Raw genomic sequence first — 55,430 nt, 5'->3', positions numbered from 1 at the left:
CCAATCGCTGTGCGAGCGCCTGCAGCAGCGCGGCGCACTGGCCAGCGTGTACCGCGATGAAGGCGCGGCGGGCTTGCCGTCGTCCACCGTGCTGCTCGACCTGGTCCTGGACGACGCGTTGCCCGAGTGGGTGGATGGACCGCGTGTGGTTGCCTGCCGCGAAGGCGGCGTGCGGCCACGGCAGATCGATGGTGCCTGGCAGGTTGGCCTGCACCGGTTCGACGCGATCGTGCTCGCGTTGGCTGCCGCCAGTGGCCAGCCGCTGGCGGCCAGCGCCGAAGGGCGCCTGCCGGCGACGCGCCGTTTCGGCCTGCAGGTGCTGGTGGCCGAGGACAACCCGATCAACCAGGCGATCCTGCGCGACCAGCTGGAACAGCTCGGCTGCCGCGCCGTGGTCGCCAGCGACGGCAATGAAGCGTTGGGCTACTGGCAGCAGGACGAGTTCGCGCTGGTGCTGACCGACCTGAACATGCCCGGGCTGGATGGCTATGGCCTGGCCCGTGCCTTGCGGGTGCGTGGTGCCCGCGTGCCGATCCACGGTGCCACTGCCAACGCCGACCCGGCCGAACGCCAGCGCTGCCAGGAATCGGGCATGCAGGGCGTGCTGGTCAAGCCGATCACGCTGGAAGCGCTGCAACGCCTGCTGATCCAGATCACCCGGGGCGATGCAACGGTTGCCGCGCCACCGCAAGGACCGGAATCCACCGATACGCGCGATGATGATCTCCCGCTGCAGGTTCCCGCGAAGATGCAGGCGTTGTTCGTGCAGACCATGCAGGCTGACCTGCACAGCCTGCGCCAGTCGATTGCCAGCGCCGATCCCGCGCGCGTGGTGCAGGTACTGCATCGCATCCGTGGCGCACTGGTCATCGTGGGCGCACCCACGCTGGTGCACAGCGGCCTGCAGATCGAGCACAGCCTTGCTGGCGGCGATGACCTGGCCACCCAGGCGGCGTCGCTTGCCCGCTTCCAGCGACGCCTCGAACAGCTGTTGCATCCGCTGCTTGATGCGGCCTCCCCTCCCCCACCTGACGACCCGACCCCGCCATGACCACACGGATCCTCATCGCTGACGACCACCCGATCGTGCTTGCCGGCATCCGCGACGTATTGGCCGGGGAACTTGACCTGGACGTGGTGGGCGAAGCGGCCGACCCGGCGACGCTGATCGAATTGATGACCCGGACCCGGCCACAGGTCGTGATCACCGACTACAGCATGCCGGGGGGCGACCGCTTCGGTGACGGCATCAAGCTGATCTCGTTCCTGCGCCGCAGCTTCCCGGAGACGCGCCTGCTGGTGCTGACGATGGTGTCCAATCCGTCGTTGGTTGCAGCGATGTATGCCGCCGGCGCCGGCGGCGTCGTGCTCAAGAGCCATGGATTGGGCAGCCTGGTACAGGCCCTGCGCGTGGTGCTGGCCGACCGCGTCTACCGGCCGCCGGGCCTGCTGCCGGTCGCGGCGAGCGAACCAGCCGACGCCGATGCGGTCCGTGCGCGCCTGTCGCCGCGCGAGCTGGAAGTGATCCGGCTGTTTACCGGCGGCATGAGCGTGGGCGACATCGCACGCCAGCTGCAGCGCAGCGCCAAGACGGTCAGCACGCAGAAGATCAGTGCGATGCGCAAGCTCGGCGTGGACAGTGACCAGGCACTGATCGAGTACTGCCTGCAGGCCTCGTTGTTCGCCTGAGGCCCACTCCAGGCTGAATCCTGCGGGCCCCGTACGAGGGCCTGCGACGGCTTTAGGAAACGCCTGATTCCATAGGACAGTGCCGATTTCTAGGCTGAACGCATCCCGCCATGGTGCGCCTGCCGGCAGCAACCGCGTCGCCGTGGGGGACGGAAGCCCGATGGCGCCTGCAGCTGCTATCGCGTGTGGCTTCCGCAGCGACGCGGCCCTGCCGCGCCAGTCCGCGCAGCCCTGCTGCGCCCTGCCACAGGAAGTCCAACAGCATGTACGCCTCCCCCACTCGGCGCCGCCGAGCGTCCGGGCGCGCGCGCCTCGCGCCTGCTCCCCTCCTTCCCAGCCTGCTGGCAACCGCCCTGTGGGCGGCACTGCCAGTCCACGCCGCCGATCTGACCGGGCCCCTGCAGGTCAGCGACGGCAACAACCTGCAGCTGGGTGCCGATGATGTCCTCACCCACGGCGCGGGCAGCTTCGCACTGACCGTCACCGGCGCTGGCAGCAGCGCACTGATCGATGGCAGCCGCATCAACGTGACCAGTAATGGCAGCGCCGTGTCTGCTGCCAGTGGCGGCCAGGTACAACTGCGCGGAGCGACGCTGTCGATCGCACCGGCCACCGGTGTTGGCTTCTACGCACTGTATGCCAATGGTGCCGGCAGTGTGATCGATGCGCGCGATGTCGACATCGATGCCACGCGCAACGGCAGCGGATTCGGCGTCGTACAGGCCTACAACGGTGGCGTTGTCCACTACACCGGCGGCCGCATCGCGATGACCGGCGGCGTCGGCACCCTGATCGGTGCCTCCGGCAAGGGCAGTGAAGCGCACCTGGACAATCTGCAGATGAGTGCCGACAGTGGTGCCCGCCTGCGCGCCGACAGCGCCGGCCTGCTGACGATCCGCAACAGCCGCATCACTCTCGCCCCCGGCGGCATCCTCGCCGGCGTTGCCGTTGATGGCGCGGGCAGCCGTGCCGAGCTGTACGACACCTACATGGACGGCGGCTGGTTCGATATCGACAGTGGCGGCAGCGTGCTGCTGGAGAACGTGGAAGCGCACTCGGTGGGCGGCAGCATGCGCCTGCTCGGCAGCCGCATCAGCAAGACCTATTCCAGCGCGGTGATCAACGGCGGCAGCTTCTACACCGTCGGCGGCTATGGCGTGAACATCAACAGTTGGGGCCAGCTGACCGCCCGCGACGCCGCGTTCGATGTGCGTGATGGCTACTCCGGATTCTGGCTGGCCAGCGATGAGTCGCGCCTGCAGCTGACCGACAGCACCATCGACACCTGGACCGACACCTACGGTTACGGTGTCGAGATCGCTGGCGGCGTCGCCACCGTGCAGGGCGGCCGGATCACCACGCACGGCGATGCGACCTATGGCGTACGCGTGACCGGTTCCACCGGCAGCACCGCCAGCCGCATCGAAGCCACCGGAAACGTGATCGACGTGCGCGGCAACGGGGGTGGCGGCGTGTTCATCGGTGGCTCCACCGCCACCGCGCTGCTCGACACCGTTGCGATCCGCGGCGACGGCGAGAACGTGTTCGGCATCGTGCACATGAACACCGCGCGGCTGACCCAGGCCGATCGCCTGGACATCCGCATGACCGGGAGCAACAGCGGTGGCTACCGCTCCTACCTGACCGCGTTCGGTCCGTACTGGAACCGCGCCACCTTCAATGACAGCCACATCGAGACCGCCAGCGGCGCCGCGTTCTGGCTGCAAGGCAGCAACCATGCGTTGACCGTCAATGGCAGCGATGTGACCGCAGGCGACGGCAGCGGGCGCCTGCTGCGCGTCAGCGACACGGTGTTCACCGATGGCAGCAGCGTGGCGACCAGCCGCATCGACTTCAGCGCCGACGCCAGCACGCTGCGCGGTGACGTGGTGGTCGACAGCGCAACGGCTGACGTACGCATGGTGCTGGGCAACGGCACCACGTTCAGCGGTGCTCTGCGCAACGACTCCGGCTACCAGGTCGCACAGCTTGCGCTGGATGGCAGCAGCCAGTGGAACGTGCGTGCCAGTTCCAGCGTCGGCGCGCTCGAACACGCCGGCACCATCGCCTTCGATACCCCGGCGGCGGGCGGCTTCAAGACCGTCACTGTCAGCGGCGACTATGTGGGCAACGGGGGCCAGTGGATCTTCAACCGTGCACTGGGTGACGACACTTCGCTGGGCGACCAGCTGGTCATCAATGGCAACAGCAGCGGCACTGCCAGCGTGAGCGTGCGCAATGCCGGCGGTGCCGGTGCACTGACGCAGGAGGGTATCCGCCTGATCACCGTTGGCGGCCAGTCCGATGCACAGTTCAGCCTGCAGGGACGCGCGGTCGCCGGTGCCTACGACTACTTCCTGTTCAAGGGCGGCGTGTCGACCCCGGATGATGGCAACTGGTACCTGCGTTCGGAATACGTGCCACCCGTCGATCCGCCGGAACCGCCGGAACCGCCGATTGATCCGCCGCAGCCACCGGAACCGCCGGTCGACCCGCCGTCACCGCCGGAACCGCCGGTCGACCCGCCGTTGCCGCCGGAACCGCCGATCGACCCGCCGCGCCCGCAGCTGGAACGCCCGGAACCGGCGGCTTACCTGGCCAACCGCAACGCCGCGCTGGGCATGTTCCGGCGCAGCCTGCACGACCGCGCCGGTGACCCCGCCGCCGAGGCCGGCGCCAGCAGCGATGCCGTGGCCTGGATGCATCTTCGCAGCGCGCAGCCCGACAGCCACGACCGCAACCGCCAGGTCCAGGTCGATGGGCAGATCAGCAGCGTGCTGGTCGGCGTCGGCCGTCGCTTCGAGGTGGGCGGCGCGGGCGAACTGCAGGCAGGTGCGATGCTCGGCCACGGCCGCGCGCGCAATGACAGCCGCTCGCAGGTGACCGGCTACACCGCGCGTGGCGTGGTCACCGGCACCAGTGTGGGTGCCTATGCCACCTGGCTGCAGGATGCACGCATGCAAGGCGGCGCCTATGTGGATGGTTGGCTGCAGTACGGCCGCTTCCGCAACAGCGTGCAGGGCGATGGACTGCAGAAGGAACGTTATGACGCCCGCAACTGGAGTGCATCGGCCGAAGCTGGCTATGTGCTGCCCCTGCGGCGCACCGCGCAGCGCGGCATCTACCTGCAACCGCAACTGCAGGTGGTGCACAGCCGCTATGACAGCGACCGCGTGGTCGAGGCCAACGGCACGGTGGTCGAGGACCGCGGTGGCGGCGAGACCAGCACTCGCCTCGGCCTGCGCCTGTACAGCCGTGGGTTGAGCGCGGCGCAGGGCCAGGTGCATCCGTACGTGACAGTGAACTGGTGGTCCGGCGGCAATGGCGCGGGCCTGGCGATGGACGGTGAACGGCTGCAGCGGCAGTTACCGCGCGACATCTACGAGGCCAAGGCCGGTGTACAGGTGGATCTGTCCGGCGGCTGGCGCGGCTGGGGCGAACTGAGCCGGCAGAGCGGCGGCATGGGCTTCCGCGACGTCGGTGCCCAGCTGGGCGTGTCGTACACCTGGTGATGCGGGAAGTGCCCGGCAAGGGAGTGCCGGGCGCTTTTTCCACATGCCGCGTGGAAAGCGATGGGAGTTTGGTGTGGACAAGTGGCGGTGAGCTCCACGCACCAAGCGTTTCAGGGAGTGGCGTTTTTTTGTCCACGCCCATGCGCGGTTTTCCACATCCGCCGTGGAGAGTGATTGGGATTTGGTGTGGACAAGTGGGTGCGAGCATTGCGCCGCAAACGTTTCAGTATGTGGTGAAATTTTATCCATTGCCCGGGGTCGGATTCCATTCCACGGGAATGGGATCCGACCCCACCGGTTTTCCACATCACGCGTGGAAAGCGGTGGGGGTTTGGTGTGGATAAGCGCCTGCGAGCCTTGTGCAACAGCTGTTTCCCCACGTGGCACTTATTTGTCCAGCCGCGAAAACGCGAACGCCCCGCACAGGGCGGGGCGTCCGGGGTCGATCCGTTGCCGCCGGATCAGACGTTGAAGCGGAAGTGCAGGATATCGCCTTCCTGCACGCGGTATTCCTTGCCTTCCAGGCGCAGGCGACCGGCTTCCTTGGCGCCGGCTTCGCCCTTGTACTTGATGAAGTCGTCATACGCGATGGTTTCGGCGCGGATGAAGCCCTTCTCGAAGTCGGTGTGGATGACCGCGGCGGCCTGCGGGGCAGTGGCGCCCTTGCGCACGGTCCACGCACGGACTTCCTTCACACCAGCAGTGAAGTAGGTCTGCAGGCCGAGCAGGCTGTAGGCCGCGTTGATCACGCGGTTCAAGCCCGGCTCGCTCAGGCCCAGGTCGGCCAGGAAGGTATCGCGGTCCTCGTCGTCGAGCTGGGACAGCTCTTCTTCGATCGCGGCCGACACCGGTACCACCTGCGCGCCTTCTGCGGCGGCATGCGCGCGCACGGCTTCCAGGTGCGGGTTGTTCTCGAAACCGTCTTCCAGCACGTTGGCGATGTACATCACCGGCTTCAGGGTGAGCAGGAACAGGTCGCGCACCAGCGCCTTCTCTTCCTCGTCCAGGCCGGCCGAGCGGCCGGCCTTGCCCTCCGACAGCGCCGCCTGCAGCTTGGCCAGTACCGGCTTGCGCGCCGCTGCATCCTTGTCGCCGCCCTTGGCCGCACGCTCGGCACGGTTCAGTGCCTTCTCGACGCTGTCCAGGTCGGCCAGGGCCAGTTCGGTATCGATGGTTTCGATGTCCGAGATCGGATCGACCTTGCCGGCCACGTGCACGATGTCGCCGTGCTCGAAGCAGCGCACCACGTGAGTGATCGCATCGACTTCGCGGATGTGTGCCAGGAACTTGTTGCCCAGGCCTTCACCGCTGGCGGCGCCGGCTACCAGGCCGGCGATGTCGACGAACTCGACCGCGGTCGGGATGACCTTCTGCGGGTTGATGATGCCCGCCAGCTCGTTCAGGCGCGGATCCGGTACCGGCACGATGCCGACGTTCGGCTCGATGGTGCAGAACGGGAAGTTCGCCGCGGCGATACCCGCCTTGGTCAGCGCATTGAACAGGGTCGACTTGCCGACGTTGGGCAGGCCGACGATGCCGCATTTGATACCCATGGGTGACAGCTCTCTGGGGTGAAAGTGATTGGGGAAACAGCGACCTGGGCGCTGCTTTTCCAATCATTCTCCGTACCGACCAACGGTCGGTACCTACCAGCCTGGTTGCTTCCGTACCGACCAACGGTCGGTACCTACCGGCTATTTCGGGGTATGCAGCCGCTTCATCGCTTCGCTGAAATCGCCCTGCACCGCCAGCGGCATCACGTCGATCGCATCATCGATGGCGCGTGCAATCAGCGCGTCGTCGTCCTTCGACGGGCGCCCCAGCACCCAACCCACTACGCGGTCCTTGTGGCCGGGATGGCCGATGCCCACGCGCAGGCGATGGAACTTGCCGTGGCCGAGCAGGCGCATGGTGTCGCGCAGGCCGTTCTGGCCGCCGTGGCCACCGTCGAACTTCAGCCGCGCCACGCCGGGCGCCAGGTCCAGTTCGTCGTGGGCCAGCAGGGTTTCTTCCGGCTCGATCTTCCAGAACCGCTGTGCGGCGGTGACCGACTTGCCGCTGAGATTCATGAAGGTGGCGGGCTTGAGCAGCCACACCGTCTGCCCGGCGATCTCGACCTTGGCGGTCTCACCGAACAGCTTGCTGTCCACATTCCATCGCGCACCGGCTTTTTCCGCCAGGGCCTCAACGAAATGAAACCCGGCATTGTGCCGGGTCCGGGCGTGTTCCGATCCGGGGTTGCCCAGACCGACGATCAGTCGCAGTCCTGCCATGGTTCCTTCCAGTACGGTGCCTGCCCGGAGGCAGGCACCGTAGCGGTATTACTCGGCGGCAGCCGCTTCTTCGTCAGCCGCGTCGGCCTTGCCGGCCTTGGCGGTGACGATGGCGTCGTCGTGGTCCTTGCCCAGCGCCAGGGCCGGGATTTCCACGCCCTTCGGCAGCTTGATGTCGGACAGGTACACCACGTCACCGGCCTTCAGCTCGCCCAGGTCGACTTCGATCGACTCCGGCAGGTCCTTCGGCAGGCAGGTGATGGTCACTTCCTTCAGTTCGTGGGTGACCACGACGTCGGCAGCCTTGCCAGCCGGCGAGGTGTCTTCGTTGATGAAGTGCAGCGGGACCGAAGCGGTCAGGGCTTCGTTCTCGTTCACGCGCTGGAAGTCCAGGTGCATGATCAGCTGCTTGTACGGGTGGCGCTGCATGTCACGCAGCAGGACCTTCTGCACCTGGCCGTCCAGGTTCAGGTCCAGGATCGAGGCATAGAACCACTCGTTCTGCTGGGCCAGCCAGATTTCGTTGTGGTCCAGGCTGATGGCGACCGGCTCGGCGTTGCCGCCGTACACGATGGCCGGGATCACACCAGCGTGACGCAGGCGGCGGCTCGCACCCTTACGCTGCAGTTCACGCTTGGTGACCTTGATTTCATGGGTCTTCGACATTTTCGACTACTCAGGTTGTTGCCTCGCCTTTTGGCGTGGCGGTTGAAGATGCTTCCGCGACCAGAAGCACCCGGGGTATGTCCCCGCCGTTGCCGGCAGGGACGAAAAACTCAGTCGACGTACAGCGAGCTGACCGACTCGCCGAAGGCGATGCGGCGCATCGTTTCGGCCAGCATTTCCGCCACGCTCAGCTGGCGGATCTTGCTGCACACCCGCGCGGCGTCCTTCAGCGGGATGGTGTCGGTCACCACCAGTTCGTCGAGCTGGGAATTGGTGATGTTGTCCACCGCCGGGCCCGACAGCACCGCGTGGGTGCAGTAGGCGGCGACCTTGAGCGCACCGCGCGCCTTCAGGGCAGCGGCAGCGGCGCACAGGGTGCCGGCGGTATCGACGATGTCATCGACCATGACGCAGGTCTTGCCTTCGACGTCGCCGATGATGTTCATCACGGTGGAGACGTTGGCGCGCGGGCGGCGCTTGTCGATGATCGCCAGGTCGGCGTCATCCAGGCGCTTGGCCACCGCACGGGCGCGGACCACGCCGCCCACGTCCGGCGAGACGACGATCAGGTTCTCGGTGCCGTAGGCGCGCCAGATGTCGGCCAGCAGCAGCGGGGACGCATACACGTTGTCCACCGGAATATCGAAGAAGCCCTGGATCTGGTCGGCGTGCAGGTCGACGGTCAGCACGCGATCAGCGCCCGCGGTGCTGAACATCTTGGCCGCCAGCTTGGCGGTGATCGGCACGCGCGAGGAGCGCATGCGGCGATCCTGGCGCGAGTAGCCGAAGTACGGCACCACGGCGGTCACGCTGGCCACCGATGCGCGCTTGAGCGCGTCGATCAGCACCAGCAGTTCCATCAGGTTTTCCGCGCTCGGCGCGCAGGTCGGCTGGATCACGAACACGTCCTGCTTGCGGACGTTCTCTTCGATCTCCACCTGCACTTCGCCATCGGAGAAGTGCGAGACCAGCGCCTTGCCCGGGCGAACCCCCAGTTCCTTGCAGATGTTCTGCGCCAGACGTTTGTTGGCGTTGCCGGAAAAGACCAGCAGGTTCGGGGACTCTTGCATCATGATTGTCTCGGGCGGGGACGAGTGGCGGGGATCCGGGGGCGGCAAGGACCCGGATGGACCCTTGCTGCTGACAACACCGCGGTTGTTTCCACGTCCCGCGCGGGCGATGCGCTGGAAGGCGCGGACACAGCCGCTATTGGCAGGGGCGGTAGGATTCGAACCTACGAATGCCAGGATCAAAACCTGGTGCCTTGGGCCTCTTGGCGACGCCCCTGCATTGATAAATCAGTGTTGCTCGAGTGCATCCAGCAGTGGCGAACGCGCAACGCCCGCTGCCACCCTTGCCCGCAACTCCTTCGGCAATTTCGACCGTCCCTGCTCTGCAGCAGACTGCGACGCGAATTCGACGAAACAACCACTTCCCGAACCGGTCAGCCGCGCCGTGCCGATGTCGCTCAACGCGGCAAGCGCTGCCTCGACGGCAGGCTCACGGCGGCGCAGCACCGGTTCGAACGCGTTCCCGACCAGGGTCCCGGAAGCGAAGTCCTCTATTTTCGCCACTGGGCTGTCGCGCGTCAAATCCGGGTCTGCAAACAGGGCCGGCGTGGGAACATGAACGCCCGGTTCAACCACCACATACCAGGCCGGCGCCAGCGTGATCGGCTGCAGGCGCTCGCCCACCCCTTCGGCCCAGGCGTTGCGGCCGCGCACGAACACCGGCACGTCGGCGCCCAGGCGCAGGCCCAGCGCGGCCAGGGCATCTTCATCCAGGCCGGCATGCCAGAGCCGGTTCAGTACCACCAGTACGGTGGCCGCGTCGGACGAACCGCCGCCAAATCCACCACCGGCAGGAACGTGCTTTTCGACGATGATGTCAGCACCTTGCGCAACCTTCGCCGCTTCCTGGAGCAGACGCGCGGCGCGCACCGCCAGATCATCGGCCTCGGCCACGCCGGCCAGGCCCTCGCCCTGCCGGCGCACCTGGCCGTCTTCACGCAGGCGCAGGCCGATGCGGTCCCCCCAGTCCAGCAGGCGGAACACGGTCTGCAGTTCGTGGTAGCCGTCGGCCCGGCGGCCGGTAATGTGCAGGAACAGGTTCAGCTTGGCCGGGGCCGGCCACCAGGACCAGCCCGCGTCGTCGACTGCCCCGCTCATGGCGTGCCCTGCCCCCACTCGTCCACCAGCAGGCGCACCTTGGCGTCACCGTTGCTGGCCTCGATCCGGCGCGGCAGCGCCGGCCGTCCGGCGTCGGCCGGGTACCAGTCCAGGTACTGTACCTGCCAGCCCATCTGCTGCATGCGGCGGGGCCGGCCTTCGCCGTCGCGTTCGACCGTCTCGGGGCCGGCGGCGTCGCCGGCCACCAGGCCACGGATCCACTCCGGCAACTGGTTGACCGGAATGTCCCAGCCGGTCGCTTCCAGCAACAGCTGCTGGGCGTCCTCGCCGTCGCGCGGACCGCCTGCCAGTCCTTCCAGGCGGCCAGCTTCGGAATGGGTGTCACCGGTCAGCTTCCAGCTCTGCCGGGTCACCGGCGCGCTCAACTCCACCACGTAGCGGCGGCCTTGCTGCTTCCAGTCGATGCGACCGCTGCCGCCGTCCTTGCCCTTGCTGACCGCGACCCGGCCCTGGAAGGCCCAGTCCGGCTGTGCATGCAGGGCGGCCACGCGCGCCGCTTCGGCCTGCGCCGCTTCGGCCGAGACCGTCTCGACCACCGCCGGTGGCGGGGTCTTCTGCGTGCCCACGCTGGTACAGGCGGTCACCGCCAGGGTCGCAGCCGCCAACAGCAGCGGCCGGATCAGGGAAACACTCATGGATTGAATTTCTCGCGGGCGCGCAGCAGCGCGCGGTTTTCAGGGTCGAGCTTGGCCGCTTCGTCGAAGAAGTGGCGGGCCTCGTCATGCTTGCCCAGCACCCACAGCACCTCGCCGACATGGGCGGCGATCTCCGGGTCCTTGGCCAGGGTCCAGGCCCGGCGCAGCTGCACCAGCGCTTCGTCCTTGCGGCCCAGGCGATACAGCACCCAGCCATAGCTGTCGACGATGGCGGCGTTGTCCGGCTCGGCGACACGGGCGCGGTCGATCAGCTCCAGCGCCTCCTGCAGGCGCCCGGTACGGTCAGCCAGGGTGTAGCCCAAGGCATTCAGGGCCGGCACGTTTTCCGGGTCGGTCACCAGGATCTTGCGCAGGTCGGCCTCGGCGCGCGGAATATCGTCACGACGCTCCCAGGTGAGCGCGCGGGCGTACAGCAGGCCATTGTCATCCGGGTAGGCGGCCAGGCCGCGGGCCAGCGCATCCAGCTCGCCAGCACTGTCATCGCCGCGCTGGCGCAGCTCGGCCTCCAGCAGATACGCGTCACGGCGCACATCATCATCGACCACCGCGTCGGACTGGATCGCGTGCACCTCATCCAGTGCCTGCGGCAGCCGTCCGGCCAGGGCCTGGGCGTTGGCCGCACGCAGGCGCGCCTCGCTCAGCTCATCACCGCCGGGCACACTGTGGTACCACTGCACCGCCTCGGGATAGCGCTTCAGGTATTCGGCGATCTTGCCCAGCAACAGGCGCTGCGCGGGGTCCGGCTTGGCCGCCTGCCGCGACAGTTCGTTGTAGAGGTTGGACAGCGCCGCCTTGTCGCCCTGCTTGGCCAACAGTGAAGCGCGCATGCCCCAGGTCTGCACATCCTGCGGGCCGAATGCCAGTACGCGCTCGGCCGCAGCCGGTTGCCCCAGGCTGTCGTAGGCGATGGCCACCGCATTGCGCAGCTCGGGGTCCTGCCGTGTCTTCGGCTCGACGTCGTGCAGCAGCGACAAGGCCTTGTCGGTCTCGCCGGCCTGCTGCAGCTGGCTGGCACGCAGCAACGCTACGCGCGGTTCTTCGGGGAAGCGCCTGACCACTTCATCGATCATGCGCCGCGCCAGGTCGGGCTTGTCCATGCGCAGGGCGAGGCGGCCGAACTCCTGCCAGGCCTCGATCTTCGGCGGAATCGCATTGGCATCGACCAGCTCGCCGAGCACCTGCGCCGGCACCGCCGGGTCGCGGCCACCGCCGATCAGCGCGGCCAGGGCGAACTTCCAGCCGCGCTCGTCGGGGTCGGCCAGCAGCGCCTGCAATTCAGTGCGGGCGGCCTTCACATCGCCCTGGCGCATGGCCAGCGCACCGGCGGCGCTGCGCATGGTCAACGAACGCGGGGCGCGCTGCTGCCACAGGGCCAGGCCCTTGGCGGCGCTGGCGTCATCATTGGCAAGCATGGAGATACGGGTCGCGCGCTCGGCCAGGCCAGCGTCGCCGTCGGTCTGCTGCGCGGCCTGCAGGTACCAGCGCGCGGCCTCCGCCAGCTTGCCGGCCTGCAGGGCGAACTCACCGGCCATCACCGGCTCCAGCGCCAGTTCCCCGGTGGCCGCGGCCCGCACGGGGGCCCTGGCCGGCACCGCCGCCAGGGCCTGGGCGCAGGCCAGGGACAGCAGCAGAACACTGGGGATGCGAATCAATGCGGGCATCGTCGGCATCGGGGCCTTAAAATGTCGTCCAATGGCCAGCAGCTTATCGCAAGCAACTGAACAATGACCCTGTGGGTGCTCGGACTGAATCACCAGACCGCACCGGTAGAGCTGCGCGAGCGCGCGGCCTTCGCCGGTGAGGCGTTGCCGCGTGCGCTGGGCTCGCTGCGCGATACCCCGCAGATCGCCGAGGCGGTCCTGCTGTCGACCTGCAACCGCACCGAGCTGTACGCCGTGGCCGAGTCGGCACAGGCGCTGGACCAGTGGCTGCGCAGCCAGGCCGGCGACCTGCAGGGCTATCTGTACCAGCATGCCGATGCCGAGGCTGTGCGCCACCTGTTCCGGGTCGCCACCGGGCTGGACTCGATGGTGCTGGGCGAACCGCAGATCCTCGGCCAGGTGAAGGACGCCTGGTCGACCGCGCGCGACCATGGCCTGCTCGGCCAGCGCCTGGACCGCCTGTTCCAGCAGACCTTCTCGGTGGCCAAGCGGGCTCGCACCGATACCCAGGTCGGTGCCAACCCGGTATCGGTGGCGTCGGCCGCGGTGCGCCTGGCGCAGAACGCGTTCGCCCGGCTGGACGACTCCACCGTGCTGCTGGTCGGGGCCGGCGAGACCATCGAGCTGGCTGCACGGCACCTGAGCGAAGGCAAGGTGCGGCGGCTGCTGATCGCCAACCGCACCCTGGCCCACGCGCAGGAACTGGCCAGCCGCCATGGCGGCGTGGCCCTGCCGCTGACAGAACTGGACCGCCACCTGGGCGAGGCCGACGTGGTGTTCTCGGCCACCGCCGCGCGCGAGCCGGTGATCCATCGCGAGATGGTGGCCAAGGCCCTGCGTGCACGCCGGCACAAGCCGATGCTGCTGTTCGACCTGGCCGTTCCGCGCGACATCGAAGCCGAGGTCGGCACGCTCAACGATGCCTTCCTCTACACCGTCGATGATCTGGAACGCGCGGTGGAAGACAACCGTCGTGGCCGCCGCGAGGCCGCCGCCGAAGCCGAGGCGATCATCGACCTGCAGGTATCGCGTTACGTCGAGACCCAGCAGGCCAGTGCCCATCAGGCGCCTTTGCGGCAGCTGCGTGCGTTCGGCGAGGCCACCCGCGCCGAGTTGCTGGAGCGCGCACGCCAGCAGCTGGCCAACGGCAAGCCCGCCGACGAAGTGCTGGAACTGCTGGCCCACGGCCTGACCAACCGCCTGCTGCACCCGCCGACCGCCGCACTGCGCGCCGCCGCGCTGAGTGGCGATGCCGACCTGACCCGCGCCGCCGAGCGCCTGTTCCCGGCCACGCCGGGCTACCGCCACCCACCCGTGAGACCCGATGACGCCGACCCTGCGCCGTAAGCTGGAAGCGCTGGCCGAGCGCCGCGAAGAACTGGAACGCCTGCTCGCCGAACCCGATGTGGTCGCCGACAACACCCGTTTCCGCGACCTTTCGCGCGAATTCGCCCAGCTTGAACCGGTCGCCACTGCACTGGCCGATGAAGCCCGTGCCAAGGCCGACCTGGCCGCCGCCGAAGGCATGCGCGCCGACCCCGACCTGCGCGAGCTGGCCGACGAGGAAATCGCCGCCGCCCAGGCGCGCCTGCAGGAGCTGGAACAGGAACTGGCCCTGTTGCTGGTGCCACGCGATCCGCGCGACGAAGGCAACCTGTTCCTTGAAGTACGCGCCGGCACCGGCGGCGACGAAGCCGCGATCTTCGCCGGCGACCTGTTCCGCATGTACGCCCGCTATGCCGAACGCCAGGGCTGGAAGGTCGAGATCGAATCGGACAACCCCGGCGAGCATGGCGGCTACAAGGAAGTGGTGGCACGTGTGGTCGGCCGGGGTGCGTTCTCGCGCCTGAAGTTCGAATCGGGCACGCACCGCGTGCAGCGCGTGCCGGCCACCGAATCGCAGGGCCGCATCCATACCTCGGCCGCCACCGTGGCGATCATTCCCGAGGCCGACGAAGTTGATGACATCGTCATCAATCCGGCCGACCTGAAGGTGGATACGTTCCGCTCGTCCGGCGCCGGTGGCCAGCACGTCAACAAGACCGAGTCCGCGATCCGCATCACCCATGTGCCAACCGGCGTGGTGGTGGAGTGCCAGACCGAGCGCAGCCAGCACGCCAACCGCGACAAGGCGATGAAGCGCCTGAAGGCGCAGCTGCTCGATGCCGAGCGCCAGCGCCAGGACGCGGCACAGGCCGAGTCGCGGCGCCTGCAGGTCGGCAGCGGCGATCGCAGCCAGCGCATCCGCACCTACAACTTCCCGCAGGGCCGGATCACCGACCACCGCGTGGAAGGCCTGACGTTGTACGACCTGCCCAACATCCTGGCCGGTGACCTCGACCCGCTGCTGCAGCGGCTCAGCCACGAACACCAGGTCGACGCCCTGGCCCAGCTGTCGGCGGGCTGAGCACGATGACGGCCTGGCAGCAGCGGCAGCACCTGCAGCAGGCGATCGCACGCCAGCCCGGCGACTTCGTCGCCTGGGTGATGCTGGCCGACCTGGAACTGGAAGCCGGCGACATCGCTGCCGGCGAGCAGGCCGCACGACACGCCCTGCAACTGCGCCCGAACCACCCCGAAGCGCTGGCGCGGCTGGGCCGCGTGGCGTGGATGGCCGGCGCGCACACCGACGCGGCGAAGCTGCTCGGCCAGGCCTCGGCATTGGCCCCGCAGCACCCGGGCATCGCGCTGTGGCTGGGCCATGCGCTGGAAGATGCCGATGATGCCGAAGGCGCGGCGGCGGCCTATCGCCGTGCACATGCGCTGATGCCGGACGAACCCTATATCGCCGCGCAGCGCCTGGCCTGGCAGCGACGCCTGTGTGACTGGCAGGACGTGGACACGCTGGCTGCGCAGGTACGTGCCGCGCTCGCTTCCGGGCAGGGTGCAGTGGAACCCTTCGCCTTCCTCAGTGAAGACGTAAGCGCTGCGGAGCAGTTGGCCTGTGCGCGCGCACGCGCGGCGGTCGTTGCGTCGGCGGTGCGCCCCCTTCCTGCAGTGAAGGTTCGCGAGCACGGCGCGTTGCGCGTCGGCTTCCTCTCCAATGGCTTCGGCGCGCATCCCACCGGGCTGCTGACCGTGGCCCTGCTCGAACACCTGCGCCATGACCCGGCGCTGCAGCTGCACCTGTTCGCGCTGAACCGCGCCGATGGCAGCCGCATCCGCGAACGCCTGCAGGCTGCGGCCCGCCTGCATGACGTGGCCGCACTGCGGCATGCCGACATCGCGGCCCGCATCCGTGCACAGGGCATCGACCTGCTGTTCGACCTGCGCGGCTGGGGCGGCGGCGGCACGCCCGAAGTGCTGGCCATGCGCCCGGCCCCGTTGCAGCTGAACTGGCTGGCCTACCCCGGCACATCGGGTGCGCGCTGGCTGGATGCCGTGGTCGCCGACGAATTCGTGCTGCCGGCATCGCTGGAACGTCACTTCAGCGAACGCGTCCTGCGCCTGCCACGTGCCTTCCAGCCCTCGGACAACACCCGCGTACTGGAACCGGCACCGTCCCGCGCCGAGTGCGGGCTGCCGGAACACGGCGTGGTGTTCTGCTGCTTCAACAACAGCTACAAGCTCAACCCGCGCAGCATGGGCCGCGCCTTCGCAGTGCTGCAGGCCGTGCCCGGCAGCGTGCTGTGGCTGCTGTCCGGGCCCGGCAAGGCCGATGCGCGCCTGCGTGCGGCCGCGCAGGCCGCCGGCCTGGATCCGGCGCGCCTGGTGTTCATGGCCAAGCTGCCGCATCCGCAGTACCTGGCCCGCTATCACCTGGCCGACCTGTTCCTCGACACCCATCCGTACAACGCGCACACCACCGCCTCCGATGCGCTGTGGGCCGGCTGCCCGGTGCTGACCTGCCCGGGCGATACCTTCGCCGCGCGCGTGGCCGGCAGCCTCAACCATCATCTGGGTCTTTCGCAGATGAACGTTGCCGACGATGCGGCGTTCATCGCCACCGCCAGCGCGCTGGGCAACGACCCGGTGGCGCTGGCAGCGTTGCGTGCCGAACTGGCGCAGGCACGCGAAGACAGTGGTGTATTCGACATGGCAGGTTTTGCCCATGACCTTTCCGCCCTGCTGCAGACGCTGGCGGGCGAGCAGGGCTGGCAGGGCGTCGACACCCCCTGAGCAACCCGTGCGCTACGCTCCGGCTTCCTCCCCGCGTGGTGTGACGATGGCCAAGCTCAAGCGCAAGGACTACGACGAACTGCTGCTGCCGCTGCAGCTGGAACTGACTGCAATGGCGCGCTGGGTGCAGTACAGCGGGCAACGCCTGCTGGTGCTGTTCGAAGGCCGCGATACAGCCGGCAAGGGCGGCGCGATCCAGGCCATCAGCCAGCATCTCAACCCGCGCCAATGCCGGGTGGTGGCGCTGCCCAAGCCCACCGACCGTGAAGCCACGCAGTGGTACTTCCAGCGTTACGCCGCGCATCTTCCCGCCGCCGGCGAGATCGTGCTGATGGACCGCAGCTGGTACAACCGCGCCGGTGTTGAACGGGTGATGGGCTATTGCAGCGAAACCGAGTACCAGCAGTTCCTGCGCCAGGCGCCGGTGTTCGAACAGCTGCTGGTGGATGACGGCATCCTGCTGTTCAAGTACTGGTTGTGCGTGGACCAGGAGCAACAGGAAAAGCGCTTCGCCGAACGCCATCTCGATCCGCTGAAGGGCTGGAAGCTCTCACCGGTCGACCTGAAATCGCGCAGCAAGTACAGCGCGTACACCGAGGCACGCGAAGCGATGCTGCGCGCGACGCATCGCGAGGCGGCGCCGTGGACGCTGGTGGACTTCAACGACCAGCGGCTGGGGCGGCTGACGCTGGTGCGCAACCTGCTGGACCGGTTGCCGGACACGCGGGTGGATGCGCCGTTGCCGGAGCTGCCGAAGCTGAAGGGCAAGCTGCATCGCGAGCACTACGATGTGCTGAAGCCGATCGAGGATTTCCCGGTCGAGGAATAGGGTGGGTCGGCAGGGCCTGCGGCCCTGCACCTGCCGAAGCCAGAGCAACGGCAACAGCAACAGCAACGGCGGGCTTCCTGAGGGATGGCGGGGCGGGTCCGGGTGCGGGGGGCGCTGCAAGTACGTCCATGTAAGCTCGGTCGCCGCATCCATGCGGCTCACGCCCCCGCACCCGGACCCACCCCGCCTTCGACAGATTTCCGCGATCTGTCGTTGATCCACACCATGCGTGGATGCTCTTCGAATTCAATTCGAAATATTCGATTTGTCTGGAGAATCATCCACGCATGGCGTGGATCTACCAGACATGAGGAATCTGTCAGAGGTGGGGCGGTGTCGGAGTGCGGGGTGTCAGCCGCATGGATGCGGCTGCCAAGCCTACATGGACGTACTTGCGGCGTCCCCGCACTCCGACACCGCCCCGCCACCCCACGGATAGCCCGCTGTTGCTGTTGCTGTTGCTTCGGCTGTTGCTGTTGCTGCCGGCCAGCGGCCGGCACTACCGCGGGTGCAGGGCCGCAGGCCCTGCCGACAAACCCACTACTTGGCAGCCGCGATCTGCTTCTCGATGTCGGCGGCGGTCACCGGGCCAAGGAACGTGTGCGCCAGCTTGCCCTGCGGGTCCAGCAGATGCGTCAGCGGCAGGCCACGCGGCGTGGCGAAGTCGGCCGGCGGATCGAACGGGTCCACGATCACGATCGGATAGGTCACCGGATGCTTGGCCAGGAACGACTGCATCTCCGGCACTTCGATGTCCTCGTAAGCCAAGCCGACCACTTCGATGTTGCTACGCATCGCATGCAGGGCCGACAGCTCGGGCATCTCCTTGCGGCACGGCGCGCACCAGGTCGCCCAGAAGTTCACCACCACCCACTTGCCGCGATGCGCGGCCAGGTCGTAGTCGCTGCCATCCACCGCCTTCATCTTCAGCGTCGGGAACTCGGCGGTGGTGCGCTCGGCCGGGGTTTCCTCGACCGGTGCCGGCGTGCTCGGCGTCGGTACCTGCGCCGGTGGCTGGCTGCTGGCCGGTGCCGGCTCCTGGGCCGGTTTGCAGGCCGCCAGGGCCAGCAGCAGGGTCAACGGGAGCAGCAGCGGCAACGACGTCTTGCGGGTCATGGGGTATCTCCAGAGTCGGTATAGATATCACTGACCTTGCGCTTCAGGCGTTCGCGCAGGGGCAGTCGCAGGTCATCCAGCGCCGCCAAGGCGGCACGGCCCAGGCTGTCGTCGCGGTACGGGAGGTGCTGCTCGGCTACCGGGATGCGCAGCTGGGTGCATTCGTACAGATCGGCCAGGCTGACCTGGTCCAGGTCGCGTGACAGCAGCCACTCGCCGCGCTCATCGCGGCGCAGCAGGTCGATCTCCTGCAGGTTGCAGATCAGGTCCTGCAGCAGTGAATCGGTCAGCATCGGCTCCAGCCGCAGGATCTCGTCATCGGCCAGGCCTTTGCCCTTGGCCCGTGCATGCTGGAAGCGGCCAAGCAGGCGCAGCAGCCCATAGAACTCGTACCCCTGCGGCAGGCGCAGCTCGACCGGCTGGTAGCGGAAGGCGGCCATCGAGGAGGCCAGCGACGCGCCCAGCAGCACCGCCACCCAGCACAGGTAGATCCACAGCAGCAGGATCGGCACGAAGGCGACCGTGCCATACAGCTTCTGATAGGACTGGAAGCTGCCCAGATACGCGCCGATGCCCCACTTCACCAGTTCAAGGATGACCGCCGCCAGGATCGCGCCGGGCACGGCATGCCGCCATTTCACCGTGTGGTGCGGTACCACGCGGAACATCAGCGTGATACAGACGAACTCGATCAGGATCGGTGCCAGCCGCAGCGCCAGTTCGGCCAACCAACGGCCCTCCTGGGTACCGAACAACGGCATCGCGAACACCCTCGCCGATACTGCCAGCGATGCGGCGGCAAGCATCGCGCCCAGGGTCAGCACGGTCCAGTAGACCAGGAAGCGGGTCAGCTTGGGCCGGCTCGAGCCGACCCGCCAGATCTGGTTGAAGGTCTCTTCCACGCTGTTGAGCGTGATCAGCAGTGAGGCGACCAGTGCGATGAAGCCGGCGGCCGTCAGCTGGCCGGCACTCGCCGAAAACTGCCGCAGGTAACCCTCGGCCGCGCGCGCAGCAGAGGGCACGAAGTTGGAGAACACGTAGTCGCTGAGCTGATCGCTCCAGCGGTCGAAAACGGGAAAGGCCGAGAGCACGCCGAATACCACGATGGCCAGCGGCACCAGCGCGAACACCGTGGTGTACGCCAGCGCCGCCGCTGCCTGGAACAGGCGGTCGTCGAGGAAGCGATGCCACAGGAAGCGGCCGAAACTGATGGCCCGTGCGCGATCCCGCGCGCGCTCCATCCACAGGTTGAGCGTATCCAAAGGTTCCATCGGTGGAAGGGTACCCGATGCGGAATGCTCGCAGGATAGCCATACTGGCGGCCACACGACGAGGAGAAGCGGGCACGATGGGCGAGATTCTGGTGCTGTATTACAGCCGGGGCGGTTCGGTGGCACGGCTGGCGCGCCAGATCGCGCGGGGCATCGGCGAAGTGCCGGGCATGACCGCGCGCCTGCGCACGGTGCCGCCGGTGGCCGCAGTGACCCAGACCGCGCAGCCGCCGGTACCCGAAGATGGCGCCCCCTATGTAAGCGTGCAGGACCTGGTCGAATGCCAGGGCCTGCTGCTCGGCAGCCCGACCCGCTTCGGCAACATGGCCGCGCCGGTGAAGCATTTCCTGGATGGGCTGGGCGCCGAATGGGTCAATGGCACCCTGTCCGGCAAGCCGGCCGGCGTGTTCACGTCCACCGCATCCATGCATGGCGGCCAGGAATCGACCCTGCTGTCGATGCAGGTGCCGCTGCTGCACCATGGCTGCGTGATCGTCGGCATCCCGTTCACCGAACCGGCGCTGAGCCATACCACCAGTGGCGGCACACCCTATGGCGCCAGCCACGTAGCCGGTGCCGCCGACGACCCGCAGCCGACCGACGACGAAGCCGTGCTGGCGCGCGCGCTGGGGCGCCGGGTGGCCGGCATCGCGCAGCGGTTGGCCCGATGAGCGCCGCGCCGCGCACGGTCCTGCTGCTGGCCCTGATGGGGCTGGCCGCGCTGTTCGCGGGCTGGTTCATCAATGACAAGCACTGGCTGGCGACCCAGCTGGTGTTCACCGCGCCGCCGCTGGCGCTGGCCATCGCCGTGCGCCTGGGCTGGCGCAAGGCCGGATTCTGGGCCTCGGTACTGGCGCTGGGCTGGTTCAGCCACGGCGTGATGAGCGCCTGGAGCCACCCGGAAACGCGCTGGCTGGCGCTGATCGAGATCGCGCTGGCCCTCCTGGTGATCTTCAGCGCCAGCCTGCCCGGCCTGCGCGCCCGCTTCGGCAAGCAACGCTGACGCTGCGCCCGCTGGGTCGTATCATCTGCATTCCTGGCCCCGCGCCGCAGTACCTGTCCTGGTTTCGCGCATGCACATGATGGAAGAGCTCCTGGTCGTCACCACCGGTGGCACGATCGACAAGATCTACTTCGACGACAAGTCGGACTACCAGATCGGCGATCCGCAGATCGGCATGATCCTGCGCGAGCTGGGCGTGACGTTCCGCTTCAACGTGATTCCGATCCTGCGCAAGGATTCGCTGCACATCAACGATGAGGACCGCGAACTGATCCGCGCCACCATCGCCGCGCAGCCGACCCGGCACGTCCTGGTGACCCACGGCACCGACTCGATGGTGCACACCGGCAAGGTGCTGGCGACGATCCCCGACAAGACCATCGTGATGACCGGCGCACTGAGCCCGGCACGCTTCCGCGGCTCGGATGCCGAGTTCAACATCGGCTGCGCGATCGGTGCGGTGCAGTCGCTGCCGAGCGGCGTGTACATCGCGATGAACGGGCGGATCTTCGACCCGCAGCACGTGCGCAAGAACGTGGCTGCGAACCGCTTCGAGTCGGTCTGAGGAACCGCGTGCCGACCAAGGTCGGCACCTGCCAGAGCACTGTCCTTGTAGTGCCGGGCCATGCTCGGCAACCGCGTGCCAACGTGGCACAACGGTCGGCAGCCGGAGCAGCCGAGCATGGACTCGGCTCTGCAGAAGCGAAAACGCCCCGGCCGAAGCCAGGGCGTGCCCTTGGAGAGGGACTTGGGCTCAGTACTGGGCGTTGAGGGTCACGCCCGAGAAGGTGCTGTAGGCCTTCACCCGCACATACCATGTGCCGGCGGCAGGGCTGTTGATGGTGCAGGTCTCGCTGTTGCCACTCAGGTACGGACGGCAGGTGTAGCTGGTATCGGTCGGGGCACTGCCCTGGCGCACGTACAGGTCGGCATCGCCGCTGCCGCCACTGATCGTCACGCGCAGCTGGCTGCTACCGGCCGGAACGGCGACGGTGTAGTTCAGCTCGGCACCGGTTGCGGCGCCCAGGCCGGTCACCGGCACGTTGTTCTGCAGCACGTTGCCACCCGGGTTCGGGTTGCCACCGCCGTTGATCGCCGCAGCCACGGCCGCGTTGGCGTCGACGATGCCGGCGCCGCAGCCACCCGAGCAGGCGCCCGGCAGCGGGCGTGCAGTGCTCTTGATGATGCTTTCGACCTGCGCCGGGCTCAGCGGGCTTGGCGCGACCGACTGCATCAGCGCAACCACGCCGGCCACGTGCGGCGCCGCCATCGAGGTGCCGTTGTACGACGCGTAGCTGGCGCTGCCAGGCGTGGTGGTGCCGGTGTTGAGGGTGGACAGGATGCTCTGGCCCGGTGCTGAGATGTCGATGCCGGTGCCGTAGTTGGAGAAGCTGGCACGCGCACCGGCCGAGGTTGTGGCCGCCACGGCAATCACGTTCGGGCAGTTGGCCGGCACCGACGAGGACACGTTGGTGTTGCTGTTGCCGGCGGCGACCACCACGGTGGTGCCACGGCTGACCGCGCCGTTGATGGCGTTCTGGTAGGTGGTGGAGCAGCTGCCGCCCCCCCCCAGCGACATGTTGATGACTTCGGCCGGATTGGCGTTGGCCGGCACGCCACTGACGGTGCCGCCAGAGGCCCACACGATCGCGTCGGCGATGTCGGAGGTGTAACCGCCGCACTTGCCCAGCACGCGCACCGGGACGACCTTGGCATTGAACGCAGTACCGGCCACGCCGGTGCTGTTGTTGGTCACCGCCGCCACAGTGCCGGCGACGTGGGTACCGTGCCAGCTGGAGTTGGAGGCCGGGATACCCGAGCCGCACTCGTTGGCGCCGTACCAGTCGCCCTCGTCATTCGGGTTGTTGTCGCGGCCACCGCCATCGCGCGCCATCGCGGCATCGCTGATGAAGTCATAGCCAGGCAGGATGTTGGCGTTGAGATCGGGATGGTTGGTGATGCCGGTATCGATCACGGCCACCACCACGCCGGTGCCGGTAGCCTTGTCCCAGGCCGGCTGCACGTTGATCGACGCGTTGGAGGTACCGAAGCCCCACTGCTCGCTGAAGCGGGTGTCATTCGGGGTCAGCGTCGCACGCATGATCTGGTCGACTTCGACGTATTCCACGTTCGGGTCGGCGGCGAGCTTGCGCATCAGCAGCTCGGATTCGGCCTGGTCAAGCGGCCGATCGGTCCTGACCAGGGTCGGGCCAACGGCCAGCTTGCGGACCTCCTGCAGGCCCAGCGCGCGGCCCTGGCTGCTGGCCAGGCCGGCGGCGGCACTCTTCAGCGAAGAGGCCAGTGCGGTGGTGTTGGCCACCGGCGCACTACCGTCGCGGTACTTCACGATGAAGCGCTGGTGCGTCGGCGCGGACTGCAGGCCGCTGAGCTGGACGTCACCGGCCAGCGCAGGCGTGGCCAGCAGCAGCGATGACAGAACGGACGCACCAAGGACCACCCACACTCGACGCACACGCGGTTGCGTTACCTGGGACATCGTATTTCCCTTTCTTGTGGTGTGAATGCCGGAATCGGCAGAAGCACCGGCCCGAACCCTGGGCTGGCTTGCGTTGGCGAGGTTCGAAGTCCGGCGAGTCAGCGGATCCCCCTAACGATCCGCCGTGCAGATGACGCTAATGGCCGAAACCGGACACCACAAGATTTTCAGCGTCTTTTCAGCAAGATGAAATGTTCGTTCTGAGACTTTTCGGGTCGAAGGTTTGTGAAGGTGAAGGAACTTTCTCGTGCCCTGCACAGACCTGACTGGGTCGTCACGTGTCCTGGAATGACTTTGCCGACATCGGCGTCCACCGATCCGGGGTCAGATCCCTTTTCACGCGGAAAGGGATCTGACCCTTGGCCTGAAACGTAGAAAGCCCGTCGCGGGGACGGGCTTTCCAGAAGCGCAGCCGGGCGCGGGCTCGGCTCTACGATTCGATGTGGGCGATCAGCCCAGCTTGACCAGCCAATTGTGGCGGTCCGGCAGGCGGCCATACTGGATATCGGTCAGTTCCTTGCGCAGCGACATGGTGACTTCGCCGGCCGGCGCGTTGATGTCGCCCACCGAGAAGCCCTCGCCCTTCAGCTGGCCGATCGGGGTGACCACCGCGGCGGTGCCACAGGCAAACACTTCGCTGATCGCACCGGAGGTGACGCCGTCCTTCCACTCGTCGATGCTGACCTTGCGCTCTTCGACCTTCATGCCACGGTCGCGGGCCAGCTGCAGGATGCTCTCGCGGGTGATGCCCTCGAGGATGCTGCCCGACAGTTCCGGGGTGACCAGCGTGCCGTCCTTGTAGACCAGGAACACGTTCATGCCGCCCAGTTCTTCCAGGTACTTGCCTTCGACCGGGTCGAGGAACAGCACCTGCGAGCAGCCCTGTGCCTGCGCCTTCTGCTGCGGGAGCAGCGAGGCGGCGTAGTTGCCACCGCACTTGGCAGCACCGGTGCCACCCTTGGCCGCACGCGCGTACTCGGTGGACAGCCAGATCGACACCGGGGCAACGCCCTTGGCGAAGTACGGGCCGGCCGGGCTGGCGATGACGTAGTAGCCGGCCTTGTGCGCGCCGCGCACGCCGAGGAAGACCTCGTCGCCGATCATGAACGGACGGAAATACAGGCTCGACTCATCGGCCGAAGGCACCCAGTCACTGTCGACGGCGATCAGCTGCTTCAGCGATTCGACGAAGATCTCCACCGGCAGTTCCGGCAACGCCAGGCGCTGCGCCGAACGCTGCAGGCGACGGCCGTTGGCATCCGGGCGGAAGGTCCAGATCGAACCGTCGGCGTGGCGGTAGGCCTTGATGCCTTCGAAGATTTCCTGGCCGTAATGCAGCACGGCGGCGGCCGGGTCCAGCTGCAGCGGGCCGTAGGCGCGCACATTGGCATTGTGCCAGCCGGCATCCTTGTCCCAGCGCACTTCCACCATGTGATCGGTGAAGTGCAGGCCGAAGCCCGGCTTCTCCAGGATCTTGGCGCGCTCTTCAGCGCTGCGCGGGTGGTCCGAACGGGTGACGGCGAAGCTGGGGATGGACTGGGACACCGGAGGATTCCTGTTCTGGTTGCGGGTAGTGCCGGGCCCGCGTCACTGCGGGCCCTGGGTCAAAGCATGCCGGTCTCTAGCCGGGCCGCCTCGGACATCATGTGCTGGTTCCACGGCGGGTCGAACACCAGGTCGACGTCGGCCTCGGCCACCGTCGGGATCATTTCAAGCTTGCTGCGCACGTCGTCGACCAGGATCTCGCCCATGCCGCAGCCCGGGGCGGTCAGGGTCATCTTCACGTCGATCTCGCGCTTGCCCTCATCCAGGTGCTTGATCTCGACTTCATAGACCAGGCCCAGTTCCACGATGTTGACCGGAATTTCCGGATCGAAGCAGGTGCGCAGCTGCTGCCACACCAGCTGCTCCACCTGTTCATCGGTGGCGTCGGCCGGCAGCTCGAGCGGCGCCGGTGCCTCCTTGCCGATGGCATCGCCGTCCTTGCCGGCGATGCGGAACAGGTTGCCCTCGACGAACACCGAATAACTGCCGCCCAGCGCCTGGGTGATGTACCCATAGCTGCCGGCAGGCAGGGTCACGGTATCGCCCTGCGGGACCATCACGGCCTCGCAATCGCGTTCGAAGTGGACAGGTTCGCTGCTACGGGAATACATGGGGACCGATATGGGGCCGTGGCCGAGGCCACGCAAGACGGCATTCTAGCCCAGCCGCTCCCGCACCGCCGGTGCACTGCGGCAAACCACAGTATCCTGTGGGTGATCTTCTGGGAGCTTCGATGTCCTCCAATGCCGCGCGTGCCAGGACCGTGACCTGGCTCTGGCCCCTCATGCTGCTGCTGGGCCTGTTTGTCGCTCCCCTCGCCTGGATGGTCCTGGCGCTGATGACCGGCCGGCAGGTCGGCTGGATGGCGGTGCTGGCCGCCCTGGAACTGGTGTTCATGCTGCGCCTGGGCACGCTGGGCCCAGGCCGGCTGCGCGTCGCCCTGGTCGTGCTCGGCACCCTGCTGGTGGCCGCCGTGGCCAACTGGGCCATCGCCAGCGCCTGGATGGGCGGCTCGATCGGCCTGGACCTGTGGGATGCCACCACGCGGATGGGCCCGCACCTGGCCTGGACCCTGATCAGCCTGGCCAATGGCGCGGTGGAATGGCTGTGGCTGGCCGTGGCCGTGGCCGTAGGTGCCTGGCTGGCGCGCTGAGCGCGCAGATCCACGCCACGCGTGGATGAGGGTAGCGCCGGGCCATGCCCGGCGAGCGCAGCGGTCCGCATGAAACGCCGCCGGGCATGGCCCGGCGCTACCGGTACGTCCTCAATGCCCCCCGTCGAGCGCCTTCAGTTCGCTCACCAGCGAGGCCGCCGCTTCGGCGCCGTCGCCATAGAGCATGCGGGTGTTGTCGGCGTAGAACAGCGCATTCTCGATGCCGGCAAAACCGGTGCCCTTGCCACGCTTGATCACCACCACGTTGCGCGCGTTGACCACGTCCAGCACCGGCATGCCGTAGATCGGGCTGGCCGGGTCGGTCCGCGCCACCGGATTGACCACGTCGTTGGCACCGATCACCAGCACCACATCGGTATTGGCGAATTCGGGGTTGATGTCGTCCATGTCGGCGATCAGGTCGTAGGGCACGCCGGCCTCGGCCAGCAGCACGTTCATGTGCCCGGGCATGCGCCCGGCCACCGGGTGGATCGCGAACTTCACTTTCACGCCGCGCTGGCCCAGCCGCTGCGCCAGTTCCCAGATCTTGTGCTGGGCCTGTGCCACCGCCATGCCGTAGCCGGGCACGATCACCACGCGCTCGGCAAAGGCCATCATCGCCGCGACGTCCGACGCTTCGATGGGCTTCTGCGCGCCGGTGATCGCCTGTGCCTCGCCTCCGGCACCACCGCCGAAGTTGGAGAACAGCACGTTGCGGATCGGCCGGTTCATCGCCTTGGCCATCAGCCGGGTCAGCAGGATGCCGGCCGCGCCGACCATCATGCCGGCGATGATCAGCGCCTCATTGCCCAGCACATAACCTTCGAAGGACACCGCCAGGCCGGTGAATGCGTTGTACAGCGAGATCACCACCGGCATGTCGGCGCCACCGATCGGCAACGTCATCAGCACGCCCAGTGCCAGCGCCAGCACGAAGAAGGCGACGATTGCCGAGGTGTTGAGCGTGCTGGCCGCGATGATCGCCAGCACCGCCACTGCCAGTGCCACCATCAGGTTCATCACCTGCTGGCCGGGCCAGGTCACGCGCTTGTCCAGTCGTCCGTCCAGTTTGGCCCAGGCGATCACCGAACCGGAAAGCGAGACCGCACCGATCGCCGCGCCGACCACCGCCAGCAGCAGCACCATGCCCGACGGCTGGCGCGCGGCCAGGTCGGCCAGCGCCTGCTCGCTCCAATGGCGGGTATCGCGGTTGGCAAGGAAGGCATAGCGCAGCAGTTCCACCGCACCGATCGCCGCGGCCGAACCACCGCCCATGCCGTTGTACAACGCCACCATCTGCGGCATGTCGGTGATGGCCACCTTGCCGGCCGACCACCAGGCCAGGCCCGCGCCCAGCAGCAGTGCCACCAGGATCAGCGGCACGTTGTGCAGTTCAGGCAGGAAGAAGGTCGCCACCGTGGCCAGCAGCATGCCCAGCCCGGCCCAGCGGATGCCGCTGCGCGCGGTCAGCGGCGAAGCCATGCGCTGCAGACCCAGCAGGAACAGCGTGGCGGCGACGAGGTAGCTGGCCTTGACCAGCCAGTCGAGCAGTTCGACGGTGCTGATGTTCAACCCTGTGGCTCCTTCGGTTCGTCCCTGCCGCCCTTGGGCGCGCTCGGCTTGAACATCTCCAGCATGCGCGCGGTGACCACGTAGCCACCGGCGGCATTGCCGGCACCGAGCACCACGGCAAGGAAGCCCAGCGCCTTTTCCAGCGGCGTCTGCGCGTGCCCCAGCACCACCATCGCGCCGATCAGCACGATGCCGTGGATGAAGTTGGAACCCGACATCAGCGGGGTATGCAGGATCACCGGCACCCGCGAAATGATCACGTGGCCGGCGATGGCCGCCAGCATGAAGATGTACAGCGCTACGAACCCGTCACTCACTGGCAACGCTCCCGCTCTGTCTTCGTCGGCCCATCATAACCACGGGCTGAACCCGGCGCGCACCCGGCGTCAACCGCGGTGACGCTCACGCGTTGTCGATGGTGACCCCGAGCGAGGAACCGTACCCTGTGCTGGTGAGCAGCCCCGTCCCCCCGAGCGCCGACACCGATGCCCTGCCAGCATCGCTGGAGGCGTTCCTGGCCAGCGTCGGCCCGCGCGCGTTCCGTTTCGCCGAGGCCGGCCTGCGCCAGCGCGAAGACGCCATGGACGCGGTTCAGGACGCGCTGATGCGCATGCTGGACTACGCCGACAAGCCGGCGGCCGAATGGGCGCCCCTGTTCTGGAGCATCCTGCGCCGCCGCGTGATCGACCTGCAGCGCCGGCGCCGTTTCCGCCTGCCGTTCTGGCGCGACAACCAGGACGCCGACGGAGGCGGAATCGACTGGGCCGACCCCGGCCCGGACCCGGCGCAGGCGCACGAACAGCGCCAGCAGTACCAGCACCTGGTGCAGGCCCTGCGTACCCTGCCCGCACGCCAGCGCGAAGCCTTCACCCTGCGCGTGCTGCAGGACCTGGACGGAGCCACCACTGCCCGCGCCATGGGCTGCAGCGAAGGCGCGGTAAAAACCCATCTGGCACGCGCCCGGCAGGCGCTGCAGGACTACCTGGAGACCCACCCGTGAACCGCTCCCTGCCCTCCGATGACATGCTGCGCAACCTGCACGCGCAGTCGCTGCAAGCGCTGTCGCCGGCCACGCTGGCACGGTTGCGCCAGGCCCGCCACGGCGCCAGCGCGGCGCGTCACGGGCGCTGGCGCTGGTGGCTGGCCAGCGCCTGTTCTCTGGTGGTGGCGCTGGGGATCGGCCTGCAGTTCAGCGGCCACAGCCCCCTGTCGCCCGCCGTGCAGGCACCGGTGCTGGCCTCGATGGAAGACAACAGCGTGCTGTACGACGAAAATCCCGATCTGTACCTGTGGCTGGGCGATACCGACCTGGCGATGGAGTGAACCATGTCCCGACTGCATACCCTGCCGCTGCTGTTGACCCTGTTGCTGCTGCCGGCCTTCCCGGTATTGGCGCAGAACGCCGCGCCCGCCCCTGCCGCACGCCCCGCGCCAGCCCCACCGCTGCCGGCCTGGGAACAGTTGAGTGAAGCGCAGCGGGAATCCTTGCTGGCGCCGCTGCGCGACCGCTGGAACAGCGCCGATGCCGGCCAGCGCCAGCGGATGCTCTCGCATGGCCAGCGCTGGCAATCGATGAGCCCGGAGGAACGCGACAAGGCCCGCCGCGGCCTGCGCCGCTTCGAGCACATGAGCCCGGAACAGCGTGAGCAGGCCCGGGCCCTGTTCGGTCAGATGCGGGATCTGCCGCCCGCGCAGCGCGACGCACTGCGCGAGCGCTGGTCGCAGATGACGCCGGAGCAACGCAAGGACTGGGTGCGGGAGAACCCGCCGCCGGCGAAGCCGCGGTAAGCCTTCGGGATACCAGGGTCAGATCCCTTTGCCAGAGGCAAAGGGATCTGACCCCGTATCACTCACGCCTGCCAGCGCGTCTTCGCCAGCAGTTCGTCGTCCCAATCGAAACCGAGCTGCCCGTCGCGCACGAACAGCGCAACGAAGTTGAGCAGGTTCCTTGCGTACATCTCGCTGGCCTGGGTCGCGCCGCGGCTGGCCAGGCCCAGCGGACCGTCGATGGTCACGCCCTGGTGTTCGATGCACTGCCCCGGCAGGGTCAGTGCGCAGTTGCCGCCGCTTTCCGCTGCCAGATCAACAATGACGCTGCCGGTGGCCATGCCTTCCACCATCGCAGCGGTCACGATGGTCGGCGCCGGGCGGCCGGGTACCGCAGCCGTGCAGATCACCACGTCCACACTGCGCAGGTGGTCGGCCAGCCGACGCTGCTGCTCGGCACGCTCTTCATCGGTCAACGCGCGCGCGTAACCGCCCTCGCCCGCCGCGCTCACCCCGAGGTCGAGGAAGCGCGCGCCCAGCGACTGGATCTGCTCGCGGGTTTCCGGGCGCACGTCGAAGCCTTCCACCTGCGCACCAAGACGCCGGGCAGTGGCAATGGCCTGCAGGCCCGCCACGCCCGCACCGATCACCAGCACCTTGGCCGGCCGCACGGTGCCGGCCGCAGTGGTCAGCATCGGGAAGAAGCGCGGCGCACGTTCGGCGGCGATCAGCGCCGCCTTGTAGCCGGCCATGCCGGCCTGCGAACTGAGGACATCCATCGCCTGCGCACGGGTGGTGCGCGGCAGCTGCTGCAGCGGGAACAGCTGCAGGCGACCATCGGCCGCCAGCGCGGCCAGCGCCGGATCGCTGGCCGGGGCCAGCAGGCCGACCACGCTGGCGCCGGGCTTGAGCTGTTCCAGCACCGCCGCAGGGGGGGCCTGCACGCACAGCAGGATATCGATCTCGGCCCAGCGGCCCGCGTCGAAGACGCGTGCACCGGCATCGTCATAGGCGGCGTCGGTGAAACCAGCGGCCAAACCCGCGCCCGCCTCATACCAGACGGCAATGCCCAAGGCCCCGAGCCTGCGCGCGGTCTCCGGCGTCAGTGCCACGCGCCGTTCGCCCGGCGCGGTCTCCTTGATCCCCAGCAACGCCACGGCCATGCAGGTCCCCGCTGATCGGTGAGTTTCCCGATCCTAGCAGGCAGCACCCGCTCAGTGCAGCGTGGCGCTGCCCGGGTCGAGGCGATCGATCACGCCCTGCATGGCGCTGTCGAAGGCGCCATCATCAACGTGGGCACGCAGGCGGCCCAGCCGCATCATCACCGCCAGCTCTTCCGGCGAGGCCACGCAGAAGCGCACGCCGCGACGGTTGACGAACAGCAGGCGCGAGGAAATCGGGCTGACCCAGGACAGCTTGCCCGCCTGCACCTTGCCATCCTTGTCGACGAAGTCCAGCCAGTTGCCGATTTCCATGCGGCGGAAGCGGTCGGCATCGGCGTTGTCGAAATCGTCGGCGTCAATCTGCCCGCCAAGCTCAACCGCCGGCGATTCAGCCACTGGCGGCGCCGGCAAGGCAACCTGCGGCAGCTCCGGCAGCGCACGCTGCAGTTCCGGCCGCGATTCGGCGATGCCCTGCAGGGTGTCATGCAGGGCATCGATGGCGGCGGTTGCCGCATCGCCGTGCACGCCGACGCTGGCAAACACCTTGGCCAGCACCGGCTGCCAGGCCTGCAGCCACGGCTTGCCGACGATCTGGCGGCGGGCCTCGGCCACTTCCTCCAGCAGGCCATCGCCAAGGCTCAATGCCTCGGCCACCGACGCGCCTTCTTCTCCCTCGCGCAGCAGTGCCAGGGTGAGATGATGCTGCCACGGCTGGCGCAGGAACTCGGCAATGGCCGGCGGCAGCGTGGCGTCACCGATGCGGCGGTCCAGTTCCGCACCGGCCCGGCTGCGGGCCATTTCCAGCTTTTCCTGGCCGCGCTGCGTTTCTGCGGCACGGCGCTCGGCGATTTCCACGCGGCGGCGATGCTGCACCAGGAACTCGCGGAATTCCTCTTCCAGGGTCAGGAAGATCGCCAGGTTCTCGTTGAACTCGGCCACCAGGCGCTCGATGATCTCTTCGACCTTGGCCATCAGCATGCGCTCGGCCTGGCTCTCGCCGGTGTTGCCCTCGCAGGCCTCGGCCAGCGAGTTGAGCAGCTTGCGCGCCGGGTGGGTCTTCTGCACGAACATGCGGCGGTCGAGCATGGCGACCTTGACGAAAGGCACCACCAGGCGGCCGATCAGTTCGCGCGAGCGGCCTTCCAGTTCACGCTCGTCCAGCATCACGTCGAACAGCATGCCGACCAGGTCGATGGCATCTTCATCCTGCGGGTCCAGCCGGGTCTGGCCCGGATCGACGCCAAGCTGGGTGGCGCTGGACAGCACTTCGCTCTTCAGGCGCTGCGCCAGCGATTCGCCGTCCTCGCCGATGGCCGCGCGCAGGGTGGCGCTGGGCGTGGCCTGCAGCAGCGACAGCACCGACATCATTTCGCGCTGGCTGAGCGGGCGCTGCTGGCCAACCGCCACCTGTGCCGCAGACGTGGCGTCCTCACGCACGTGGCGGGTCTGCTGCAGCAGTTCGTGCAGCGCTTCCAGCAGCATGCCCTGCTGGCCAGCGTAGGCCTCGCCGGTGGCGCCGTCATCGCCGCCGAGGTGCTGCTGCATATGCCCGCGGCGCTCGGACCAGCGGGCGGCGAAGCGCTGCGCCCAGGCCGGTGCGGCCTGCTCGTCATCGCTGAACCCCGGATCGACGCCCGCGCCGTGGCGATGCTCGACCAGGTCATCCAGCATCCCGGCCATGCGCGGATCCGGTGCCGGCGGTTGTGGGCGCTGCGGAGCCCCCATCTGCGACATCACGCCGGCTGCGGCCAGCTGCTCGTCCAGCTTCTCGTAGATGCGACCGACCGGTGCACGCAGGTCGCGCTCGCACAGCTTGATCAGCACCAGATGCACTTCCGGGGCCAGTTCACAGCCGGCAAAGGCTTCGTGGATGGCCACGCCCAGGTGTTCGGGGCTGATCGGGTTGTGGTCCGCGTCCAGTTCCGCGCCGCCGATCAACCGGCCCAGGCGGCGATCCAGCCGCGCCAGCACCGGCTTGAAGTCACGCAGCAAGACAGTGGCGAAATTGCGCACCGCCAGCCGGGATTCCAGCACGTGCTCGGCCAGCAGGCTGAGCCCATCCTCGGCCGGCCCGGACAGGGTCGCCTCGGCTGACAGCGGCTCACCCGCCGCCAATGCGGCCCAGGCCTGCTGCAGGTGGCCTGCGAAAGCGGCCGCGATGTCCTCACGGCGGCGGCGCAGTTCGCGCATTGCGTCCAGGAACAGCAGCTGTGACGAGCCGGCATTGCCGGCGCGGTCGAACAGGGCATCGTCGAAGCGCGCCAGTGCCGCCCCGAAGGCCTGGCACAGCGCGGGCAGGACCATGTCCCGGGCACGCTGGAGCTGGGCCGGGTCACGGCCCGGCGATCCCATCGGTGTGGGCACGCTCATCATTCGGGAAGGCTCCCCACCTTCTCTGGTACGACAGACAGCATGGACATCGCGGCTTCCGGCACACCCCATGTACCGGAACGTCGATGGTAGGCCGGCCAGCCCGTCACGGACAGTGAAACAGTCCTCACTTCAAACCTCATGACCGGCGGCCCGGCAAGACAGATATCGTAAGCCGTGCAAGGCCCACGAGGCGAGGGGAAGCGGCTGTCCGTTTCCCGCCAGTGGCATGATGTTCATCACAGTTTGGTATTCAGGGGCCGGACGCGACACAGACGGCGTCATTGACCACCCCGACTATAATCAAACGCCCGTGATGACCGGTTCAGCCTCCATGCCCGATCCTGCCGCCCTGCTCGCCCTGGATGCCCGCCGCTCGGTGCCCTCGCGGCAACTGGGCGAGCCCGGGCCGGACCCGGCCACCCTGCAGCGGATGCTGGCCTCAGCGGTGCGCGTGCCCGACCACGGCAAGCGCGTACCGTTCCGCTTCCTGAAAATCGCAGGCGATGCACGTCACACTCTGGGCGACTTCCTGGCTGAACGCAGCCGCCAGCGCGACCCACATGCGGGCGAGGCCGTGTTCGAGAAGGACCGCCAGCGTTTCAGCCACGCACCGCTGGTGATCGTGGTGGTGGCCAGCCCGCGGCCGGACCCGAAGGTGCCCGAACAGGAACAGCTGATGACCGCCGGCTGCGTCTGTTTCGCCCTGCTGCAGGCCGCGCAGGCGCTGGGTTTCGGCGCGCAGTGGCTGACCGCCTGGATGGCCTTCGATCCGGCCGTGCAGGCCCACCTGGGCCTGGTCGACGGCGAACGCATCGCCGGCATCATCCACATCGGTACGCCCAAGGCCGACGTACCCGAGCGCGAGCGCCCCGACCCGGCGGCCCTGCTGCGCGACTGGACGCCCCCGGCATGACCCTGCCGGCTGCCCCGCCGTCGCTGTACCTGGTTGATGCCAGCATCTACGTGTTCCGTGCCTGGCATTCACTGCCAGACCAGTTCCAGGACGCACAGGGCTGGCCCACCAATGCGGTGCACGGCTTCGCCCGCTTCCTGCTGGACCTGCTCGAGCGCGAGCGCCCGCGGCACATCGCCATCGCCTTCGATGAAGCGCTTGACAGTGGTTTCCGCCACCGGCTGTATCCGGCCTACAAGGCCAACCGCGAGCCGGCACCGGAAGCGCTCAAGCGCCAGTTCGTGCACTGCAAGGCGCTATGCGCGGCGCTGGGCCTTGCCGTCCTGGCCCACCACGAATACGAGGCCGACGACCTGATCGGCAGCGCCCTGCACGTACACCGGGGCAGCCATCGCGGGGTGATCATCTCCGCCGACAAGGACCTGTCGCAGCTGCTGGTCGACCATGACGAGCAGTGGGACTACGCCCGCAACCAGCGCTGGAACGTGGCCGGGGTGAAGGCGCGGCACGGCGTGCACGCGCACCAGATCGCCGACTACCTGGCCCTGTGTGGCGATGCGGTGGACAACATTCCCGGTGTCAGTGGCGTCGGCAGCAAATCGGCCGCCGTGCTGCTGGCCCATTTCGGCAGCATGGATGCGCTGTTCGAACGACTGGACGAAGTGCCGTTCCTGCGCCTGCGTGGCGCTGCACAGATGGCAGTGCGGCTGCGCGAGCAGCGCGAGCACGCCCAGCTCTGGCGCCAGCTGACCACCATCGCGCTGGATGCGCCGTTGGAGGGCAGCCAGCCCGGACTGCTGCGCCAATCGGCCGATCCAGAGCTGCTCGGTGGCCTGTGCCAGACCCTGCGCTTCGGCCCGATGACCCGCCGCCGGCTGTTCGACGCCGCCGGCGTGGCCGATCCTCTTCCCTCCCACAGCGAGCCCGCATGAGCCAGCGCAATACCGAAGCCCCGCGCGTCGTCTACGAAGGCAAGTACCAGCGCATGCTGGTGCGCGGTACCTGGGAATACAGCGAACGCACCCATGCCGGTGGCCTGGCCGCGATCATCATCGCCGTCACCCCGGAGGACAAGGTGCTGTTCGTCGAACAGTTCCGTGTACCGCTGCAGGCGCCCACCATCGAAATGCCGGCCGGCCTGGTCGGCGACATCCACGCCGGCGAATCGATCGAAGTCTCGGCGGTGCGTGAACTGGAAGAAGAAACAGGTTGGACCGCCGATCACGCCGAAGTGCTGATGATCGGCCCGACGTCTTCCGGCGCCAGCAGCGAGAAGATCGCCTTCGTGCGCGCCACCGGCCTGCGCCGCATCGGCGAAGGGGGCGGTGATGACAGCGAGGACATCACCGTGCACGAGATTCCACGCAGCGAGGCTGCGGCCTGGCTGGTGCAGAAGATGGGCGAAGGCTACGAGCTGGACGCCAAGCTCTGGGCCGGGCTGTGGATGATCGAGCACCATCTGGACGGACGCCCACGTGGCTGACGCGGACCTGCACAGGCTGCCTGCGTTGCTCGGCGCCGACGACCCGGCGATCTACACGATCCACCGGGCGCAGGGCGTCTCGCCCTACCTCCTGCTGGCCGACCACGCCGGCCAGCAGGTGCCGCGTGCGTTGACCGGGCTCGGCCTGCCGCAGGCCGAGCTGGACCGCCACATCGGCTGGGACATCGGCATCGCCGGCACCACCCGTGCACTGGCCGAACGGCTCGATGCCTGGGCGATCGAACAGACGTACTCGCGGCTGCTGATCGACTGCAACCGCCCACTGGCCTCACCGACGCTGATTCCGGAGGTGAGCGACCACACCGTGGTGCCGGGCAATGCCGGGCTGTCGGCGGCGCAGCGACAGCAGCGCATCGATGCGATCCACGCGCCGTACCATACACGCATCGAGACCGAGCTTGATGCGCGCCGTGATGCCGGCCAGCCCACCCTGCTGGTGATGATGCACAGCTTCACTCCGGCGATGAACGGCGTGCAGCGGCCGTGGCATGCCGGCGTGCTGTACCACCAGGACACGCGTTTTGCCCATGCCTTGCTGCAGGCGTTGCGCGAGGAAGGCGACCTGGTGGTGGGGGACAACGAACCGTATTCGGTCAGCAGCACCAGCGACTACGCGGTGCCGGTGCATGGCGAAGGCCGTGGGCTGGTGCACGTGGAACTGGAGATCCGCCAGGACCTCATTGCCGATATGGCAGGGCAGCAGGCGTGGGCCGAGCGGTTGGCGCGGATGTTCAGCGCGCTGCAACCGGAGTTGCTGGCGCTGGGTTGAACGCGCGTGCATCCATGCCGAACCGGTAGTGCCGGCCGCTGGCCGGCACATCCACCCACGGCAGCGCCTTCAATCATGCCTCGTTGGCCGGGCAGACGGTGGCGGCCGATTCGGCCGGCGCCGGGCGCAGGCCCAGCGCGATCACCACGCCGAACAGTGAAAACAAGGCGGCACCGTATTCGGCGCGCACCAGCCCGGCCAGTGCACTCAGCGACCCGGCTGCACCCGCATCGGCATTGGCCACCATCACCAGCACCGCCAGGCCCAGCGCACCACCGATCTGCTGCGCGGTCGCCGCCATGCCAGATGCAACACCCTGCTGTGCGGACGGCACGCCCTGCCCGGCCACGATCCACATCGAGGTCCAGGTCATGCCCTGGCCGATGCTCAGCACTACCACGCCGGGCAGCAGCGGCCAGAAGTTCGCGCCGTGCGGCAGCGTCGCGGCCACCCAGGCGATACCAATGGCGCCGGCCAGCTGCCCGACCACCAGCACCTTGCGCGCGCTCCAGCGCTGCAGCGTCCACTCGGCCAGCTGGATGCCGACCGTACACACCGCGGTGGCGGGCAGGAATGCCAGGCCGGCCTGCAGCGGGCTCCAGCCGTAGCCGTCCTGGAAGTACAGCGCCATGAAGTAGTACTGCACCCCATAGCTGCTCATGAAGGCGAAGGTCAGCCCCAGTGCCGCGCGCAGTCCGGGCAGCCGCAGCAACGCGAACTGCATCAGCGGATCGCGGCTGCGCTGTTCGATCTGCACGAACGCCACCAGCAGCAGCACCGACAGCAGCAGGCAGCCCAGCGTGGCCGGCGCAGTCCAGCCCCACTCCGGCGCTTGCACGAGGGTAGTGACCAGCAGGCTGCCGCCGGCAGTGACGGTGATGCAGCCGGCCAGATCGAACGAGCGGCCCTGCGCACGCGGGCCATCGGCCGGCAACCACGCACCCGCAGCCACCGCGCAGGTGGTGGCCAGTGGCACGATCACCGCCAGCACCGCCGGCCAGCCGAACGCCTGGGTCAGCACGCCGCCGAGCAGCGTGCCCAGCGCCAGGCCCACCGCGCTGGCCATGCTCCAGATCGCAAGTGCACGGTTGCGCACCGGACCTTCCGCATACAACGTGTTGATCAGCGCCAGCGTGGCCGGGAACAGCAATGCCGCGCCGATGCCCTGCGCCGCACGCGCGATGATCAGCAGGGTGGCGTTCGGCGCCAGCGCGCCGAGCAGCGACGCCAGTGCGAACAGCAGCATGCCCAGCCGGTAGAAGCGGCGACGGCCGATCAGGTCGGCGGCACGGCCCCCCAGCAGCAGGCTGCCGCCAAAGGCCACGGTGTAGGCACTGACCACCCATTGCAGCTGCTGTGCGTTGATCTCCAGCGCGCGCCCCATGTCATGCAGGGCGACGAAGATGATGGTGGCGTCCAAGGCGATGATCAGCTGGGCGGTGGCCAGCAGGGCCAGCGCCCAGCGCGGGTACTTGAGGGGAGGCATCGACGCTCCGGTGCTGTGGGGGAGCGCAGTCTCATTGATGCAGAGCTATCAATAAACCCCTTTCCGTCCATATCTGTCATGATTTTCAGCATGAATGGAACCTCGATGGACCTCAATGCCGTGCGCATGCTGGTGCAGGTGGCCGAAGCACGCAGTTTCACCGTCGCCGCCGGGCAACTGGGCCTGAGCCAGTCAGGCCTGTCGCGCGCGATCAGTCGGCTGGAGGCCACGCTGGGGGTGAAGCTGCTGCAGCGAAACACCCGCAACGTGGCACTGACCCCGGATGGTCGCCAGTTCGTCGATCAGGTCGCGCCCCTGCTGTGCGGTCTCGAGGATGCCGAACGCCAGTTGGCCGACCGTCCGTGCACGCCCTCGGGCACCCTGAAGATCAGTGCGCCCTCGATGTTCGGGCGCAAGGTGCTGGTACCGCTGCTGGGGCCGATGCTGCAGCAGCACCCGCAACTGCAGGTGGAAGCCGTGCTCAACGACCGCCTGGTCGATCTGGTCGAGGAAGGTTTCGATGCCGCGCTGCGCACCGGCGTCATCGCCGACCAGCGCATCGTCGCGCGGCCACTGCGGCCGCTGCGCTGGGTGACGGTGGCCAGCCCGGACTACCTCGACCGCTGTGGCACGCCCGACGATGTGGCCGCCTTGCGGGATCACGCCTGCCTGGCGGTGCGCAACCTGCGCAGTGGCCGGCTGGTGGACTGGCAGTTCCTGCAGGACGGCCAGCTTCATGATTTCACGCCACCGGCGCGGATGGTGTTCGACAGCGGCGATCCGCTGGTGGAAGCGGCGATCGCCGGCATCGGCATCGTGCAGGTGATGGATTTCGCGGTGGCCGACGCCTTGGCCGATGGCCGCCTGCAGCGCGTGCTGCAGCCGTTTGAGGGCCGCAGCCGCGCGCTGTCACTGATCTACCCGCCGTCGCGCCAGCATTCGCCGAAGCTGCAGGTACTGGCCGACGCGTTGCTGGCGGGGGATTGGTAGATCCACGCCATGCGTGGATGGAGTTCGGCTTCGCGGTAGCGCCGGGCCATGCCCGGCGAGCCGCATCGCGGCGACGGAACGGAATGCCGCCGGGCACGGCCCGGCGCTACCGGTAGGGCGTTGCCGGCCAGCGGCCGGCACGCGCGACGCAGCAAAAACTGATTCAGCCCAATTGGAGAAAGAACGCCCCGGCGCGTCCTACCGGAGAAAAATCAGGCTTATCCCGGAGGAACAGATACGCCATGCCGTCGGACAGTACGCCTTTTTGCGAAGGCAGAATGCCGTCGATGTCCGCGCCGTAGAGCATCAAGCGACGGCGACCGCCATTCCACGTCAAAGGTGATTGCAGCCATGCATCGACTCCATCCAGCTTGGAATCCAGGTTCCCATCATCGTCGGGTTCCAAACACTCCACACGCTCGATACGGCCGCGCTCAAGCGAGTCGCTCATGCATCGGCTTCTGGATGCGCCCCCACGCCTGTATGCGAGCACAACTGCGTCGCTAGTTCCCTGCACCGCGCGCAGCCGACGGAAGTGGGAATGATCCCGCGTATCGGTGGGGATGAAGACTGAGAACCAGAAATCCTCAGCAACGCCCTGCGGATAGAACCAATGGGGGTCGCCGAAAACTGCACGGACGTCCACGGTGCCAGCGCGCCTCGCCCCGGTTCAAGGCCAATAGCGACAGCCTTGAACAAGGGAGAGAATCGCCGCCGGGCATGGCCCGGCGCTACCGGTGAGGCGTTGCCGGCCAGCGGCCGGCACTACCGGGTGCAGTAGATCCACGCCATGCGTGGATGGAGATCCGCCCCCGTGGGCATCAGGCGAAGCTATCGGTGGCGCGCACCAGCGCGTCCACGTTCTCGGCCTCGAACGCCGAATGGCCCGAAGCCGGGGTGATTTCCAGCTTCGCCTTCGGCCACACCTTGGTCAGGTCCCAGGCGTTGGCCAGCGGGCAGACCACGTCGTAGCGGCCGTGCACGATCACGCCCGGAATGTCGGCGATGCGGTGTGCGTCGCGCAGCAGCTGGTCTTCCACCTCGAAGAAGCCGCCGTTGACGAAGTAGTGGTTCTCGATGCGGGCAAACGCCAGCGCGAAATGCGGGTCTTCGTGGCTGTTGATGAAGTCATCATCGACGTGCAGGAAACTGGTCGCGCCTTCCCACACCGCCCACGCCTTGGCCGCTTCCAGGCGGGTGGTCTCGTCTTCGCTGGTCAGGCGGCGGTGGAAGGCCGAGATAAGGTCATGACGCTCCACCAGCGGAATCGGCTTGAGGTAGTGCTCCCACGCATCCGGGAACAGGCGGTTGGCGCCTTCCTGGTAGAACCACTCCAGCTCCCAGCGACGCAGCATGAAGATGCCGCGCAGGACCAGTTCGGTCACGCGCTGCGGATGGGTCTCGGCATAGGCCAGCGCCAGGGTCGAGCCCCAGCTGCCACCGAACACCTGCCAGCGATCGACCTTCAGGTGCTCGCGCAGCTTCTCGATATCGGCGACGAGGTCCCAGGTGGTGTTGTCCACCAGGTCCGCGTGCGGGGTGGAACGGCCGGCACCGCGCTGATCGAACAGGATGATGCGGTACTTGGACGGATCGTGGAACTGGCGCATCTTGTCGCTGCAGCCGCCACCCGGGCCACCATGCAGCATCACCACCGGCTTGCCTTCCGGGTTGCCGCACTGTTCGAAGTACAGCGTGTGGCGGTCGTCGACCTTCAGGGTGCCGACGTCGTAGGGGGTGATGGCGGGGTACAGCGTACGCATGCTTGCAGCTCCAGGGTGATGCCCTGCCGGGGCAGGAGAACCTCCATTCTAGGCCGGACGCCGGCCCAGGGTGATGCGGTCGCGCTGCTCCAGGTCCTGCACGGTCTGCACCTCGGCAAATCCCGTCGCCTCGAACAGTGCCCGGATCGCCGCGCCCTGGTCCCAACCGTGCTCGACCAGCAACCAACCGCCGGGCCGCAGGTGGGCCTGGCCACCCTCGACGATGCGGCGGATGTCATCCAGGCCGTCCATGCCCGAGGCCAGCGCGGTAGACGGTTCGAAGCGCAGGTCGCCCTGTTCCAGGTGCGGGTCGTTGCTGGCGATGTACGGCGGATTGCTGGCGATCAGGTCGAAGCGCACGCCCTGCAGCGGCGCATACCAGTCGTGCCCGCCCTCGGCGAAACGGACGTTGTCCAGTTCATGGCGGGCCGCATTGCGCGCGGCCACGGCCAGCGCGCCCGGGCTGGCATCGGTGGCCAGCACCTGTGCCCGGGGCCGTTCGCTGGCCAGTGCCAGTGCGATCGCACCGCTGCCGGTACCGAGGTCGGCCAGCTGCAACGCCTGGTCCGGCGGCAGTCGCTCCAGCGCCAACTCGACCAGCAGCTCGGTTTCCGGGCGCGGGATCAGCGTGGCCGGGTCGACCTCCAGGTCCAGCGTCCAGAAACCGCGGCGCCCGGTCAGGTAGGCAACCGGCTCACCGGCCACACGGCGGGCCAGCAAGGCTTCGAAGGCGGCCTGGTCATTGGCGGCCAGCGGATCGGTGGCATGGGCGAACAGCCAGCTGCGCGGGCGCTCCAGTACATGCAGCAGCAGCAGTTCGGCTTCGTGGCGGGCGTCGACACCGCCCAAGCGGGCACTGGCGTCAGCTACGACCTGACGCAGGGTGGGTTCGGGTTGGGAAGACATGCCTCAATTGTAGAGCCGAGCCGATGCTCGGCTGCTGCTGGAACAGCCGAGCATCGGCTCGGCTCTACCGATCCACCGTCGAGCATGGCTCGACGCTACAAAAAGCTGGAATCCGTTCAGGTTTCGCCAGAGGGTATAAGGAGGGGCTATCAGCCCTCTTCACACGTCCCGGTCGATTTTCCTTGTCACACAAGCAGTTGCAGGATGGGAGCGGCAGGGTTCAGTGCCTGCTCATGGCTATTTGATAGACTACATCTATCAAATAGATGCAATCAATGGATTGTTCTTATCGCGAGCGAATGGGTAACCTAGCTCCTGTCGATTCACCCACTCCCCTTCACCAAGAGGAAAAATGATGTCCCTCATCAATACCCAGATCCAGCCGTTCGAAGCCAACGCCTACCACAACGGCGAGTTCATCAAGGTTTCCGACGCCAGCCTGAAGGGCCAGTGGTCCGTCCTGATCTTCATGCCGGCCGCCTTCACCTTCAACTGCCCGACCGAGATCGAAGACGCCGCTGACCATTACGCCGAGTTCAAGAAGGCCGGCGCCGAGGTCTACATCGTCACCACCGACACCCACTTCTCGCACAAGGTGTGGCACGAGACCTCGCCGGCCGTCGGCAAGGCCCAGTTCCCGCTGGTCGGCGACCCGACCCACCAGCTGACCCGCGCCTTCGGCGTGCACATTGAAGAAGAAGGCCTGGCCCTGCGCGGCACCTTCATCATCAACCCGGAAGGCGTGATCAAGACCCTGGAGATCCACTCCAACGAGATCGCCCGTGACGTGTCCGAGACCCTGCGCAAGCTCAAGGCTGCCCAGTTCACTGCCGCCAACCCGAACCAGGTCTGCCCGGCCAAGTGGAAGGAAGGCGAGAAGACCCTGACCCCGTCGCTGGACCTGGTCGGCAAGATCTAAAGCAGTACCGGCCTGCCGTGGCCCCACGCCACGGCGCGCCCTTCATCCCCGTGCCGGTCCCCCCGCCGGCGTGGGGGTGAACCCAAGACAGCCAACGCTCGCCCGCCTTGGCCAGCCAGCCCCTTCCACGGTCGCTGTCTTGGGTTCACCCCTACCCCCTGCTGGTCCGCTACCTTCTACAGCGGTGCCACGCCCCCTGTTTGCCTGAAGCCAGGAGATGACCCGATGTTGGACGCCAACCTGCAGTCGCAGCTGAAGACCTATCTGGAGCGCGTGACCCGCCCGATCCAGATCACCGCGCACGCCGACGACGGCGCCAAGTCGCAGGAAATGCTGGAACTGCTGCAGACCCTGGAAAACCTGTCGGACAAGATCACGCTGCAGGTCCTGCGCGATGGCCAGGGCCGCGTGCCGTCCTTCGACCTGGGCACGCCGGGCCAGGACATCCACCTGACCTTCGCCGGCCTGCCGATGGGTCACGAGTTCACCTCGCTGGTGCTGGCCCTGCTGCAGGTCGGCGGCCACCCGTCCAAGGCCACCGCCGAGCTGATCGAGCAGGTGCAGAACCTGGAAGGTGAATACAAGTTCGAAACCTACTTCTCGCTGTCCTGCCAGAACTGCCCGGACGTGGTGCAGGCGCTGAACCTGGCCGCGGTGCTCAACCCGCGCATCCAGCACGTGGCCATCGATGGCGCCCTGTTCCAGGACGAAGTCGAGAAGCGCGAGATCATGTCGGTGCCGACCGTGTACCTCAACGGTGAAGTGTTCGACCAGGGTCGCATGACCTTGGAACAGATCGTGGCCAAGCTGGACACCAATGCCAGCAAGCGCGATGCCGAGAAGATCGCCGCCAAGGATGCTTTCGACGTACTGGTGGTCGGTGGTGGCCCGGCTGGCGCCGCAGCGGCGATCTATGCCGCGCGCAAGGGCATCCGTACCGGCATCGCTGCCGAGCGCTTCGGTGGCCAGGTGCTGGACACCATGGCGATCGAGAACTTCATCTCGGTGAAGGAAACCGAAGGCCCGAAGCTGGCCACGGCGCTGGAGCAGCATGTGCGCGAGTACGACGTGGACATCATGAACCTGCAGCGCGCCAGTGCGCTGGTGCCGGCCGGCGAAGACGGCCTGGTGCAGGTGCAGCTGGAGAACGGCGCGGTGCTGAAGTCGCGTTCGGTGATCCTGTCCACCGGCGCGCGCTGGCGGCAGATGAACGTGCCGGGCGAGGACCAGTACCGCAACAAGGGCGTGGCCTACTGCCCGCACTGCGATGGTCCGCTGTTCAAGGGCAAGCGCGTGGCGGTGATCGGCGGCGGCAACTCCGGTGTGGAAGCGGCCATCGACCTGGCCGGCATCGTGTCGCATGTAACCCTGCTGGAGTTCGATTCCAGCCTGCGTGCCGACGAAGTGCTGCAGAAGAAGCTGCGCAGCCTGGGCAACGTCACCGTGCTGACCAGCGCACAGACCACCGAAGTGCTCGGCGACGGCAGCAAGGTCACCGGCCTGGTCTACAAGGACCGCATCGGCGGCGATGCCCACCGCGTCGAGCTGGAAGGCATCTTCGTGCAGATCGGCCTGCTGCCCAACACCGAGTGGCTGAAGGATGTGGTGGCGCTGTCGCCGCGTGGTGAGATCGTCATCGACGATCGCGGCCAGACCAACCTGCCGGGTGTGTTTGCTGCTGGCGATTGCACGACGGTGCCCTACAAGCAGATCATCATCGCCATGGGCGCCGGTTCCACCGCCGCACTGAGCGCGTTCGACCACCTGATCCGCTCGTCGGTGAGCAACAGCAGCGGTGCCGTTGCTGAAGCGGCCTGATCCACCGTTCCCAGATCACCGGGAACATTGTCTGCCTGTCGGGTAACCACGCCGTCAGCCGGTCCGTTACCCCTGGGGTGTAAGGATGAACCTACGTGATCTGAAGTACCTGGTAGCCCTGGCCGACCACAAGCATTTCGGCCGGGCTGCCGCTTCCTGCTTTGTCAGCCAGCCGACGTTGTCCACGCAGATCCGCAAGCTGGAGGAAGAGCTCGGCCTGCCGCTGGTGGAACGCGCACCGCGCAAGGTGATGCTGACCCCGGCCGGCCAGGAAGCGGCCGCACGGGCGCGGGTGATCGTGTCCGAAGTGGAACAGCTGAAGGAAGCGGCGCGACGCAGCCGCGATCCGGAAGCCGGTACGGTGCGCCTGGGGATCTTCCCGACCCTGGGCCCGTACCTGCTGCCGCATGTGATCCCGCGCATCCGCGAGCGCTTCCCGGAGCTGGAACTGCTGCTGGTCGAGGAAAAGAGCGATGTGCTGCTGGACCGCCTGCGCGAAGGCAAGCTCGACGCTGCATTGCTGGCGCTGCCGGTGATCGACGACCAGCTGCATGCCGAGTTCCTGTTCGAGGAACCGTTCCTGCTGGCCGTCTCCGGTCGCCACCCGCTGGCACGTCGCGAGCACCTGGACGTGCAGGAACTGGCCACGCAGAAGCTGCTGCTGCTGGAGGACGGCCATTGCCTGCGCGACCAGGCGCTGGAAGTCTGCCGCCTGTTCGGCGCCAACGAGAAGTCCGAGTTCCGCGCCACCAGCCTGGAAACGCTGCGGCAGATGGTCGCCGCCGACGTCGGCATCACCCTGCTGCCGAGTCTGTCGGTGCAGCCGCCAGTGCCGCGCTCGAACAACATCCGCCTGCTCGACTTCACCGGCGAAGGCCGTCCCAGCCGCCGCATCGCCATGATCTGGCGCCGCAGCTCGGCCATGAACGACTTCCTGATGGACCTGGCCGACCAGTTCAAGCGCCTGCCGCAGGCGCTGTTCACCCTGGAGGCGCTCGATGCCGGCAGCGATGCACCGGCCCTGCCCGGCCCCGCGCTGAACGGCTGAGCCCCCGCAGTACCGGCCTGGAATCGGCAGGAGTCGATTCCGGCCGCATTTGTCCCCACAATACAGACAGGCGGCGCCAGCAGGTGCCGCCTTTTGCATGGCTTTCAACCAAGGAGCTTCACCATGAGTACCGCCAGCGGCCTGCCGCCGTCGATCACCGTTTCCACCTTCGACATGGACCGCCTGGACGCCATGCTCGAATCCCCTGCGCTGAGCCAGACGCCTGCCGCGCTCGCGCTTGCTGAAGAACTCAACCGGGCCACCGTGCTGGCACCGGACCAGATTCCCGAAGGCATCGTCATGATGCATTCGCGCGTGGAGTGCGAAGATGAAGTGTCGGGCGAGAAGCACGTCCTGACCCTGGTCTTCCCCCGCGAAGCCAACGTCGATGAAGGCAAGGTTTCCGTGCTGGCCCCGGTCGGCAGTGCCCTGCTCGGCCTTTCGATCGGCCAGAGCATCGACTGGACCGCGCCCGGCGGCCGCAAGCTGCGCCTGCGCGTGACCGCGGTCCACAACGACCGCCCCTGATTACCGCTGCGCACCGCGCGCGATTCGATCCCCCTGTCCCAGGAGCCGTAATGAGTACCCCGTCCAAACTGTCCCAGCTGCGCGAACTGTCCGTGGTCGTTGCCGATACCGGTGACTACGAGGCGATCAAGCGCCTGCAGCCGGTGGACTGCACCACCAATCCGACCCTGGTGAAGAAGGCGCTGGACCTGCCGGTCTACGCCGAGCTGATCGAACGCGAACTGGCCTGGGGCCGCCAGCAGAGTGGCGACCGCGAAGCCGTGGTGCACGCCGTGGCCGACCGCCTGACCATCGGCGTCGGCGCGCTGCTGAGCACGCTTGTGCCGGGCCGGGTGTCCACCGAGGTGGATGCCGACCTGGCTCACGACACCGCTGCCACCGTGGCCAAGGCCCGCCAGTTCATCCAGATGTACGCCGATGCCGGCGTGCCGCGCGAGAAGATCCTGATCAAGATCGCCGCGACCTGGGAAGGCGTGGAAGCCGCACGCATCCTGCAGGCCGAGGGCATCGACTGCAACCTGACCCTGATCTTCAACCCGACCCAGGCGCTGGCCTGCAGCGAAGCCGGGGCGTTCCTGATCTCGCCGTTCGTCGGCCGCATCCTGGACTGGTACGTGGCCAACGGCCAGGCCCCGGCCACCATCGATGAAGACCCGGGCGTGAAGTTCGTGCGCGGCGTGTATGCCGAATTCAAGCGTCGCGGTTCGCCGACAGTGGTGATGGGCGCCTCGTTCCGTTCGACCGCGCAGATCGAAGCACTGGCCGGCTGCGACCGCCTGACGATTTCGCCGGACCTGCTGGAGAAGCTGGACGCCGACCACGGCGAGCTGCCGCGCAAGCTGGTGGCCGGTGCCGCCGATGGCGCGGCGGTGACCCCGATCGATGCGGCCAAGTTCGCGGCGGATCTGGCGGCCGATCCGATGGCCACCGAGAAGCTGGCGACCGGCATCGATGCGTTTGCCAAGGATCTGGAAGCGCTGCGCGAGCGGATCCGCGCGGCACTGTGAGGATTCCGGCCAACGGCTGAGCCCCTCGTGGCGGGGGGCTTGGTCGCGAAGAGCGGGTCATGTGGTTGGCAGGGTGGGTAGGCCGTGCAGGGGACGCTGCAAGTACGTCCCTGTAAGCTCTGTCGCCGCATCCATGCGGCTCACGCCCCTGCACGGCCTACCCACCCTGCCTTCGACAGTTTCCTGCGGCCGCCCGCCACGGAAGAAAGAAAGAAGAGCAACAGCGGGTCGCGCGCTTCGCTTGCTCGGAGCCGAGCATGGCTCGGCTCTACAAGGGCAATGCAGAACCAAACAAAAAGGACGCGGCGAACGCCGCGTCCTTTTTGTTTTCCATCAGTTCGTCAGTAACCCAATGCTCTTTCCCACTGTCACCGGGAAACTTTCGGGGGTGGGGCGGTGTGGGTTGGCAGGACCGTTGGCGCCATGGATGGCGCCATCGAGCCCCCAGAGACGGGTTCACGGCGTGTCCTGCCAACCCACACCGCCCCACCCAACAAGCAGCAACCCAGAGCCGCTTTGGCTTTGGCTTTGGCAGTTGCTTTCAGCTTCAGCCCGCCGCAGGCGGACCACCGCGCGTCAGCGCGGCGCCTCCACATCCAACCCGATCGGGCAGCTCACGCCGGTGCCGCCGATGCCGCAGTAGCCGTTCGGGTTCTTCGCCAGGTACTGCTGGTGATAGTCCTCGGCGTAGTAGTACGCCGGTGCCGGGTACACGATCTCGGTGGTGATCGGGCCGTAGCCGGCCTCGGTCAGCTGCACCTGGTAGGCCTCGCGGCTGGCCAGCGCGGCCTTGTACTGGGCCTCGTCGGTGGCATGGATCGCCGAACGGTACTGGGTGCCGGTGTCGTTGCCCTGGCGCATACCCTGGGTCGGGTCGTGGCTTTCCCAGAACAGCTGCAGCAGCCGCTCCAGGCTCACCACCGCCGGGTCGAACACCACCTGTACCACTTCGGTGTGGCCGGTCAGGCCCGAGCAGACCTCTTCATAGGTCGGGTTCGGCGTGATGCCGCCTGCATAGCCGACCGACGTGCTGTACACGCCCGGCTCGGTCCAAAACTTGCGCTCGGCGCCCCAGAAACAGCCCAGCGCAAAGCGGATCTGCTGCAGGCCGGCGAAACGGTCCTTCAGCGGATGGCTGTTCACGAAGTGCTGGTTGCTGTGCAACGGCAGTGGTTGGTCACGCCCCGGTAGTGCCTCTTCCGGGCGCGGCAAGCGCTGCTTGAAGGCGCCGATGCCGAGGATGCCCTGGCCAATTCCCAACATGATGCGCTCCTACGCCGGAAGGCCGGCAATGTCGTCTGCATCGGAAATGGGGTCGGACGGGGCCTGGCCCAAGTCCAGCGCCGCTACGATGTCCTCGGCCTGCGGCCGCGCCGCATCGGGGATGCCGACCCGCAACACGCCAAACAGCGGCAGCTCGCCCATCCCGCCCAGCAACTGCTCTCCGAACACGAACGCGGGGATACCGGCGTCTTCCAGGGCGTGCTTGACCAGATGGGCGTCGAACAGGTTGTCGGCCTTGTACACGATGTGCATGTGGCGGCTCCTCGGGGCAAGGGTCCAGCATACGCCCGGGCGCTGAATGCCGCCGGTGACGGCGAATGATCGTTCCGCCGGCCAACGGCCGGCATTACCGGAAGATGGGCTGGTCGTGCCGGCCGCTGGCCAGCATCCCGAGGCGCTACCGGGCAGCCCCGCCCGGTACGCGCTAGACTGTTGGTCTTTCTGCCTTTCTTTTCGCCGACTCATGTCCGAGCACACCCCCGCCAGCCCCGAGACCCCCGCCGACAGCCACGAGAAGCGCGATTTCATCCGCCAGATCGTGCGCGAGGACCTGGCCAGCGGAAAGCACCAGGCGATCAAGACCCGCTTCCCGCCGGAGCCGAACGGCTACCTGCACATCGGTCACGCCAAGTCGATCTGCCTGAACTTCGGCATCGCCGGTGAATTCAGCGGCGTCTGCAACCTGCGCTTCGATGACACCAACCCGGCCAAGGAAGATCCGGAATACGTGGCCGCGATCCAGGACGACGTGCGCTGGCTGGGCTTCAGCTGGAACGAGCTGCGCCACGCCTCGGACTACTTCCAGGCCTACTACCTGGCCGCCGAGAAGCTGATCGAACAGGGCAAGGCCTATGTCTGCGACCTGTCGGCCGAAGAAGTGCGTGCCTACCGCGGCACCCTGACCGAGCCGGGTCGCCCGTCGCCGTGGCGCGACCGCAGCGTCGAGGAAAACCTCGACCTGTTCCGCCGCATGCGCGCCGGTGAGTTCCCCGATGGCGCGCGCACCCTGCGCGCGAAGATCGACATGGCCAGCGGCAACATCAACCTGCGCGATCCGGCGCTGTACCGCATCAAGCACGTCGAGCACCAGAACACCGGCAACGCGTGGCCGATCTACCCGATGTACGACTTCGCCCATGCGCTGGGTGATTCGATCGAGGGCATCACGCACTCGCTGTGCACGCTGGAATTCGAAGACCACCGCCCGCTGTACGACTGGTGCGTGGACAACGTCGATTTCGCCCATGACGACGCGCTGACCCAGCCCCTGGTCGATGCCGGGCTGCCACGCGAAGCGGCCAAGCCGCGCCAGATCGAGTTCTCGCGCCTGAACATCAACTACACGGTGATGAGCAAGCGCAAGCTGATGGCGCTGGTCACTGAACAGCTGGTGGACGGCTGGGAAGACCCGCGCATGCCGACCCTGCAGGGCCTGCGACGCCGTGGCTACACCCCGGCCGCGATGCGCCTGTTCGCCGAGCGCGTGGGCATCAGCAAGCAGAATTCGCTGATCGACTTCAGCGTGCTCGAAGGCGCACTGCGCGAGGACCTCGACAGCGCCGCGCCGCGCCGCATGGCCGTGGTCGACCCGGTCAAGCTGGTGCTGACCAACCTTCCGGAAGGCCACGAAGAACTGCTGACCTTCAGCAACCACCCGAAGGACGAGAGCTTCGGCAGCCGCGAAGTTCCGTTCGCCCGCGAAGTGTGGATTGATCGCGAGGACTTCGCCGAAGTGCCGCCGAAGGGCTGGAAGCGCCTGGTGCCGGGCGGCGAAGTGCGCCTGCGTGGCGCCGGCATCATCCGCTGCGACGAAGTGATCAAGGATGCCGACGGCACCATCATCGAACTGCGCGGCTGGCTCGATCCGGAATCGCGTCCGGGCATGGAAGGCGCCAACCGCAAGGTCAAGGGCACCATCCACTGGGTGAGCGCCGTGCACGGCGTGCCGGCCGAGATCCGCCTGTACGACCGCCTGTTCTCGGTGCCGAACCCTGACGACGAATCGGAAGGCAAGACCTACCGCGACTACCTGAACCCGGAATCGCGCCGTACCGTCACCGGCTATGTCGAGCCGGCCGCAGCCAGCGCCGCACCGGAGCAGTCGTTCCAGTTCGAGCGCACCGGCTATTTCGTCGCCGACCGCCGCGATCACACCGAAGCCAAGCCGGTGTTCAACCGCAGCGTGACCCTGCGCGACACCTGGTCGGCCTGAGCACCTGCGCGGGCGCCCACACGGCGCCCGCACGCCCCCGACGATGATCACCGCCCTGTCCGTCCTGCTCTGGTTCATCTCGCAGCATCCGCTGCTGACGTTCTTTGCAGCGATGGTGCTGGCCGGGCTGGTCTCGTGGTGGCGACGCTTTCCAGGCTACGCCATCGTGGTGTTCCCGCTGGCGATGCTCAACATGTTCTTCGGCCACTTCCTCAACGCCACCTTCCTCAACCTGGTGGGCGAGCGCGGCGAAGCGGTGATCGTCAAGGCAGAGCGAACCAGCTCGACGCTCAACGAACAGTACATCTGGCGCTACGAAGCGGTGCTGCGCACGGCCGAAGGGCGCGATGTGGAGGCGGTGTTCCACACCAACACCGCCTCGCTGTGGCCGCTGGAAAACGCCATCCGCATCCCGGCGCGCGACCAGCCGTTCGTGGTCAAGTACACGCCGGGTTTCCCGCGCAACTTCGTCATCCTCACCAACGAATCACCCCACGGCATCGCCCAGGCCCGGTCCAGCGCGCGCGAGCGCGTGGAGGTGGCAGCACGCAAGCTGCATTTCAGCCCGGGCAATGCCGATTTCCGCGCGGAGTATCGCCGCGAACTGGAAAGCTGGCTGCGCGACCACGGCAACGACCCGCAGCAGCAGTCCGACGCGCAGCGCTATCGCGCCGAACTTGACGCGCTCGACCGCTAGCACCAGGCCCGGCCTGGATGCTCCACCCGATCCATCCACAGGCCTGACATGACCACGACGTCCACCGCCCTCCTCCCACTGCTGCAGCAGGCCCTGCAGGACGCCAGCGTCGCCAGCCGCATCGACGGCAACGCGCTGCTGCTGGACAGCGGACTGCGCCTGACCCCGCATGCGATGGCCGCACACGCGCGCGACAACGGGGGCTGGCAGACCTCCACCGTCATCGAAAGCCAGCATCCGCTGCTGTTCGCTGACGGCCTGTTCGAGTACCAGCACGCCAACGGTACCGATGAACAGACATCGCTGCTGGCCGGTTTCCAGGCCTGGGCACGGGTGGACCTGGTGACCCTGCAGACCGCGATCGGCGCCGAAGACGCACAGGCCCTGCCAATGATGGGCCTGACCTATCCGGCCGGCGATGAGGGCCGGGAACACGAACGCACCGTGGTGCTGGGTCCGCTGGCGCATTACCGCGAGCACGAGGTGGACGCCAGCACCTGCAGCGAGGACGATCATGGTTCCTGTCCGTGCTGCCTGTTCACCAGGAGCATGGACGCCTTCGACGAGCTGCTGACGGCGCGCCCGTTCCTGGCCATCCGCCTGTTCGCCTCGCGCGATGCCGATGGCCTGTGCGAGGCCGATTGCCGGGTCAACGGCCACGATTTCGCCGCCGCCCTGCCCCTGCTGCGTGCCTATGCGGCCAGCTGGCCGCAGGCCGGGCTGGAGTTCCGCAAGCAATACGTGGTGATCCGCACCGGCTCGCCCGGCTGACCCACCGCCACACCCGATACAGGCCGGTGCGGCTACACTGCGCGCCGGTTTCCCAAGCAACCGCACTTTCTTCCATCCCTACGAGGCACCCCCGCGATGCTGTACGCGCAAGTCCACCTGACCCTTCCCGCCTGGATCCACGACCAGATCGACCTGGATCGTCGATATCCGGGCGATGAGGCCAAGGTCGCGCTGGCGATCGAGCTGTCGCGGCTGAACGTCGAGCACGCCAGTGGCGGCCCGTTCGGCGCCGTGGTGTTCGGCCCGGACGACAAGGTGATCGCTGCCGGCGTGAACCGGGTGATGCCACACGCGACTTCGCTGGCGCACGCCGAGAACATGGCCTACATGCTGGCCCAGCAACGCCTGCAGACCCCGCGCCTGAACGCGGTGCTGTCGCCGGTCACCCTGGCCACCAGCTCGCAGCCGTGCTGCCAGTGCTACGGCGCCACCGTGTGGGCGGGCATCGACCGCCTGCTGATCGGTGCCAGTGCAGCCGACGTCGAGGAACTGACCCCGTTCGACGAAGGCCCGCTGCCGGCCGACTGGGTCGGCGAGCTCAACAAGCGTGGCATCGAAGTGGTGCAGGGCCTGAACCGCGACGCCGCGCGCAGCGTGCTGCGTGCCTATGGGGAAAGCGATGGCGCCCGTTACTGAAACCGGCATCGGCCTGCTGTGCCTGTGCCGGCAGGGTTTCGAGCCCGAGCTGGCCGGCGAACTGCAGTTCCGTGCCGGCGAAGCCGGTTTCGCCGGTTATGCACGCACCCAGCGCAATGACGGCTACGTGCTTTTCATGTGCGACGAGGCCGCAGCGCTGGCACCGCGCCTGCGCTGGCGCGAACTGATCTTCGCGCGGCAGAAGCTGGTTGTGCTGGCCGAGCTGCCACAGCTGGATCCGGCCGACCGCATTACGCCGATGCTGGAGGTGCTGGCTGATGCGCCGCGCTTCGGCGACCTGTGGGTGGAGCATCCCGATTCCGACGCTGGCAAGCCGTTGTCCGGCCTGGCGCGTTCCTTTGGCAATGCACTGCGCCCGGCGCTGCGCAAGGCCGGCAAGCTCAGCGACAAGCCGAACACCCGCCTGCCGCGCCTGCATGTGGTGTTCGTCGACGGTACCCATGCCTTCGTCTGCGTGGCCGACCCGGCCGACAGTGCGCCGTGGGCCTTGGGCATTCCGCGCCTGAAGCTGCTGCCCGAAGCGCCTTCGCGTTCGGCGCTGAAGCTGGACGAGGCGCTGTTGACCCTACTGACGCCTGAAGAACGCGAGGCGCTGGCCAAGCCCGGCATGCGCGCGGCCGACCTTGGCGCCGCCCCCGGTGGCTGGACCTGGGTGCTCACCCGGCAGCACATGCACGTGCTGAGCATCGACAATGGCCCGCTGCGCCAGCACGTGCTGGACACCGGCCTGGTCGAGCACCTGCGCGCCGATGGCTTCCACTGGCACCCGGAACAACCGCTGGACTGGATGGTCTGCGACATGGTCGAGCAGCCGCGCCGCGTCGCCGAACGCATGGCCACCTGGTTCCGCGAAGGCTGGTGCAGGCATGCGATCTTCAATCTGAAGCTGCCGATGAAGAAGCGCTGGGACGAGACCCGGCTGTGCCTGGACCTGTTCCAGGACCAGGCCGGCAAGCCGCTGGTGGTCCGCGCCAAGCAGCTCTATCACGATCGTGAAGAGATCACCGTGCTGGCCTCGCCGCTGCGCTGATCCCATTGCATCCGCCGGGCATGGCCCGGCGCTACCGGGGAACGGAACCATGCGCTACCACTCGCTCACCCTGCTGATCACTTTGCTGTCAGTCGCACCGGCCATGGCCCAGCAACTGCCGCACACCCCGGCGCAGAGCCAGCCGCTGGGCCCCAGCGGCGGCGCGATCCGCCAGCAGCCACTGGATGCCGGTCGGGTCAGCGGCAGCGTCGAGATTGCACAGCCGGCCGGCGAGGCACAGGTGACGGTGCGTTCGCTGGAGCCCAGCAGCGTGGTTGGCCAGTACCGCATCCACTTCGCCGCGCTGGATGTGAACGGCGACGGTTTCATCAGCCGCGAGGAAGCGCAGGCCAACCCGGCGCTGGCCGACGAATTCAATTCGCTGGACCGCAGGCATCGCGGCAAGCTGGACCGCACCGACCTGGCCGGCTGGCTGGTGGATTGAAAAAGGGGACGGAGGGGATTAAGTCGTATGTGCACATACGGCTTAATCCCCTCCGTCCCCTTTTTGCTTCAGACGCCGGCGGCGCGCTTCCAGAACGCCTGCACCAGCGGCGGCCATCGGCCGACGCAGCCCAGCGCACGGCCCCGGGCCAGGGTCAGGTGCATTTCGTCGTTGGAGAACAGGCGGTTGATCGCATCGAAGCTGTAGGCGGCGATGTGGTTGTCGCTCCGCCGTTCGCGTGCCCAGCGCTGCAGGCGCTGCGGCGACAGCCGCGGTTGGCCGCGGCGCTCTGCCGAGGGTGCCAGCCACTGCTGCAGGGCGGCGACATCACGCAGCCCCAGGTTCACGCCCTGCCCGGCCAGCGGATGCACCACATGCGCCGCGTCACCCAACGCCAGTACACGACCGGCCACGTAGTGACGGGCCAGCTGGCGGCGCAGCGGGAATGCCGCTCGCGGGGAGGCCAACCGCAGCTCACCCAGGCGTGCCGCGAAGGCGCGGGTCAGTTCGCGGTTGAAGCTGTCCTCGTCCAGTGCCAGAACACGCGCCGCCTCGTCCTCGGGCAGGGTCCAGACGATCGAGCTGCGGCGCTCGGCCACCGGCAGCAACGCCAGCGGCCCGCTTGGCAGGAAGCGCTGCCAGGCCGTGGCCTGGTTGGGAAGATCGCTGTCCACGTAGGCCACCACGCCACGCTGGTGGTAGTCATGGCGTTCCACCTCGATCCCGGCCAGCTGGCGGAGGGTCGATTCGGCGCCGTCGGCGGCCACCGCCAACGCCGCTTCCAGGCGACGCCCGTCATCCAGGCGCAGGCGCACGCCGTCCTCGTCCTGCTCCAGCGCGTCCACCCGCGCCGGGCAGTGCAGCTGCACACCCGCCGCCGGCAGCGCCGACCACAGGCGGTCCTGCAGCAGCCCGTTCTCGACGATGTAGCCCAGTTCGCGACGGCCGAAGCGATCGGCGTCGAACAGCAGATCCTCGCCACCGGCCGCGTCCCACACCTGCATGCGCCGGTAGGGCCATGCACGGGCCTGCGCGATCGCCGGCCACACACCAAGACGATTCAGCAGCTGTACGTTGTCGGCAGCGAAGGCGAACACGCGCAGGTCCGGCTGTGCGGCCTGCCACGGCGCCGGTTCGCGACCTTCCACCAGCGCCACCGACAGGCCAGCATCAGCCAGCGCCAGCGCACACGCGGCACCGACCACGCCACCGCCGATGATGGCCACATCAAGACGCGCGCGCCGGCTCATGCCGCTTCTCCACGGCACAGCCGCGGCACCTCGCCGCGGAAGCCCATCGCACCACCGACCAGCATCGATTGCACCGAGGCGCGCTGCGCGGCCACCAGGCCGAGGCTGCGCAGCGGCCGCATCAACGGCGCCGGATTGCTGGTCAGGCGCGCAAGCCCGCCGGAGAACGCCACCGTCTGCCGGCGGTCCTCTTCGCGGCGCGCGACATAGGCCTGCAGCAGTGCATCGCTGCCGGCATCCGCATGCGCATCCTCCAGCAGTTCAGCCAGGGTCAGCGCATCGCGCAGGCCCAGGTTGAAGCCCTGTGCACCCAGCGGATGGATGGTCTGCGCGGCATTGCCGAGCAGCACCGCGCGCT

54 protein-coding genes and 1 tRNA gene (2 of these 55 running past the window's edge) are annotated in these 55,430 nt (G+C 67.7%); 30 read left to right on the top strand and 25 right to left on the bottom strand.

Translation table 11 applies throughout. The annotated features are described in order from the left end of the window. The 3 genes from AC5P74_RS13025 to AC5P74_RS13015 all read left to right on the top strand — a co-directional run. On the top strand, positions 1-1,051 hold the final stretch of the coding sequence (locus AC5P74_RS13025) for a hybrid sensor histidine kinase/response regulator (RefSeq protein ID WP_346607988.1). The gene continues 2,177 nt to the left of window position 1, outside the view; the window shows 1,051 of its 3,228 coding nt (coding positions 2,178-3,228); the start codon falls outside the window, past its left edge; its stop codon occupies positions 1,049-1,051. Continuing rightward, a complete protein-coding gene (locus tag AC5P74_RS13020; RefSeq protein ID WP_049416983.1) occupies positions 1,048-1,689 on the top strand; it encodes a response regulator in 642 nt (213 codons plus the stop codon). Before AC5P74_RS13025 ends, AC5P74_RS13020 begins: the two co-directional genes overlap by 4 nt. Before the next feature lie 263 nt (positions 1,690-1,952). Then, the gene (locus AC5P74_RS13015) at positions 1,953-5,201 is read left to right on the top strand and encodes an autotransporter family protein (protein ID WP_346607989.1); all 3,249 of its coding nucleotides are present in this window, start codon (positions 1,953-1,955) and stop codon (positions 5,199-5,201) included. Positions 5,202-5,662: 461 nt separating this feature from the next. On the opposite strand, the gene ychF is transcribed toward AC5P74_RS13015, so the two are convergent. The 8 genes from ychF to AC5P74_RS12975 form a co-directional block, all read right to left on the bottom strand. Then, positions 5,663-6,754 carry a redox-regulated ATPase YchF gene (gene ychF / locus AC5P74_RS13010; RefSeq protein ID WP_005415403.1) on the bottom strand — a complete coding sequence of 364 codons (1,092 nt, stop codon included), beginning with the start codon at positions 6,752-6,754 and terminating at the stop codon, positions 5,663-5,665. Positions 6,755-6,895: 141 nt separating this feature from the next. Next, the gene (gene pth, locus AC5P74_RS13005; protein WP_495204965.1) at positions 6,896-7,474 is read right to left on the bottom strand and encodes an aminoacyl-tRNA hydrolase; all 579 of its coding nucleotides are present in this window, start codon (positions 7,472-7,474) and stop codon (positions 6,896-6,898) included. Between the two features lie 48 nt (positions 7,475-7,522). Continuing rightward, positions 7,523-8,140 carry a 50S ribosomal protein L25/general stress protein Ctc gene (locus AC5P74_RS13000; protein ID WP_065178966.1) on the bottom strand — a complete coding sequence of 206 codons (618 nt, stop codon included), beginning with the start codon at positions 8,138-8,140 and terminating at the stop codon, positions 7,523-7,525. Positions 8,141-8,250: 110 nt separating this feature from the next. After that, a complete protein-coding gene (locus AC5P74_RS12995) occupies positions 8,251-9,210 on the bottom strand; it encodes a ribose-phosphate diphosphokinase (RefSeq protein ID WP_005415400.1) in 960 nt (319 codons plus the stop codon). A 140-nt stretch (positions 9,211-9,350) separates the two neighbouring features. Further along, positions 9,351-9,427: transfer RNA gene (locus AC5P74_RS12990), tRNA-Gln, on the bottom strand. Positions 9,428-9,438: 11 nt separating this feature from the next. Beyond that, positions 9,439-10,308 (bottom strand): 4-(cytidine 5'-diphospho)-2-C-methyl-D-erythritol kinase, encoded by an 870-nt coding sequence (gene ispE, locus AC5P74_RS12985; protein ID WP_065196902.1) that lies wholly within the window; start codon positions 10,306-10,308, stop codon positions 9,439-9,441. Further along, entirely contained in the window at positions 10,305-10,964 is a 660-nt protein-coding gene (gene lolB / locus AC5P74_RS12980) for a lipoprotein insertase outer membrane protein LolB (protein WP_065178968.1), read from the bottom strand. Before lolB ends, ispE begins: the two co-directional genes overlap by 4 nt. After that, a complete protein-coding gene (locus AC5P74_RS12975) occupies positions 10,961-12,646 on the bottom strand; it encodes a tetratricopeptide repeat protein (RefSeq protein WP_181452197.1) in 1,686 nt (561 codons plus the stop codon). The genes lolB and AC5P74_RS12975 overlap by 4 nt, the downstream gene beginning before the upstream one ends. Before the next feature lie 63 nt (positions 12,647-12,709). On the opposite strand from AC5P74_RS12975, the gene hemA reads away from it, so the two are divergent. The 4 genes from hemA to ppk2 are packed head-to-tail and all read left to right on the top strand — an operon-like array spanning position 12,710 to position 17,594. After that, positions 12,710-13,993 (top strand): glutamyl-tRNA reductase, encoded by a 1,284-nt coding sequence (hemA, locus tag AC5P74_RS12970; RefSeq protein WP_005415395.1) that lies wholly within the window; start codon positions 12,710-12,712, stop codon positions 13,991-13,993. Further along, positions 13,971-15,053: a peptide chain release factor 1 gene (gene prfA, locus AC5P74_RS12965; RefSeq protein WP_014036080.1), complete on the top strand. Its 1,083-nt coding sequence runs from the start codon at positions 13,971-13,973 to the stop codon at positions 15,051-15,053. Before hemA ends, prfA begins: the two co-directional genes overlap by 23 nt. A 5-nt stretch (positions 15,054-15,058) precedes the next feature. Beyond that, the gene (locus tag AC5P74_RS12960; RefSeq protein WP_329843564.1) at positions 15,059-16,765 is read left to right on the top strand and encodes an O-linked N-acetylglucosamine transferase, SPINDLY family protein; all 1,707 of its coding nucleotides are present in this window, start codon (positions 15,059-15,061) and stop codon (positions 16,763-16,765) included. A gap of 46 nt (positions 16,766-16,811) precedes the next feature. After that, positions 16,812-17,594, top strand: a complete 783-nt coding sequence (ppk2, locus tag AC5P74_RS12955; RefSeq protein WP_065178972.1) for a polyphosphate kinase 2 — start codon at positions 16,812-16,814, stop codon at positions 17,592-17,594. Positions 17,595-18,134: 540 nt separating this feature from the next. On the opposite strand, the gene AC5P74_RS12950 is transcribed toward ppk2, so the two are convergent. Further along, positions 18,135-18,710 (bottom strand): TlpA family protein disulfide reductase, encoded by a 576-nt coding sequence (locus AC5P74_RS12950; protein ID WP_206620881.1) that lies wholly within the window; start codon positions 18,708-18,710, stop codon positions 18,135-18,137. After that, positions 18,707-19,981 carry a YihY family inner membrane protein gene (locus AC5P74_RS12945; protein WP_005415390.1) on the bottom strand — a complete coding sequence of 425 codons (1,275 nt, stop codon included), beginning with the start codon at positions 19,979-19,981 and terminating at the stop codon, positions 18,707-18,709. Before AC5P74_RS12945 ends, AC5P74_RS12950 begins: the two co-directional genes overlap by 4 nt. A gap of 77 nt (positions 19,982-20,058) precedes the next feature. Here AC5P74_RS12945 and wrbA point away from each other — a divergent pair, with 77 nt between their 5' ends. From wrbA to AC5P74_RS12930, 3 genes are all read left to right on the top strand, one after another. Continuing rightward, a complete protein-coding gene (wrbA, locus tag AC5P74_RS12940) occupies positions 20,059-20,652 on the top strand; it encodes an NAD(P)H:quinone oxidoreductase (RefSeq protein ID WP_053501045.1) in 594 nt (197 codons plus the stop codon). Beyond that, positions 20,649-20,984, top strand: coding sequence for a DUF2069 domain-containing protein (locus tag AC5P74_RS12935; protein WP_005415388.1), 336 nt, complete (start codon positions 20,649-20,651; stop codon positions 20,982-20,984). The genes wrbA and AC5P74_RS12935 overlap by 4 nt, the downstream gene beginning before the upstream one ends. A 79-nt stretch (positions 20,985-21,063) precedes the next feature. After that, positions 21,064-21,549 (top strand): asparaginase domain-containing protein, encoded by a 486-nt coding sequence (locus AC5P74_RS12930; RefSeq protein ID WP_053501049.1) that lies wholly within the window; start codon positions 21,064-21,066, stop codon positions 21,547-21,549. A 189-nt stretch (positions 21,550-21,738) separates the two neighbouring features. Here the strand turns inward: AC5P74_RS12930 and AC5P74_RS12925 are convergent, their stop codons facing one another. The 3 genes from AC5P74_RS12925 to sufT form a co-directional block, all read right to left on the bottom strand. Further along, positions 21,739-23,481 carry a S8 family peptidase gene (locus AC5P74_RS12925; protein WP_053501047.1) on the bottom strand — a complete coding sequence of 581 codons (1,743 nt, stop codon included), beginning with the start codon at positions 23,479-23,481 and terminating at the stop codon, positions 21,739-21,741. A gap of 450 nt (positions 23,482-23,931) precedes the next feature. After that, the gene (locus AC5P74_RS12920) at positions 23,932-25,026 is read right to left on the bottom strand and encodes a branched-chain amino acid aminotransferase (RefSeq protein ID WP_495222489.1); all 1,095 of its coding nucleotides are present in this window, start codon (positions 25,024-25,026) and stop codon (positions 23,932-23,934) included. Between the two features lie 59 nt (positions 25,027-25,085). Then, positions 25,086-25,637 (bottom strand): putative Fe-S cluster assembly protein SufT, encoded by a 552-nt coding sequence (gene sufT, locus AC5P74_RS12915; RefSeq protein ID WP_005415385.1) that lies wholly within the window; start codon positions 25,635-25,637, stop codon positions 25,086-25,088. 122 nt (positions 25,638-25,759) lie between these two features. Here sufT and AC5P74_RS12910 point away from each other — a divergent pair, with 122 nt between their 5' ends. Beyond that, a complete protein-coding gene (locus tag AC5P74_RS12910; protein ID WP_032953950.1) occupies positions 25,760-26,179 on the top strand; it encodes a membrane protein in 420 nt (139 codons plus the stop codon). Positions 26,180-26,290: 111 nt separating this feature from the next. On the opposite strand, the gene AC5P74_RS12905 is transcribed toward AC5P74_RS12910, so the two are convergent. Then, positions 26,291-27,751 carry an NAD(P)(+) transhydrogenase (Re/Si-specific) subunit beta gene (locus tag AC5P74_RS12905; RefSeq protein ID WP_095379298.1) on the bottom strand — a complete coding sequence of 487 codons (1,461 nt, stop codon included), beginning with the start codon at positions 27,749-27,751 and terminating at the stop codon, positions 26,291-26,293. Then, positions 27,748-28,068 (bottom strand): NAD(P) transhydrogenase subunit alpha part 2, encoded by a 321-nt coding sequence (locus AC5P74_RS12900; protein ID WP_171958463.1) that lies wholly within the window; start codon positions 28,066-28,068, stop codon positions 27,748-27,750. Before AC5P74_RS12900 ends, AC5P74_RS12905 begins: the two co-directional genes overlap by 4 nt. 98 nt (positions 28,069-28,166) lie before the next feature. Between AC5P74_RS12900 and AC5P74_RS12895 the strand changes: the two genes are divergently transcribed. From AC5P74_RS12895 to AC5P74_RS12885, 3 genes are read left to right on the top strand one after another with little or no spacing between them, the layout of a single operon-like run. Next, entirely contained in the window at positions 28,167-28,751 is a 585-nt protein-coding gene (locus AC5P74_RS12895; protein WP_188247888.1) for an RNA polymerase sigma factor, read from the top strand. Next, positions 28,748-29,074: a DUF3379 domain-containing protein gene (locus AC5P74_RS12890; RefSeq protein WP_253137421.1), complete on the top strand. Its 327-nt coding sequence runs from the start codon at positions 28,748-28,750 to the stop codon at positions 29,072-29,074. The genes AC5P74_RS12895 and AC5P74_RS12890 overlap by 4 nt, the downstream gene beginning before the upstream one ends. Before the next feature lie 3 nt (positions 29,075-29,077). Then, positions 29,078-29,539, top strand: a complete 462-nt coding sequence (locus AC5P74_RS12885) for a DUF3106 domain-containing protein (protein ID WP_053500492.1) — start codon at positions 29,078-29,080, stop codon at positions 29,537-29,539. 62 nt (positions 29,540-29,601) lie between these two features. Here the strand turns inward: AC5P74_RS12885 and AC5P74_RS12880 are convergent, their stop codons facing one another. Both AC5P74_RS12880 and pacR read right to left on the bottom strand, forming a co-directional pair. Continuing rightward, a complete protein-coding gene (locus tag AC5P74_RS12880; protein WP_235646204.1) occupies positions 29,602-30,681 on the bottom strand; it encodes an NAD(P) transhydrogenase subunit alpha in 1,080 nt (359 codons plus the stop codon). 51 nt (positions 30,682-30,732) lie between these two features. Beyond that, on the bottom strand, positions 30,733-33,054 hold the full coding sequence (gene pacR / locus AC5P74_RS12875; RefSeq protein WP_053500494.1) for a PacR family protein: 2,322 nt from the start codon (positions 33,052-33,054) through the stop codon (positions 30,733-30,735). A gap of 331 nt (positions 33,055-33,385) precedes the next feature. Here pacR and AC5P74_RS12870 point away from each other — a divergent pair, with 331 nt between their 5' ends. Genes AC5P74_RS12870 through AC5P74_RS12855 form a run of 4 tightly spaced genes read left to right on the top strand, consistent with a single transcriptional unit; the run spans position 33,386 to position 36,240 of the window. After that, entirely contained in the window at positions 33,386-33,967 is a 582-nt protein-coding gene (locus tag AC5P74_RS12870) for a nitroreductase family protein (protein ID WP_495204964.1), read from the top strand. Next, positions 33,964-34,899 carry a 5'-3' exonuclease gene (locus AC5P74_RS12865; protein ID WP_053500496.1) on the top strand — a complete coding sequence of 312 codons (936 nt, stop codon included), beginning with the start codon at positions 33,964-33,966 and terminating at the stop codon, positions 34,897-34,899. Before AC5P74_RS12870 ends, AC5P74_RS12865 begins: the two co-directional genes overlap by 4 nt. After that, a complete protein-coding gene (locus AC5P74_RS12860) occupies positions 34,896-35,450 on the top strand; it encodes an NUDIX hydrolase (protein WP_010481791.1) in 555 nt (184 codons plus the stop codon). Before AC5P74_RS12865 ends, AC5P74_RS12860 begins: the two co-directional genes overlap by 4 nt. Continuing rightward, positions 35,443-36,240, top strand: a complete 798-nt coding sequence (locus AC5P74_RS12855; protein WP_346608064.1) for an N-formylglutamate amidohydrolase — start codon at positions 35,443-35,445, stop codon at positions 36,238-36,240. Before AC5P74_RS12860 ends, AC5P74_RS12855 begins: the two co-directional genes overlap by 8 nt. A gap of 73 nt (positions 36,241-36,313) precedes the next feature. Here AC5P74_RS12855 and AC5P74_RS12850 read toward each other — a convergent pair whose 3' ends face one another. Then, the gene (locus tag AC5P74_RS12850) at positions 36,314-37,726 is read right to left on the bottom strand and encodes an MFS transporter (RefSeq protein WP_346608065.1); all 1,413 of its coding nucleotides are present in this window, start codon (positions 37,724-37,726) and stop codon (positions 36,314-36,316) included. Between the two features lie 105 nt (positions 37,727-37,831). On the opposite strand from AC5P74_RS12850, the gene AC5P74_RS12845 reads away from it, so the two are divergent. Continuing rightward, complete coding sequence (locus AC5P74_RS12845) at positions 37,832-38,716, top strand: LysR family transcriptional regulator (RefSeq protein WP_329843626.1); 885 nt, start codon at positions 37,832-37,834, stop codon at positions 38,714-38,716. A 163-nt stretch (positions 38,717-38,879) separates the two neighbouring features. On the opposite strand, the gene AC5P74_RS12840 is transcribed toward AC5P74_RS12845, so the two are convergent. The 3 genes from AC5P74_RS12840 to prmC all read right to left on the bottom strand — a co-directional run bounded on the left by AC5P74_RS12840 (position 38,880) and on the right by prmC (position 41,385). Then, positions 38,880-39,167, bottom strand: a complete 288-nt coding sequence (locus AC5P74_RS12840) for a hypothetical protein (RefSeq protein ID WP_141750792.1) — start codon at positions 39,165-39,167, stop codon at positions 38,880-38,882. A gap of 370 nt (positions 39,168-39,537) precedes the next feature. After that, positions 39,538-40,479: a prolyl aminopeptidase gene (pip, locus tag AC5P74_RS12835; protein WP_019661138.1), complete on the bottom strand. Its 942-nt coding sequence runs from the start codon at positions 40,477-40,479 to the stop codon at positions 39,538-39,540. A gap of 48 nt (positions 40,480-40,527) precedes the next feature. After that, complete coding sequence (gene prmC, locus AC5P74_RS12830) at positions 40,528-41,385, bottom strand: peptide chain release factor N(5)-glutamine methyltransferase (protein WP_346608220.1); 858 nt, start codon at positions 41,383-41,385, stop codon at positions 40,528-40,530. A gap of 355 nt (positions 41,386-41,740) precedes the next feature. Between prmC and ahpC the strand changes: the two genes are divergently transcribed. The 5 genes from ahpC to AC5P74_RS12805 all read left to right on the top strand — a co-directional run bounded on the left by ahpC (position 41,741) and on the right by AC5P74_RS12805 (position 46,705). Further along, positions 41,741-42,304: an alkyl hydroperoxide reductase subunit C gene (ahpC, locus tag AC5P74_RS12825; protein ID WP_005415368.1), complete on the top strand. Its 564-nt coding sequence runs from the start codon at positions 41,741-41,743 to the stop codon at positions 42,302-42,304. A gap of 225 nt (positions 42,305-42,529) precedes the next feature. After that, a complete protein-coding gene (gene ahpF, locus AC5P74_RS12820; RefSeq protein ID WP_005415367.1) occupies positions 42,530-44,122 on the top strand; it encodes an alkyl hydroperoxide reductase subunit F in 1,593 nt (530 codons plus the stop codon). A gap of 85 nt (positions 44,123-44,207) precedes the next feature. Beyond that, positions 44,208-45,170 carry a LysR substrate-binding domain-containing protein gene (locus AC5P74_RS12815; protein ID WP_049414506.1) on the top strand — a complete coding sequence of 321 codons (963 nt, stop codon included), beginning with the start codon at positions 44,208-44,210 and terminating at the stop codon, positions 45,168-45,170. Between the two features lie 123 nt (positions 45,171-45,293). Then, positions 45,294-45,698 (top strand): nucleoside diphosphate kinase regulator, encoded by a 405-nt coding sequence (gene rnk / locus AC5P74_RS12810; RefSeq protein ID WP_053501173.1) that lies wholly within the window; start codon positions 45,294-45,296, stop codon positions 45,696-45,698. Positions 45,699-45,748: 50 nt separating this feature from the next. Then, positions 45,749-46,705, top strand: coding sequence for a transaldolase (locus AC5P74_RS12805; protein ID WP_065179586.1), 957 nt, complete (start codon positions 45,749-45,751; stop codon positions 46,703-46,705). 576 nt (positions 46,706-47,281) lie between these two features. On the opposite strand, the gene msrA is transcribed toward AC5P74_RS12805, so the two are convergent. Both msrA and AC5P74_RS12795 read right to left on the bottom strand, forming a co-directional pair. Beyond that, complete coding sequence (gene msrA / locus AC5P74_RS12800; protein ID WP_053501257.1) at positions 47,282-47,947, bottom strand: peptide-methionine (S)-S-oxide reductase MsrA; 666 nt, start codon at positions 47,945-47,947, stop codon at positions 47,282-47,284. Between the two features lie 30 nt (positions 47,948-47,977). Further along, a complete protein-coding gene (locus AC5P74_RS12795) occupies positions 47,978-48,241 on the bottom strand; it encodes a putative signal transducing protein (RefSeq protein WP_005415362.1) in 264 nt (87 codons plus the stop codon). Positions 48,242-48,452: 211 nt separating this feature from the next. On the opposite strand from AC5P74_RS12795, the gene AC5P74_RS12790 reads away from it, so the two are divergent. The 6 genes from AC5P74_RS12790 (at position 48,453) to AC5P74_RS12765 (ending at position 53,822) form a co-directional block, all read left to right on the top strand. Further along, positions 48,453-50,201: a glutamine--tRNA ligase/YqeY domain fusion protein gene (locus AC5P74_RS12790; RefSeq protein WP_065186344.1), complete on the top strand. Its 1,749-nt coding sequence runs from the start codon at positions 48,453-48,455 to the stop codon at positions 50,199-50,201. 43 nt (positions 50,202-50,244) lie between these two features. Next, a complete protein-coding gene (locus AC5P74_RS12785; RefSeq protein ID WP_095379343.1) occupies positions 50,245-50,898 on the top strand; it encodes a hypothetical protein in 654 nt (217 codons plus the stop codon). 48 nt (positions 50,899-50,946) lie between these two features. Continuing rightward, positions 50,947-51,669 (top strand): DUF6348 family protein, encoded by a 723-nt coding sequence (locus tag AC5P74_RS12780; protein WP_346608025.1) that lies wholly within the window; start codon positions 50,947-50,949, stop codon positions 51,667-51,669. A gap of 96 nt (positions 51,670-51,765) precedes the next feature. Next, positions 51,766-52,326, top strand: a complete 561-nt coding sequence (locus tag AC5P74_RS12775) for a nucleoside deaminase (protein WP_005415358.1) — start codon at positions 51,766-51,768, stop codon at positions 52,324-52,326. Further along, entirely contained in the window at positions 52,310-53,377 is a 1,068-nt protein-coding gene (gene rlmM, locus AC5P74_RS12770) for a 23S rRNA (cytidine(2498)-2'-O)-methyltransferase RlmM (protein WP_329843637.1), read from the top strand. The genes AC5P74_RS12775 and rlmM overlap by 17 nt, the downstream gene beginning before the upstream one ends. A 49-nt stretch (positions 53,378-53,426) precedes the next feature. Further along, complete coding sequence (locus AC5P74_RS12765; protein ID WP_053501230.1) at positions 53,427-53,822, top strand: EF-hand domain-containing protein; 396 nt, start codon at positions 53,427-53,429, stop codon at positions 53,820-53,822. A 68-nt stretch (positions 53,823-53,890) separates the two neighbouring features. Here the strand turns inward: AC5P74_RS12765 and AC5P74_RS12760 are convergent, their stop codons facing one another. Both AC5P74_RS12760 and ubiH read right to left on the bottom strand, forming a co-directional pair. Further along, on the bottom strand, positions 53,891-55,072 hold the full coding sequence (locus AC5P74_RS12760) for a UbiH/UbiF family hydroxylase (protein WP_053500461.1): 1,182 nt from the start codon (positions 55,070-55,072) through the stop codon (positions 53,891-53,893). Further along, positions 55,069-55,430, bottom strand: the end of a protein-coding gene (gene ubiH, locus AC5P74_RS12755) for a 2-octaprenyl-6-methoxyphenyl hydroxylase (RefSeq protein WP_346608024.1). The gene runs 847 nt beyond the window's last position; only the last 362 of its 1,209 coding nucleotides appear in the window; its start codon lies off the right edge, out of view; it ends in the stop codon at positions 55,069-55,071. The genes AC5P74_RS12760 and ubiH overlap by 4 nt, the downstream gene beginning before the upstream one ends.

The sequence above is a fragment of the Stenotrophomonas sp. YJH_SMC_94-11 genome (genome assembly GCF_059370435.1).
Note: the sequence above shows the minus strand (reverse complement) of the source record. Positions and strands in the feature narration are given on the sequence as shown.

Excerpts from the sequence above, each read along its gene's own strand:
- AC5P74_RS12850 (WP_346608065.1), bottom strand. The coding sequence starts at position 37,726 with ATGCCTCCCCTCAAGTACCCGCGCTGGGCGCTGGCCCTGCTGGCCACC.
- pth (WP_495204965.1), bottom strand. The coding sequence starts at position 7,474 with ATGGCAGGACTGCGACTGATCGTCGGTCTGGGCAACCCCGGATCGGAA.
- AC5P74_RS12950 (WP_206620881.1), bottom strand. The coding sequence starts at position 18,710 with ATGACCCGCAAGACGTCGTTGCCGCTGCTGCTCCCGTTGACCCTGCTG.
- AC5P74_RS12840 (WP_141750792.1), bottom strand. The coding sequence starts at position 39,167 with ATGAGCGACTCGCTTGAGCGCGGCCGTATCGAGCGTGTGGAGTGTTTG.
- rnk (WP_053501173.1), top strand. The coding sequence starts at position 45,294 with ATGAGTACCGCCAGCGGCCTGCCGCCGTCGATCACCGTTTCCACCTTC.
- ppk2 (WP_065178972.1), top strand. The coding sequence starts at position 16,812 with ATGGCCAAGCTCAAGCGCAAGGACTACGACGAACTGCTGCTGCCGCTG.
- AC5P74_RS13000 (WP_065178966.1), bottom strand. The coding sequence starts at position 8,140 with ATGTCGAAGACCCATGAAATCAAGGTCACCAAGCGTGAACTGCAGCGT.
- AC5P74_RS12765 (WP_053501230.1), top strand. The coding sequence starts at position 53,427 with ATGCGCTACCACTCGCTCACCCTGCTGATCACTTTGCTGTCAGTCGCA.
- AC5P74_RS12880 (WP_235646204.1), bottom strand. The coding sequence starts at position 30,681 with ATGGCCGTGGCGTTGCTGGGGATCAAGGAGACCGCGCCGGGCGAACGG.
- AC5P74_RS12870 (WP_495204964.1), top strand. The coding sequence starts at position 33,386 with ATGCCCGATCCTGCCGCCCTGCTCGCCCTGGATGCCCGCCGCTCGGTG.
- AC5P74_RS12975 (WP_181452197.1), bottom strand. The coding sequence starts at position 12,646 with ATGCCCGCATTGATTCGCATCCCCAGTGTTCTGCTGCTGTCCCTGGCC.
- AC5P74_RS12790 (WP_065186344.1), top strand. The coding sequence starts at position 48,453 with ATGTCCGAGCACACCCCCGCCAGCCCCGAGACCCCCGCCGACAGCCAC.
- AC5P74_RS12780 (WP_346608025.1), top strand. The coding sequence starts at position 50,947 with ATGACCACGACGTCCACCGCCCTCCTCCCACTGCTGCAGCAGGCCCTG.
- AC5P74_RS12925 (WP_053501047.1), bottom strand. The coding sequence starts at position 23,481 with ATGTCCCAGGTAACGCAACCGCGTGTGCGTCGAGTGTGGGTGGTCCTT.
- ahpC (WP_005415368.1), top strand. The coding sequence starts at position 41,741 with ATGTCCCTCATCAATACCCAGATCCAGCCGTTCGAAGCCAACGCCTAC.
- AC5P74_RS12795 (WP_005415362.1), bottom strand. The coding sequence starts at position 48,241 with ATGCACATCGTGTACAAGGCCGACAACCTGTTCGACGCCCATCTGGTC.
- prfA (WP_014036080.1), top strand. The coding sequence starts at position 13,971 with ATGACGCCGACCCTGCGCCGTAAGCTGGAAGCGCTGGCCGAGCGCCGC.
- AC5P74_RS12775 (WP_005415358.1), top strand. The coding sequence starts at position 51,766 with ATGCTGTACGCGCAAGTCCACCTGACCCTTCCCGCCTGGATCCACGAC.
- AC5P74_RS12885 (WP_053500492.1), top strand. The coding sequence starts at position 29,078 with ATGTCCCGACTGCATACCCTGCCGCTGCTGTTGACCCTGTTGCTGCTG.
- AC5P74_RS12845 (WP_329843626.1), top strand. The coding sequence starts at position 37,832 with ATGGACCTCAATGCCGTGCGCATGCTGGTGCAGGTGGCCGAAGCACGC.
- sufT (WP_005415385.1), bottom strand. The coding sequence starts at position 25,637 with ATGTATTCCCGTAGCAGCGAACCTGTCCACTTCGAACGCGATTGCGAG.
- AC5P74_RS12760 (WP_053500461.1), bottom strand. The coding sequence starts at position 55,072 with ATGAGCCGGCGCGCGCGTCTTGATGTGGCCATCATCGGCGGTGGCGTG.
- AC5P74_RS13020 (WP_049416983.1), top strand. The coding sequence starts at position 1,048 with ATGACCACACGGATCCTCATCGCTGACGACCACCCGATCGTGCTTGCC.
- pip (WP_019661138.1), bottom strand. The coding sequence starts at position 40,479 with ATGCGTACGCTGTACCCCGCCATCACCCCCTACGACGTCGGCACCCTG.
- rlmM (WP_329843637.1), top strand. The coding sequence starts at position 52,310 with ATGGCGCCCGTTACTGAAACCGGCATCGGCCTGCTGTGCCTGTGCCGG.
- AC5P74_RS12865 (WP_053500496.1), top strand. The coding sequence starts at position 33,964 with ATGACCCTGCCGGCTGCCCCGCCGTCGCTGTACCTGGTTGATGCCAGC.
- wrbA (WP_053501045.1), top strand. The coding sequence starts at position 20,059 with ATGGGCGAGATTCTGGTGCTGTATTACAGCCGGGGCGGTTCGGTGGCA.
- prmC (WP_346608220.1), bottom strand. The coding sequence starts at position 41,385 with ATGTCTTCCCAACCCGAACCCACCCTGCGTCAGGTCGTAGCTGACGCC.
- hemA (WP_005415395.1), top strand. The coding sequence starts at position 12,710 with ATGACCCTGTGGGTGCTCGGACTGAATCACCAGACCGCACCGGTAGAG.
- AC5P74_RS12945 (WP_005415390.1), bottom strand. The coding sequence starts at position 19,981 with ATGGAACCTTTGGATACGCTCAACCTGTGGATGGAGCGCGCGCGGGAT.
- AC5P74_RS12995 (WP_005415400.1), bottom strand. The coding sequence starts at position 9,210 with ATGCAAGAGTCCCCGAACCTGCTGGTCTTTTCCGGCAACGCCAACAAA.
- AC5P74_RS12815 (WP_049414506.1), top strand. The coding sequence starts at position 44,208 with ATGAACCTACGTGATCTGAAGTACCTGGTAGCCCTGGCCGACCACAAG.
- pacR (WP_053500494.1), bottom strand. The coding sequence starts at position 33,054 with ATGATGAGCGTGCCCACACCGATGGGATCGCCGGGCCGTGACCCGGCC.
- AC5P74_RS12785 (WP_095379343.1), top strand. The coding sequence starts at position 50,245 with ATGATCACCGCCCTGTCCGTCCTGCTCTGGTTCATCTCGCAGCATCCG.
- AC5P74_RS12960 (WP_329843564.1), top strand. The coding sequence starts at position 15,059 with ATGACGGCCTGGCAGCAGCGGCAGCACCTGCAGCAGGCGATCGCACGC.
- AC5P74_RS12930 (WP_053501049.1), top strand. The coding sequence starts at position 21,064 with ATGGAAGAGCTCCTGGTCGTCACCACCGGTGGCACGATCGACAAGATC.
- AC5P74_RS13015 (WP_346607989.1), top strand. The coding sequence starts at position 1,953 with ATGTACGCCTCCCCCACTCGGCGCCGCCGAGCGTCCGGGCGCGCGCGC.
- AC5P74_RS12895 (WP_188247888.1), top strand. The coding sequence starts at position 28,167 with ATGGTGACCCCGAGCGAGGAACCGTACCCTGTGCTGGTGAGCAGCCCC.
- AC5P74_RS12910 (WP_032953950.1), top strand. The coding sequence starts at position 25,760 with ATGTCCTCCAATGCCGCGCGTGCCAGGACCGTGACCTGGCTCTGGCCC.
- ychF (WP_005415403.1), bottom strand. The coding sequence starts at position 6,754 with ATGGGTATCAAATGCGGCATCGTCGGCCTGCCCAACGTCGGCAAGTCG.
- ispE (WP_065196902.1), bottom strand. The coding sequence starts at position 10,308 with ATGAGCGGGGCAGTCGACGACGCGGGCTGGTCCTGGTGGCCGGCCCCG.
- lolB (WP_065178968.1), bottom strand. The coding sequence starts at position 10,964 with ATGAGTGTTTCCCTGATCCGGCCGCTGCTGTTGGCGGCTGCGACCCTG.
- AC5P74_RS12935 (WP_005415388.1), top strand. The coding sequence starts at position 20,649 with ATGAGCGCCGCGCCGCGCACGGTCCTGCTGCTGGCCCTGATGGGGCTG.
- AC5P74_RS12860 (WP_010481791.1), top strand. The coding sequence starts at position 34,896 with ATGAGCCAGCGCAATACCGAAGCCCCGCGCGTCGTCTACGAAGGCAAG.
- ahpF (WP_005415367.1), top strand. The coding sequence starts at position 42,530 with ATGTTGGACGCCAACCTGCAGTCGCAGCTGAAGACCTATCTGGAGCGC.
- AC5P74_RS12805 (WP_065179586.1), top strand. The coding sequence starts at position 45,749 with ATGAGTACCCCGTCCAAACTGTCCCAGCTGCGCGAACTGTCCGTGGTC.